This is a genomic window from Herbaspirillum hiltneri N3 (genome assembly GCF_001267925.1).
Taxonomy (GTDB): domain Bacteria; phylum Pseudomonadota; class Gammaproteobacteria; order Burkholderiales; family Burkholderiaceae_D; genus Herbaspirillum; species Herbaspirillum hiltneri.
The window spans coordinates 1,776,564-1,833,790 of sequence record NZ_CP011409.1 but is presented as its reverse complement, the minus strand read 5'-3'; the positions used below and the strand labels follow the sequence as shown (position 1 = coordinate 1,833,790).

55 protein-coding genes and 1 pseudogene are annotated in these 57,227 nt (G+C 62.2%); 37 read left to right on the top strand and 19 right to left on the bottom strand.

Annotation, left to right across the window (positions count from 1 at the left end; all coding sequences use genetic code 11):
• Positions 1-214 precede the first annotated feature (214 nt).
• The 12 genes from F506_RS08255 (at position 215) to F506_RS08200 (ending at position 13,776) form a co-directional block, all read left to right on the top strand.
• The gene (locus F506_RS08255) at positions 215-1,300 is read left to right on the top strand and encodes a DUF1338 domain-containing protein (protein WP_053201390.1); all 1,086 of its coding nucleotides are present in this window, start codon (positions 215-217) and stop codon (positions 1,298-1,300) included.
• On the top strand, positions 1,290-2,696 hold the full coding sequence (locus tag F506_RS08250; protein ID WP_053196508.1) for an FAD-binding oxidoreductase: 1,407 nt from the start codon (positions 1,290-1,292) through the stop codon (positions 2,694-2,696). Before F506_RS08255 ends, F506_RS08250 begins: the two co-directional genes overlap by 11 nt.
• Positions 2,697-2,845: 149 nt before the next feature.
• Complete coding sequence (gcvA, locus tag F506_RS08245; protein WP_053196506.1) at positions 2,846-3,730, top strand: transcriptional regulator GcvA; 885 nt, start codon at positions 2,846-2,848, stop codon at positions 3,728-3,730.
• 372 nt (positions 3,731-4,102) lie between these two features.
• Entirely contained in the window at positions 4,103-5,614 is a 1,512-nt protein-coding gene (gene amaB / locus F506_RS08240; protein ID WP_053195640.1) for an L-piperidine-6-carboxylate dehydrogenase, read from the top strand.
• An 82-nt stretch (positions 5,615-5,696) separates the two neighbouring features.
• The gene (locus tag F506_RS08235) at positions 5,697-6,785 is read left to right on the top strand and encodes an ABC transporter ATP-binding protein (RefSeq protein WP_053195641.1); all 1,089 of its coding nucleotides are present in this window, start codon (positions 5,697-5,699) and stop codon (positions 6,783-6,785) included.
• Positions 6,778-7,653, top strand: a complete 876-nt coding sequence (locus F506_RS08230) for an ABC transporter permease (RefSeq protein ID WP_053195642.1) — start codon at positions 6,778-6,780, stop codon at positions 7,651-7,653. Before F506_RS08235 ends, F506_RS08230 begins: the two co-directional genes overlap by 8 nt.
• Before the next feature lie 15 nt (positions 7,654-7,668).
• Positions 7,669-8,466 (top strand): ABC transporter permease, encoded by a 798-nt coding sequence (locus F506_RS08225; protein ID WP_053195643.1) that lies wholly within the window; start codon positions 7,669-7,671, stop codon positions 8,464-8,466.
• Positions 8,463-8,777: a (2Fe-2S)-binding protein gene (locus F506_RS08220; RefSeq protein ID WP_053195644.1), complete on the top strand. Its 315-nt coding sequence runs from the start codon at positions 8,463-8,465 to the stop codon at positions 8,775-8,777. The genes F506_RS08225 and F506_RS08220 overlap by 4 nt, the downstream gene beginning before the upstream one ends.
• Entirely contained in the window at positions 8,774-10,171 is a 1,398-nt protein-coding gene (locus F506_RS08215; protein WP_053196504.1) for an FAD/NAD(P)-dependent oxidoreductase, read from the top strand. The genes F506_RS08220 and F506_RS08215 overlap by 4 nt, the downstream gene beginning before the upstream one ends.
• A complete protein-coding gene (locus tag F506_RS08210) occupies positions 10,168-11,322 on the top strand; it encodes an NAD(P)/FAD-dependent oxidoreductase (protein ID WP_053196501.1) in 1,155 nt (384 codons plus the stop codon). The genes F506_RS08215 and F506_RS08210 overlap by 4 nt, the downstream gene beginning before the upstream one ends.
• A 57-nt stretch (positions 11,323-11,379) precedes the next feature.
• Positions 11,380-12,429, top strand: coding sequence for an ABC transporter substrate-binding protein (locus F506_RS08205; RefSeq protein WP_144424015.1), 1,050 nt, complete (start codon positions 11,380-11,382; stop codon positions 12,427-12,429).
• A gap of 138 nt (positions 12,430-12,567) precedes the next feature.
• Positions 12,568-13,776, top strand: a complete 1,209-nt coding sequence (locus F506_RS08200) for an aminotransferase-like domain-containing protein (protein WP_053196499.1) — start codon at positions 12,568-12,570, stop codon at positions 13,774-13,776.
• A gap of 46 nt (positions 13,777-13,822) precedes the next feature.
• Here F506_RS08200 and gshA read toward each other — a convergent pair whose 3' ends face one another.
• Positions 13,823-15,427 carry a glutamate--cysteine ligase gene (gene gshA / locus F506_RS08195; protein WP_053196497.1) on the bottom strand — a complete coding sequence of 535 codons (1,605 nt, stop codon included), beginning with the start codon at positions 15,425-15,427 and terminating at the stop codon, positions 13,823-13,825.
• A 195-nt stretch (positions 15,428-15,622) separates the two neighbouring features.
• Between gshA and folD the strand changes: the two genes are divergently transcribed.
• The 8 genes from folD to F506_RS23785 all read left to right on the top strand — a co-directional run bounded on the left by folD (position 15,623) and on the right by F506_RS23785 (position 26,169).
• On the top strand, positions 15,623-16,468 hold the full coding sequence (gene folD, locus F506_RS08190) for a bifunctional methylenetetrahydrofolate dehydrogenase/methenyltetrahydrofolate cyclohydrolase FolD (protein ID WP_053196496.1): 846 nt from the start codon (positions 15,623-15,625) through the stop codon (positions 16,466-16,468).
• Between the two features lie 6 nt (positions 16,469-16,474).
• Positions 16,475-18,592 (top strand): M3 family metallopeptidase, encoded by a 2,118-nt coding sequence (locus tag F506_RS08185; protein WP_053196494.1) that lies wholly within the window; start codon positions 16,475-16,477, stop codon positions 18,590-18,592.
• 125 nt (positions 18,593-18,717) lie between these two features.
• Complete coding sequence (locus tag F506_RS08180) at positions 18,718-19,137, top strand: DNA polymerase III subunit chi (protein WP_053196492.1); 420 nt, start codon at positions 18,718-18,720, stop codon at positions 19,135-19,137.
• A gap of 4 nt (positions 19,138-19,141) precedes the next feature.
• Positions 19,142-19,660: a hypothetical protein gene (locus F506_RS08175; RefSeq protein ID WP_053196491.1), complete on the top strand. Its 519-nt coding sequence runs from the start codon at positions 19,142-19,144 to the stop codon at positions 19,658-19,660.
• Positions 19,661-19,840: 180 nt separating this feature from the next.
• Positions 19,841-21,148, top strand: a complete 1,308-nt coding sequence (locus F506_RS08170; RefSeq protein WP_053196488.1) for a D-amino acid dehydrogenase — start codon at positions 19,841-19,843, stop codon at positions 21,146-21,148.
• Between the two features lie 291 nt (positions 21,149-21,439).
• Positions 21,440-22,339, top strand: a complete 900-nt coding sequence (lpxO, locus tag F506_RS08165) for a lipid A hydroxylase LpxO (RefSeq protein WP_053196487.1) — start codon at positions 21,440-21,442, stop codon at positions 22,337-22,339.
• A gap of 802 nt (positions 22,340-23,141) precedes the next feature.
• Positions 23,142-24,182, top strand: coding sequence for a GGDEF domain-containing protein (locus F506_RS08160; protein ID WP_053196484.1), 1,041 nt, complete (start codon positions 23,142-23,144; stop codon positions 24,180-24,182).
• Positions 24,183-24,396: 214 nt separating this feature from the next.
• On the top strand, positions 24,397-26,169 hold the full coding sequence (locus F506_RS23785) for a type II asparaginase (protein ID WP_053196482.1): 1,773 nt from the start codon (positions 24,397-24,399) through the stop codon (positions 26,167-26,169).
• Between the two features lie 79 nt (positions 26,170-26,248).
• Here F506_RS23785 and F506_RS08150 read toward each other — a convergent pair whose 3' ends face one another.
• The 4 genes from F506_RS08150 to F506_RS08135 all read right to left on the bottom strand — a co-directional run bounded on the left by F506_RS08150 (position 26,249) and on the right by F506_RS08135 (position 30,454).
• Complete coding sequence (locus F506_RS08150) at positions 26,249-27,580, bottom strand: MFS transporter (protein WP_053196480.1); 1,332 nt, start codon at positions 27,578-27,580, stop codon at positions 26,249-26,251.
• A gap of 191 nt (positions 27,581-27,771) precedes the next feature.
• Positions 27,772-28,467, bottom strand: a complete 696-nt coding sequence (locus tag F506_RS08145) for a hypothetical protein (protein WP_083457680.1) — start codon at positions 28,465-28,467, stop codon at positions 27,772-27,774.
• Between the two features lie 173 nt (positions 28,468-28,640).
• A complete protein-coding gene (locus F506_RS08140) occupies positions 28,641-29,048 on the bottom strand; it encodes a hypothetical protein (RefSeq protein ID WP_144424014.1) in 408 nt (135 codons plus the stop codon).
• 20 nt (positions 29,049-29,068) lie between these two features.
• The gene (locus F506_RS08135) at positions 29,069-30,454 is read right to left on the bottom strand and encodes an aminotransferase (RefSeq protein WP_053196476.1); all 1,386 of its coding nucleotides are present in this window, start codon (positions 30,452-30,454) and stop codon (positions 29,069-29,071) included.
• Positions 30,455-30,630: 176 nt separating this feature from the next.
• On the opposite strand from F506_RS08135, the gene F506_RS08130 reads away from it, so the two are divergent.
• Positions 30,631-31,347, top strand: coding sequence for an SDR family NAD(P)-dependent oxidoreductase (locus F506_RS08130; protein ID WP_053196474.1), 717 nt, complete (start codon positions 30,631-30,633; stop codon positions 31,345-31,347).
• 406 nt (positions 31,348-31,753) lie between these two features.
• On the top strand, positions 31,754-32,158 hold the full coding sequence (locus tag F506_RS08125; protein WP_053196472.1) for a CesT family type III secretion system chaperone: 405 nt from the start codon (positions 31,754-31,756) through the stop codon (positions 32,156-32,158).
• Between the two features lie 161 nt (positions 32,159-32,319).
• Here the strand turns inward: F506_RS08125 and F506_RS08120 are convergent, their stop codons facing one another.
• Positions 32,320-32,718 (bottom strand): hypothetical protein, encoded by a 399-nt coding sequence (locus F506_RS08120; RefSeq protein WP_083457678.1) that lies wholly within the window; start codon positions 32,716-32,718, stop codon positions 32,320-32,322.
• A 172-nt stretch (positions 32,719-32,890) separates the two neighbouring features.
• Here F506_RS08120 and F506_RS22625 point away from each other — a divergent pair, with 172 nt between their 5' ends.
• From F506_RS22625 to F506_RS08100, 5 genes are all read left to right on the top strand, one after another.
• Positions 32,891-33,154, top strand: coding sequence for a hypothetical protein (locus tag F506_RS22625; RefSeq protein ID WP_083457675.1), 264 nt, complete (start codon positions 32,891-32,893; stop codon positions 33,152-33,154).
• Positions 33,155-33,293: 139 nt separating this feature from the next.
• Positions 33,294-33,500 (top strand): hypothetical protein, encoded by a 207-nt coding sequence (locus F506_RS08115; protein ID WP_053196470.1) that lies wholly within the window; start codon positions 33,294-33,296, stop codon positions 33,498-33,500.
• Entirely contained in the window at positions 33,497-33,808 is a 312-nt protein-coding gene (locus F506_RS23630) for a hypothetical protein (protein ID WP_235471430.1), read from the top strand. Before F506_RS08115 ends, F506_RS23630 begins: the two co-directional genes overlap by 4 nt.
• A gap of 289 nt (positions 33,809-34,097) precedes the next feature.
• Positions 34,098-35,063 carry a hypothetical protein gene (locus tag F506_RS08105; RefSeq protein WP_053196468.1) on the top strand — a complete coding sequence of 322 codons (966 nt, stop codon included), beginning with the start codon at positions 34,098-34,100 and terminating at the stop codon, positions 35,061-35,063.
• 60 nt (positions 35,064-35,123) lie between these two features.
• Positions 35,124-35,705: a hypothetical protein gene (locus F506_RS08100; protein WP_053196466.1), complete on the top strand. Its 582-nt coding sequence runs from the start codon at positions 35,124-35,126 to the stop codon at positions 35,703-35,705.
• Between the two features lie 128 nt (positions 35,706-35,833).
• On the opposite strand, the gene F506_RS08095 is transcribed toward F506_RS08100, so the two are convergent.
• Positions 35,834-36,232, bottom strand: coding sequence for a hypothetical protein (locus F506_RS08095; protein ID WP_144424013.1), 399 nt, complete (start codon positions 36,230-36,232; stop codon positions 35,834-35,836).
• A 70-nt stretch (positions 36,233-36,302) separates the two neighbouring features.
• Here F506_RS08095 and F506_RS08090 point away from each other — a divergent pair, with 70 nt between their 5' ends.
• Positions 36,303-36,830 carry a hypothetical protein gene (locus F506_RS08090; protein ID WP_235471428.1) on the top strand — a complete coding sequence of 176 codons (528 nt, stop codon included), beginning with the start codon at positions 36,303-36,305 and terminating at the stop codon, positions 36,828-36,830.
• 48 nt (positions 36,831-36,878) lie between these two features.
• On the opposite strand, the gene F506_RS08085 is transcribed toward F506_RS08090, so the two are convergent.
• Entirely contained in the window at positions 36,879-37,484 is a 606-nt protein-coding gene (locus F506_RS08085) for an RNA polymerase sigma factor (RefSeq protein ID WP_083457673.1), read from the bottom strand.
• Between the two features lie 521 nt (positions 37,485-38,005).
• On the opposite strand from F506_RS08085, the gene F506_RS08080 reads away from it, so the two are divergent.
• Positions 38,006-38,812 (top strand): hypothetical protein, encoded by an 807-nt coding sequence (locus F506_RS08080; protein WP_053196463.1) that lies wholly within the window; start codon positions 38,006-38,008, stop codon positions 38,810-38,812.
• A gap of 229 nt (positions 38,813-39,041) precedes the next feature.
• Here the strand turns inward: F506_RS08080 and F506_RS23845 are convergent, their stop codons facing one another.
• The 3 genes from F506_RS23845 to F506_RS08065 all read right to left on the bottom strand — a co-directional run bounded on the left by F506_RS23845 (position 39,042) and on the right by F506_RS08065 (position 42,170).
• Positions 39,042-39,536 carry an MFS transporter gene (locus F506_RS23845; RefSeq protein WP_053196461.1) on the bottom strand — a complete coding sequence of 165 codons (495 nt, stop codon included), beginning with the start codon at positions 39,534-39,536 and terminating at the stop codon, positions 39,042-39,044.
• 369 nt (positions 39,537-39,905) lie between these two features.
• Positions 39,906-41,204 carry an ATP-binding protein gene (locus tag F506_RS08070; protein WP_053196459.1) on the bottom strand — a complete coding sequence of 433 codons (1,299 nt, stop codon included), beginning with the start codon at positions 41,202-41,204 and terminating at the stop codon, positions 39,906-39,908.
• A gap of 267 nt (positions 41,205-41,471) precedes the next feature.
• Positions 41,472-42,170 carry a response regulator gene (locus tag F506_RS08065; protein WP_053196457.1) on the bottom strand — a complete coding sequence of 233 codons (699 nt, stop codon included), beginning with the start codon at positions 42,168-42,170 and terminating at the stop codon, positions 41,472-41,474.
• Positions 42,171-42,349: 179 nt separating this feature from the next.
• Between F506_RS08065 and F506_RS08060 the strand changes: the two genes are divergently transcribed.
• From F506_RS08060 to F506_RS08045, 4 genes are all read left to right on the top strand, one after another.
• The gene (locus F506_RS08060) at positions 42,350-43,171 is read left to right on the top strand and encodes a MipA/OmpV family protein (protein WP_053196454.1); all 822 of its coding nucleotides are present in this window, start codon (positions 42,350-42,352) and stop codon (positions 43,169-43,171) included.
• A gap of 117 nt (positions 43,172-43,288) precedes the next feature.
• The gene (locus F506_RS08055) at positions 43,289-43,648 is read left to right on the top strand and encodes a nucleotide pyrophosphohydrolase (protein WP_200907690.1); all 360 of its coding nucleotides are present in this window, start codon (positions 43,289-43,291) and stop codon (positions 43,646-43,648) included.
• A gap of 54 nt (positions 43,649-43,702) precedes the next feature.
• A complete protein-coding gene (locus F506_RS08050) occupies positions 43,703-44,734 on the top strand; it encodes a tetratricopeptide repeat protein (protein WP_053196452.1) in 1,032 nt (343 codons plus the stop codon).
• A 200-nt stretch (positions 44,735-44,934) separates the two neighbouring features.
• Positions 44,935-45,918: a sensor domain-containing diguanylate cyclase gene (locus tag F506_RS08045; RefSeq protein ID WP_053196450.1), complete on the top strand. Its 984-nt coding sequence runs from the start codon at positions 44,935-44,937 to the stop codon at positions 45,916-45,918.
• 373 nt (positions 45,919-46,291) lie between these two features.
• Here F506_RS08045 and F506_RS22615 read toward each other — a convergent pair.
• From F506_RS22615 to F506_RS08010, 8 genes and pseudogenes are all read right to left on the bottom strand, one after another.
• A pseudogene (locus F506_RS22615) lies at positions 46,292-46,813 on the bottom strand (SDR family NAD(P)-dependent oxidoreductase); the annotation flags it as partial.
• A 79-nt stretch (positions 46,814-46,892) separates the two neighbouring features.
• Entirely contained in the window at positions 46,893-49,022 is a 2,130-nt protein-coding gene (locus tag F506_RS08040) for a sodium-translocating pyrophosphatase (protein WP_083457670.1), read from the bottom strand.
• Positions 49,023-49,270: 248 nt separating this feature from the next.
• Positions 49,271-49,927: an adenylate kinase gene (gene adk / locus F506_RS08035; RefSeq protein ID WP_053196446.1), complete on the bottom strand. Its 657-nt coding sequence runs from the start codon at positions 49,925-49,927 to the stop codon at positions 49,271-49,273.
• 266 nt (positions 49,928-50,193) lie between these two features.
• On the bottom strand, positions 50,194-50,997 hold the full coding sequence (kdsB, locus tag F506_RS08030; RefSeq protein ID WP_053196444.1) for a 3-deoxy-manno-octulosonate cytidylyltransferase: 804 nt from the start codon (positions 50,995-50,997) through the stop codon (positions 50,194-50,196).
• A gap of 67 nt (positions 50,998-51,064) precedes the next feature.
• Entirely contained in the window at positions 51,065-51,271 is a 207-nt protein-coding gene (locus F506_RS08025) for a Trm112 family protein (RefSeq protein WP_053196442.1), read from the bottom strand.
• Complete coding sequence (gene lpxK, locus F506_RS08020; protein WP_053196440.1) at positions 51,252-52,274, bottom strand: tetraacyldisaccharide 4'-kinase; 1,023 nt, start codon at positions 52,272-52,274, stop codon at positions 51,252-51,254. The genes F506_RS08025 and lpxK overlap by 20 nt, the downstream gene beginning before the upstream one ends.
• Before the next feature lie 21 nt (positions 52,275-52,295).
• Positions 52,296-52,745, bottom strand: a complete 450-nt coding sequence (locus tag F506_RS08015; RefSeq protein ID WP_053196438.1) for an ExbD/TolR family protein — start codon at positions 52,743-52,745, stop codon at positions 52,296-52,298.
• 15 nt (positions 52,746-52,760) lie between these two features.
• Entirely contained in the window at positions 52,761-53,366 is a 606-nt protein-coding gene (locus F506_RS08010) for a MotA/TolQ/ExbB proton channel family protein (protein WP_053196436.1), read from the bottom strand.
• A gap of 291 nt (positions 53,367-53,657) precedes the next feature.
• On the opposite strand from F506_RS08010, the gene xseA reads away from it, so the two are divergent.
• The 4 genes from xseA to F506_RS07990 all read left to right on the top strand — a co-directional run bounded on the left by xseA (position 53,658) and on the right by F506_RS07990 (position 57,221).
• Complete coding sequence (gene xseA / locus F506_RS08005; RefSeq protein ID WP_053201374.1) at positions 53,658-55,031, top strand: exodeoxyribonuclease VII large subunit; 1,374 nt, start codon at positions 53,658-53,660, stop codon at positions 55,029-55,031.
• Between the two features lie 179 nt (positions 55,032-55,210).
• On the top strand, positions 55,211-55,789 hold the full coding sequence (gene sodB / locus F506_RS08000; protein WP_053196434.1) for a superoxide dismutase [Fe]: 579 nt from the start codon (positions 55,211-55,213) through the stop codon (positions 55,787-55,789).
• 67 nt (positions 55,790-55,856) lie between these two features.
• Positions 55,857-56,243: an OsmC family protein gene (locus F506_RS07995; protein ID WP_053196432.1), complete on the top strand. Its 387-nt coding sequence runs from the start codon at positions 55,857-55,859 to the stop codon at positions 56,241-56,243.
• A gap of 276 nt (positions 56,244-56,519) precedes the next feature.
• Positions 56,520-57,221 (top strand): pirin family protein, encoded by a 702-nt coding sequence (locus F506_RS07990; RefSeq protein ID WP_053196430.1) that lies wholly within the window; start codon positions 56,520-56,522, stop codon positions 57,219-57,221.
• The last annotated feature ends 6 nt before the right edge of the window (positions 57,222-57,227 follow it).

The window sequence follows — 57,227 nt, the reverse complement described above, 5'->3', positions numbered from 1 at the left end:
TAAGTTTTTTTGAACCGTGCAGCGCCTGAAGCCGACACGGACATCGGCCAGTCCCGCCGGCGTGCGCACGAACCCGACTTCAGTGCTACGCCCCCCTCCCCCATTTTGCGTTTGCATGAGAAAAATGCATTCGAACATCAGTATTAATCGTTTTGTCAGTCATCCGGAGCGTCTTAAGATGCCTCCATCCAATAAGGAAGCAAACAAGGCCAGCATGACCACCCCAGTCCGCGACAGCAATCTGCACCTCCTGCTCACTTCGGCATATCAGAACGACAATGCCGTCGAGCGCCTGTTCAACCTGCTCGAGGTCCCGGCATCGGCCCTGCACCCGGCTTCCATCAGCGTCACGCGGCTGGAGTTGGCGCAGGCGCTGAATATGCTGCTGTTCGACAAACTGCTGCAGGCAGTCCCGGCCGGACGCGACTACGTCGCCGATGCCGCGGCAGCCGGCACCAAAATCCGTTTCGACCATGGTGCAGTGCGCACCGTGCTGCGCGGCAAGGCCGCGTCCTTCCCCGACGGCGAAGCGCTGTTCACGCGCATGCTGCTGCCGCTGGGCTACCGCCTCGCCGGTCTTTATCCGCTGCCGCGCATCAACATGACCGGTCACGTCTACACCCACGCCGACGATCCGGAAAACATCGCGCAATTCTTCGTCAGCGAGCTGCATCCGGAAAAATTCTCAGCCGGATTCCAGGACACCGTCGATGCGCTGCTGGCGACCTCGCGCGACCCGCTGCAGGCCGACATGCTGGCCCTGCTCGACAAATTGGCCGACGACGGCGCGCTGCCGATCACCTCCGCACAGCGCCTGCTGCCGGCGATGCTGGGCTGCTTTGCCCGCCACCACGACTTGCCGACGCTGCCGCAATACGATGCGCTGCGCGCCGAATCCGCCGAAATGGCCTGGATCTCCACCGAAGGCAATGTCTTCAACCACGCCACCGACCGCGTCGCCGACGTCGACGCCACCGCCGAGCACCAGCGCCAGCTGGGCCGGCCGATCAAGGACCTGGTCGAAGTCTCGCGCAACGGCCGCGTACGCCAGACTGCCTTCCGCGCCGACAAAGTGAGTTATCAGCTCAAGGATGCCGACGGCGCCTTGATCGACGTCACCGTACCGGGTTCGTTTTACGAGTTCATTTCGCGCGATACCTATATAGATGACGCCGGCGTGCGCAAGCTCGACCTGACCTTCGACAGCGGCAACGCACAGGGGATCTTCAAGATGACCGCCGGTGCAACCACCGCGACAGAGACCGATGCGGCGGCAAAAAGCGGCGGCGATGTCCGCTGAGGCCGTGCTGGAAAAAATCACCGCGCTGCTGGGACCGCATGGCTGCATCGTCGAAGCGGCCGCACGCGCGCCGTATGAGCACGGTCCGCGTTACGGCGCCGGCGCCGCGCTGTGCGTCGCCCGCCCCGCCGATATCGCCGAAGCCGCCGAACTGATGCGGCTGTGCGCGGCGGACCGGATCAGCATCATCCCGCAAGGCGCCAATACCGGCCTGGTCGGCGCGTCCTCTCCCGATACGTCAGGCCGCCAGCTGGTGCTCAGCATGGAACGCATCAAAGGCGTGATCGACATCGACCCGGTCGACGGCGTGATCCAGGCCTGGGCCGGCACGCGATTATCGGATCTGAATCAGGCGCTGGAACCCCATGGCCTGTGCTTCCCCATCGATCTCGGCGCCGATCCTTCGGTCGGCGGCATGCTCGCCGCCAATACCGGCGGCGCACGCCTGATCCGCTACGGCGACGTGCGCCACAACACGCTGGGACTGCAGGCGCTGCTGATGCAGCCGCCCGGCGAACTGCTGGAACTCGGCAACCGCCTGCGCAAGAACAATACCGGCCCGGACTGGAAGCAACTCTTCATCGGCACCGCCGGCAGCTACGGCATCGTCACGCAAGCCGTGCTGCGCGCCCATCCTTTGCCGCGCCAGCGCGCCACCGCGCTGGTGGTGCCGTCTTCGCCGGAAGCAGCCCTGCGACTGTTGCAGGATGCCGAACGTGAATTCGCCGACTTCCTCAGCGCCTTCGAAGGCATGTCGCAAAACGCGCTGGAGGCCGTATTGCGCCATCTGCCGCAGGCAATCGCGCCGTTCAGCCCGATGCCGCCGTATGCGCTGCTGATCGAACTGAGTTCATCGGCCTCAGCCAACGAACAGTTCAACCTGGAACAGTTGTTCATGAGCTGGCTGGAGCGCCACTTCGACGACGCCATCGTCGACGCCGTGGTGGACAAACCCGACACGCTCTGGCGCTTGCGCCACGCCATCAGCGACAGCGTCAAACAGGAAGGCAAGGTGGTGGCCTTCGACATCTCGGTGCCGCGCTCGCGCATGCCGGCCTTCCGCGAAGAAGCGCTGGCGCTGATCGCGCGCGACTTTGCCGGCGCCGACGTATACGACTTCGGCCATTGGGGCGACGGCGGCGTGCATTTCAACATCGCCATCGCGCCGGCGCAGCAGGAACATTTCCCGCCACCGCGCATCGATGCCCTGCGCACCGCCATTTACGACATGGTGGTGCACGGTTATCAAGGCAGTTTCAGCGCCGAACACGGCATCGGCCCGTTCAACCAGCACTATTACGATCGCTACCAGGGCCAGGCGCAGCGACAGCTGGCGGCGCGCATGCAACCGGTTTTCGATCCGCATTACCTGCTTGGCAATACGCGCTTTGGGTGAGAACCCGTTCACGCCGGGATATCGGGATATGGCCCGCCGAACCGCATTGAAGAAGGAGCCTTGCCATGACGAATACTCATGACAACGGTAGCAATGGCGACACCGCTTTTGCTATAGTGCGGGGTCATCCTTCCAGCGGATTCCGCTCCATGCGCCGATTCATCCCGTCCACGTCCTGCCTGATCGCCTTCGACACCTCGGCGCGCCATCTGTCGTTTACCAAGGCCGCGCACGAACTGCACATGACGCAGGGCGCCGTGAGCCGCCAGGTGGCCATCCTGGAAGACTACCTGAACGTCAAACTGTTCGAGCGCATCAACCGTCGCCTGATCCTGACCGAGCCGGGCCGCGACTACGCCTCGCAGGTCTCGAGCATTCTCAAGCAGATCGAGATGGCGACTTTCCAGGTGATGACCTACAACAGCCTCGCCAGCGTGCTCAACCTGGCGATCCTGCCGACCTTCGGCGTAAAGTGGCTGATCCCGCGCCTGACCAAATTCGCCGCCGCCCATCCCGACGTGCTGCTCAATCTGAGCACCGAGGTCCTACCGTTCGATTTCAACACCCGCCAGGTCGACGCCGCGATCCACTTCGGCGAGCCGGACTGGCCCGACACCGTCATGGTCCGGCTGATGGGCGAAGAAGTCGTGCCGGTCTGCAGCAAGGCGATGAACGACCGCATCTCTTCCATCAGCGACTTGGCTGAAATCACCCTGCTGCAACACACCACGCGCCCGCAGGCCTGGCAGGACTGGTTCCGCCATGTCGGCGTGGATTGTCCCAATGCGCTCGCCGGACCGCGCTTCGAACAACTGGCGATGGTGATCCAGGCCGCCGTGGCCGGCATGGGCGTGGCGCTGATGCCCAAGTTCATGGTCGAAACCGAGATCAGCCTGGGCCAGCTGCACGTGCCCTTCCCGTTCGCGGTGAAGAGCCCGCAATCGTATTACCTGGCCTACCCCGAGAAGAACGCCAGCAAACCCGCCGTCATCAAATTCCGCGACTGGATACTGAGCGAACTGCAAGCCGGCTGAAGCTGACGCCCCGTCATTCCGGAAATGCGCTCAAACACACTAAAAGTCATGTTGAAACGACCCGGCATGCTATTTCCACAACGCATCATCATGGTGCAATAACGCAAACCACCACGCCTTTCCTCTTTCCTGGAATACCCCCCAACGCTATGTAGCTTGGCGTTTGGCGCGATATTGCAATTGATGCATCGCACCATCGCAGCGCATCATGCCGGCTCCCCCAAGAACATTTTCGTGCATTAGCAAATGTAATGATGTCGTGACATTTTTTGATTTTAAAAAACGCTGCCTTATTCCTTATACTCGGGCGTCGAACGCTATTGCATTGCCATTGCACCGCTCTTGCAACTTACTCAGCCACAAAGGAATTTCATGCCATCGTCCCGTCTTTTCGCCACCCTGAATTTTGACCTGTCCGCCTACACCGGCAGCGATCTGACTATCCGGTCGCCGCGCGACGGGCAACTGCTCGCCACGCTCAAGGCGCACACCACCGCGCAAGCCGAAACCGCACTGGCCGATGCGCAGACCGCGTTCCTCGCCTGGCGCGAAGTGCCGGCGCCGGTGCGCGGAGAACTGGTGCGCCTGCTCGGAGAAGTGCTGCGCGAACATCGCCAGGCGCTGGGTGAACTGGTGACGCAGGAAGCCGGCAAGATCCTCTCCGAAGGTCTCGGCGAAGTTCAGGAAATGATCGACATCTGCGACTTTGCCGTCGGCCTGTCGCGCCAGCTGCACGGCCTGACCATCGCCTCCGAACGTCCCGGCCACCGCATGATGGAAACCTGGCATCCGCTGGGCGTATGCGGCGTCATCACCGCCTTCAACTTCCCGGTCGCGGTCTGGGCATGGAACGCCGCACTGGCGCTGATCTGCGGTAATTCAGTGGTGTGGAAGCCGTCGGAAAAAACCCCGGTCGTGGCACTCGCCGTGCAGGCGCTGTTCGCCAAGGCGGTCGAGCGCTTTTCGGCGCAGCGTCCAAACGTGGTGCCGGCCAAGCTGTGCCAGATCCTGATCGGTCACGCCAACATCGGCGAAGTGATGTCGCGTTCGCCGCTGGTGCCGCTGGTGAGCGCCACCGGCAGCGTGCGCATGGGCCGCAAGGTCGCCACCGTAGTCGCCGAACGCCTTGGCCGCAGCCTGCTCGAACTGGGCGGCAACAATGCCATGATCGTCGCACCTTCGGCCGACCTGAGCCTGGCGCTGCGCGCCATCACCTTCTCCGCCGTCGGCACCGCCGGCCAGCGCTGCACCAGCCTGCGCCGCCTGTTCGTCCACAGCAGCATCCATGACCAGGTGGTCGCCCAAATCAAGCGCATCTACGCCAGCGTCAAGGTCGGCGATCCGCTGGCGGCCGACACGCTGGTCGGCCCGCTGATCGACAAGGCCGCTTTCGACGCCATGCAAAGCGCCCTGCAGCAAGCGCGCGGACAAGGCGGTGAAGTCACCGGCGGCGAACGCGTCGACGTACTCGGCGACGGCGTGTATGTCCGGCCGGCGCTGGTCTGCATGCCCGGCCAGACGGCCATCATGCATCACGAAACCTTTGCGCCGATCCTGTATGTCGTGAAGTACGACGACCTGGCCGACGCCATCGCGCTCAACAACGCCGTGCCGCAAGGCTTGTCGTCGGCGATCTTCACCAACGACGTACGCGAAGCGGAAACCTTCGTCTCCGCCGTCGGCAGCGACTGCGGCCTGGCCAACGTCAACATCGGCACCAGCGGCGCTGAAATCGGCGGCGCCTTCGGCGGTGAAAAGGAAACCGGCGGCGGCCGCGAATCCGGCTCCGATGCCTGGAAGAACTACATGCGGCGCGCCACCAACACGATCAACTACAGCAAGACCTTGCCGCTGGCGCAAGGAGTGAAGTTCGACATCGACTGAACACCCGCCTGACCGTCATCGCGCCAAATAAAAGAAAAAAGCAGAACAAGCAGTTAGCCATATAGCCACCGGAGATGCATCGATGTCGTTCCTCAAGTTGGAAAACCTGTCCAAGCGCTACGGCGATTTCACCGCCGTGGAGAACCTTGACCTGACCGTCGAGAAAGGCGAGTTCGTCTCGCTGCTCGGCCCTTCCGGTTGCGGCAAGACCACTACGTTGCAAATGATCGCCGGCTTCGTCGAAGCCAGCGCCGGACGCATCCTCCTCAATGGCCGCGACATCACCGACGAGAAGCCGAACCGGCGCGGCCTGGGCATCGTGTTCCAGAGCTATGCGCTGTTCCCGCACATGACGGTCGCCGACAACGTCAAGTTCGGGCTGGAGATGCGCAAGGTCGGCGCGGCGGAAAGCGCCGAGCGCGTCAAGCAGGCATTGGCGCTGGTGCATCTGGACAAATTCGGCCATCGCTATCCGCGTGAATTGTCCGGCGGCCAGCGTCAGCGCGTGGCGCTGGCGCGCGCCCTCGTGATCCAGCCGCCGATCCTGCTGCTGGATGAACCGATGTCCAATCTCGACGCCAAGCTGCGCGAAGAAATGCAGATTGAATTGCGCGAGATCCAGCGCAAGGTCGGCACCACCACCATCATGGTCACGCACGACCAGTCCGAAGCGCTGTCCATGAGCGACCGCGTGGTGGTGATGGAAGCCGGCCATGCGGTGCAGGTCGGCAAACCGCTGGAAACCTACGAAAACCCGGTCAATGCCTTCGTCTCGCAATTCGTCGGCAAGGCCAATCTGCTGCCGGGCACGGTCGAGTGGGTCAGGGACGGCAGCGCCGGCGTGCGCGTCGGCAATCATGTGCTGGAAGTGCAAGGCACCGCACTGACGGTCGGCGAACGCACCACGCTGTGCATCCGCCCCGAGAAAATCGAATGCTGTACCGAAGCCGAAGAACAACTGGGCGGCGTGGTGGCGTCCAGCTTCTTCCTCGGCAATCAATGGCTGTACCGCTTCGAGACCGATTGCGGCGATATCCTGGTGATCCTGAAGAACAACGGCCAGACCTCCTGCCAGCCGGGCCAGCGCGTGTCGCTGCGATGGCCGACATCGGCCATGCGTGCGGTCGAATCTGCGGCAGACGCTGCAAGCATGCGGAGCGCGCATGTCTGAGCGCGCCTCGTCCAATCTCAAGCCGAAGCGGTCGCTGCCTTACCTCCTGACGGCGCCGGCCACGCTGCTGTTCGTCACGATGGTGCTGGTGCCGCTTCTGCTGACCGCCTTGCTTGCGCTCAACAGCTACGACGATAGCGTCGGCATCAAATCTACCTACGACCTGCACAATTACCTGGCGATCTTCGGCGACGACTATTACCTGCGCATTTTCTGGCGCACCTTCTGGATCGCCGGACTAACCACGCTGATCTGCATCGTCGTGGGCGCGCCGGAAGCCTACGTGCTCAGCCGTATGGGCCGCAAATGGCGGGCCTTCTTCCTGATCGTGATCCTGGCGCCGCTGCTGGTGTCGGTGGTGGTGCGCGCGTTCGGCTGGAGCATGCTGCTCAGCGCCGACGGCCTCATCAACCATGCCCTGCAAGCGCTGGGCATGGCGCCGGTGAAGATGCTCTACACCTCCGGCGCGATCGTGGTGGCGCTGGTGCACGTGATGCTGCCGTTCATGGTCATTCCGGTATGGACCGCCTTGCAGCGGCTGGATCCGACCGTGGAACACGCGGCCTTGTCGCTCAACGCCTCGCAGGCCACCGTGCTGCGCCGCATCCTGCTGCCGCAGGTTGCCCCGGGCGTGCTCTCGGGAAGCCTGATCGTGTTCGGCCTGAGCGCCAGCGCGTTCGCGATTCCCGGACTCTTGGGCGGACGCCGCCTGAAGATGGTCGCCACCACCGTGTACGACGAATTCCTCGGCTCGCTCAACTGGCCGCTGGGCGCATCGATCGCCATCGTGCTGCTGGTCGCCAATCTGATCATCATGATGACTTACAACCGGATCCTGGAACGCCGGTATTCCAAGACCCTGGGCTGACGGAGACACAAGAACATGCGACGCAACGGTCCGATTGCCCTACTCTTTCACACGCTGGTGGTGAGCTTCGTGCTGGCGCCCTTGGTGCTGGTATGCCTGGTCGCCTTCACGGCGCAAGACACCTTGTCATTGCCCTTCGCCGGCGCGTCCCTGCGCTGGTTCAAGGCGGTGTTCGATCACCCCGACTTTTTGCAATCCTTCTACAACAGCCTGCAACTGGCGCTGCTCTCGGCCACGCTGTCGGTCTGCATCGCCTTACCGGCCGGGCTGGCGCTGGGCCGTTATCGTTTTCCCGGCCGCGATGCGCTCAACGGCCTGTTCCTGTCGCCGCTGATCATTCCTTCGCTGGTGCTGGGCGTGGCTTTCATGCGCATGTTTTCGGTGATGGGCATCAGCGGTTCGTTCTTCTGGCTGGTCATTGCCCATACCGTCGTCATCACGCCTTACGTGCTGCGCATGGTGCTGGCTGCAGTGATGGGCATCGACCGCAGCAGCGAACAGGCGGCGCAGTCGCTCGGGGCGGGGCCGTGGACGGTGTTCCGTCGCATCACGCTGCCGGCGATTCTGCCGGGCCTGAGCGGCGGTTGGATGCTGGCCTTCATCAACAGCTTCGATGAACTGACGATGTCGATTTTCGTCACCACGCCGGCGACCGTGACGCTGCCGGTCCGCATGTACATGTACGCCACCGAATCGATCGATCCGATGATGGCGTCGGTGTCGGCGCTGATGATCCTGATCACCGGCGGCGCGATGCTGATTCTTGATCGCCTGTACGGCCTCGACCGCATCCTCATCGGAGAACGCGTATGAGCCTGCTCAAGCGCGTGGCCGGGCAGGAGCGCGCAAGCGTCTCGTTCCGACTCGACGGCAAGACGCTCTACGCGCGCGCCGGCGACAGCGTGCTGACGGCGGTGCTGACCCAGGCCGATCAGTTGCGCCGCACCGAATTCAGCGGCGCGCCGCGCGCAGGATTTTGCCTGATCGGTTGCTGCCAGGATTGCTGGATGCGCAGCGAAGACGGCCAGTCCGTGCGCGCCTGCACCACCGAGATCGCCGAAGGCATGCGCTTGCTCAGCGGCACGGTTGCGGTTGCAGGAGACTCCTCAGGAGACGCAGCATGAGCGCCGCCCCGACATCCCCGAACATTGTCATCATCGGCGCCGGACCGGCTGGGGTGCGCGCAGCGCAGACGCTGGTGGAAGCCGGCCTGCGCCCCATCGTCATCGACGAAAACCGTCGCGCCGGCGGCCAGATATACCGCCAGCCGCCGACGGGTTTTGTTCGCTCGAAGAAAGAACTCTACGGCTTCGAAGCCGCCAAGGCCGAAGCGCTGCACAGCAGCTTCGAACGACTGCGGCCCGCCATCGATTACCGTCCCGACACGCTGGTGTGGAACTGCATGCCCGGACAACCCGGGCAACTCGACCTGCTGCACGCGCAACGCCATGCCGAACAGCCGTACACGCACCTGATCCTGTGCACCGGCGCGCTCGACCGCGTCATGCCCTTCCCCGGCTGGACGCTGCCCGGCGTCTATACGCTGGGCGCAGCGCAAGTGGCGCTCAAGGCGCAGGGCTGCGTGCTCGACGGCCGTGTCGCCGTCGCCGGCTCCGGCCCGCTGCTGTATCTGCTGGCCTCTCAATACGCCAAGGCCGGCGCGAACGTCGTCGCCGTCCTCGACACCGCCCGCTTCGCCGGCAAGCTGCGCGCACTGCCCGCATTGCTGCGCCAGCCGGTGACCTTGGCCAAAGGCCTGTACTTCATGGGCTGGCTGCGCGCCAGGGGGATTCCCCTGCTGGCCGGCGTTGAACAGCTTGCCGCAACCGGCAAGCAACGCATCCAAAACCTGCGCTGGACACGCGGCGGCAAGACCTCCGAGATCGCCTGCGATGCGCTGGCGACCGGCTTCGGCCTGCGCTCGGAAACCCAACTGGCCGAACTGGCTGGTTGCCGGTTCGTCTTCGATGAACTCAATCAGCAATGGCTGCCGCAACGCGATGACGCCGGACGCAGCAGCGTGCCAGGCGTGTATCTGGCCGGGGACGGCAGCGGCATTGCCGGCGCCGACGCCGCCGAACTGAGCGGACGCGCCGCAGCGCTGGCCTTGCTGCAAGACCTCGGACTGCCCTCCTCGAAAACTGAAAGTCGGCAGCTGGCGCAGACCCTGCGCAGCAACCTGCACTTCCGCCAGGGACTGGAAACCGCCTTCCCTACCGCCGTGCATTGGGCGCGTCACTGCGACGACGATCTGGTGATCTGCCGTTGCGAAGAAATCACCGCCGGACAATTGCGCCGCAGCGTGCAACAGGAAGGCACGGTTGAAATCAATCGGCTCAAGGCGCTCACCCGCGTGGGCATGGGTCGCTGCCAGGGCCGCGTCTGCGGCGCGGCTGCCGCTGAAATCCTGGCGCACGCCACCGGCGTCAGCGTCGCCGAAGCGGGTCGTCTGCGTGCGCAGGCTCCGGTCAAGCCGATACCGGTCAGCGCCGCGCTGGCTGCGGAAGAACAGACATGAGCAAGACCATCAACGAGGTCATCGACACCGATGTCGCCATCATCGGCGGCGGCCTCATGGGCACGTCCGCAGCGCTGGAACTGCGCCGCCAGCAACGCTCGGTGGTGGTGCTGGAACAAGGCTGGTGCGGTGCCCAGGCCAGCGGCGTGAACTACGGCGGCGTACGCCGCCAGGGACGCGCCGCCTGCCAGTTGCCGCTGTCGCAGCGCGCCCACGCCATCTGGCGGCGGCTCGCGCAAACCATCGGCAGCGACGGCGAATACATCGCCTCCGGCCATCTGAAACTGGCGCGCAGCGACGCCGACATGCAGGAGCTGATCGCCTATCGGGACATGGCCGCCGCGTATGGGCTGGAACTCGAGTTGCTCGCATCGGACGCACTGCGCCGCCGCTATCCATGGATCGGCGAGCAGGCCCGTGGCGCCTCGCTGTGCGCCGAAGACGGCCACGCCAATCCACGCCTGATCGCAGCCGCCTTTGCACGCGCCGCCGAACAGGCCGGCGCACAACTGCTGCAACAGAGCGCCGTCGAAGACTGCAGTTTCGACGGCAACTATTTCGTGCTGCATAACAGCCGGGGCGTGCGCATGCGCAGCCGCTTCCTGCTCAATTGCAGCGGCGCCTGGGGCAAGGAAATCGCCGAACGTTTCGGCGAGACCGTCTCCGAACAGGCGATCTATCCCAACATGTGCGTGACCGAGCCGCTGCCGCCGCTGATGAACCTGAGCCTGGGCGTGGTTGGCGGCGCGTTTTATGCACGCCAGGTCGAGCGCGGCAACGTCGTGCTCGGCGGCGGTCGCGGCATCGGCAACCTGGCGCTGGATGCGACGCGACCGTGTGCGAGCTCCAGCTTCAAGGCCCTGGCGGCGCTGACCGAAATGGTGCCGGCGCTGCGCAACGCGCTGGTGATCCGTACCTGGAGCGGTGTCGAGGGCGAGACGCCCGATCACCAGCCGGTCATCGGCCCGAGCGCCACCACGCCGGGCCTGTTGCATGCATTCGGTTTTTCGGGAGCGGGTTTCCAGCTCGCCCCGGCCGTCGGCGAAGTACTCGCCGAACTGGTCACCAAAGGAGAAAGCAGCACCCCCATCGAGGCGTTTTCGATCAAGCGCTTTGCCGCCTCGTTAATACAAGAAGAATCAAAGGTTTAACCATCCGTTCAAGTTGAAAAGTTTGAATTTCGTTTTTACCGCCAAGGAGATCCAAAAATGAACATGAAATATCTGACGCTGACCTGCATGCTGACCTCCGTCCTCGGCGCGTGGTCGCCTGCCCAGGCACAGACCAAAACCCTGTACGTCGGCATGAACGGCGGCACCATGGAAAAGAACTACACCTCGGGGATCTTCCCCGATTTCGAGAAAGCCAATAATGTCAAGGTCGTGGTCGTGCCCGGCACCTCGTCGGACATCATCGCCAAGATGCAGGCGCAAAAAGACAAGCCGCAAATGCACGTGGTGTTCCTCGACGACGGCGTGATGTACCGCGCGGTCAACATGAACCTGTGCGAAAAGGTCAGGGACACCCCGGTGCTCAAGGACCTCTATCCGTTCGCTCGCCTGGCCAACGACCAGGCCGTAGCGGTGGACATGGGCGTGGTCGGCATCGGCTACAACAAGAAGCTGTTCGCCGAAAAGAACTGGCCTGCACCGACCTCCTGGATGGACTTCGCCGATCCGAAGTACAAGCAGAAGGTCGTGTTCCAGTCCATCTCCAGCAGCACCTTCGGCCTGTACGGTTTCATGATGTTCAACCGCCTGGTCGGCGGCACCGACAAGAACGTCGAGCCCGGCTTCAAGAAATGGCCTACGTCGGTCGGCCCCAACGTGCTCGAATACCTGTCGAGCTCGGCCAAGATTTCCGAAATGGTGCAAACCAATGAAGCCGCGATCTTCCCGCTGACCGTGACTGCGATCGCCAACCTCAAGGCCAAGGGCATCCCGGCCGAATTCGTCACGCCGAAAGAAGGCGGCGTGCTGCTGATGGTCGGCGCCTGTGCGCTCAAGAACAACAGCGAACCCGACCTGTCGCAGAAGCTGATCGAGTACCTGCTGAGCGTGCCGGCGCAAACCAAGGGCATGGAAATGGCCGCATCGATCCCGGTCAATCGCAACGTCAAGCTGACCGAAGCGGCGCAGGCCAAACTGGGCGGCAAGACCGAAGTGCTGACCAAGAACATGAACACCGTCGATTGGGATTCGGTCAACGAAAAGCGCACCGAGTGGAACAACCGCTGGAACCGCATGGTTGAGCAGTAATCGCGACGGTGTGGCGGGACTGCTGCCGGTCCCGCCACACCGTCCCTTGATCTCGCCACATCAGGATTTATCAGGAACCGGCGGCGCCGCCTGCCGTTTTCCTCTCCTTCCGAATTCTGCATACACCTGCACACCCCGATGAAACCAGTCTATCGCTTCAACCCCGCGTTTCAGACGCCGCAGGGTTCCCCCATTCGCGAGCTGTTCAAGTACACCCAGCAACAGGGCATGATCTCGTTTGCCGGCGTCTATTCCTCGCCGGCGCTGTTCGACGCCGAAGCGCTGGCGCATAGCGGCGCCGCCGTGTTGCAGGAGTCGCCCACCGCCTGCCTGCAATACGGGGCGACCGAAGGCGTGCCGGCGCTGACTGAAGCGCTGCGCGCGCTCACGCGCGAACGCACCGGCGGCAAGGTGACGGCTGAAAACGTGCTGGTCACGACCGGTTCGCAGCAAGCCTTTGAATTGCTGCTGCGGGTGCTGGTCGGTCCGGGCGATTGCGTGGCGATTGAGCGGCCGGCTTATCCCGCAGCCATTCAGGCGCTGCGCCTGGCCAATGCCGACATGCTTGAAGTCCCCAGCGACGACGACGGCATGGATACCGAAGCGCTGGAAAAAATGCTGCTGGCCGGCGCCCGGCCCAAGCTGCTGTATGTAGTGCCGACCTTCGCCAATCCGACCGGCGCGACACTGCCGCTGGAGCGCCGCCGCCATCTGCTGGAGCTGGCGGTGCGTTATCAGATGCTGGTGATTGAGGACGATCCCTATGGCGAATTGCGCTTTGCCGGCACGCCGCAACCGCTGCTGCTGGAAGTCGCCGCCGATGTGCCGGGCGGCGACGACTGGCTGGTCTATTTGTCGAGCCTGTCGAAGATCGTGGCTCCCGGTTTGCGCATCGGCTGGATGAGCGGCCCCGCCGAGATCCTGCGGCGCGCCGTCATCGCCAAGCAGACCGGCGATCTGTGCACGGCGCCGTGGATGCAGCTCGCCGCCGCGCGCTATCTGCGCGACGGCTGCCTGGCGAAGCACTTGCCGACCATCATTGCGACCTACAAGGAACGTTGCGAGGCCATGCTGGAAGCCTTGCAGCAATACTTCGCCGACACGCTGGAAGTCACCGTCCCGCAAGGCGGCATGTTCGTCTGGGCGCGCTGGCGCGACGGCACGGAAGCCAACGCTCTATTGCAGCAGGCGGTCCTGGAAAACGTGATGTATGTACCGGGCAGCGCGTTCTACGCCGGCGCCGCCGATCCGGCGCGGCTACGGCTGTCGTTCGCTACCGCCGCACCGGACGAAATCCGTATCGGGGTGACGCGGCTGCACGCTGCCCATGGAAAATTGAAACGCTGAGCCGGGTGCCGGCATCACGGTCAGGGATGACCGTGCGGCACGTCGCTCACACGCTGATATTGCCCAGCGTACTGGCCCGGTAGGCGGCGACGAAGGTATCGAAATCGCCGACCTGGGTGCGCTCGATCGATTGCTGATCCTCGATCGAAGCGTTGGCGGTGGCGACGAATTCCGCGGTTTGCTCTGCGCTCAGCGGGCGCGCCAGGAATTGCGCCGCCTGGGCCTTGCTCTGGTTCAGCGCAAAGGCGGTGAACGAGTTGCCGGCCGCGCGCACTTCGCGCAGCACGCGCGCCGACGGCGTCAGCTCGGCGTCGCGCAGCTTCTCGCGTTGTTCCTGCAGCGCCTGCGCATGTTCCGCGCCGCCGGCCTGGGCATCGAGCAGGTCGGCAATCGGCTGCATGCGTTCCAGCAGTTCCAGGCCCCAGTCTTGCAGACCAACCTGCTTGCCTTTTTGCTCCAGCTGCAAACCCGGGCGACGGCCTTCCTTGACCACGCGCGCAAAGTTGCAACGGCTTTCGGCGCCGCTCGCGTCGGAGGTCATGCAACTCTCTTCAAACGCGATGAAATGCAGGAACACGTCGAGGAAGCGCGACGCCTTCAGGCTCACGCCTAGCGGCTCGAAGGGATCGATGTCCATGCAGCGCACTTCGACGTATTGCACGCCGCGCGCAGCCAGCGCCTGCACCGGACGTTCACCGCTGTAGATCACGCGCTTGGGGCGAATCGCCGAATAGTACTCGTTTTCGATCTGCAGGATATTGGTGTTGATCTGGATCCACTCGCCGTTGCGCTTGGTGCCGATTTCTTCGTAGGCCGGATACGGTTGGCTGACCGCCTGCGACAGGCTTCTGATATAGCTGTGCAGGTTGTTGTAGTGCGGCGTGATGTTGGCCTGGGCGTTGCTCTGGTAACCGAGGTCGCTCATGCGCAGGCTGGTGGCGTACGGCAGGTAGAGCGTGTCGTCGCTCAAGGTCTCCAGCTGGTGCGGGCGGCCGCGCAGGAAATTCGTCGCCAGCGCCGGCGAGGCGCCGAACAGGTACATCAACAGCCAGCTATAGCGGCGGAAGTTGCGGATCAGGGCGATGTAGCTTTCCGACTGATAGTCGCGCGCCGAAAACGAGGGCTCGACGTTTTGCTCGCGATCGTCCAGCTCGCGCAGCAGGGTCCACACGTCTTCGCTGAGCGAGAAGTTGTAATGGATGCCGGCGATGCATTGCATGGTCTTGCCGTAGCGCAGCGCCAGGCCGCGGCGATACACGTGTTTCAGCGTGCCGATGTGCGAGGTGCCGTACCAGGCGATGGGAATGTCTTCTTCCGGCGGCAGCACGCATGGCATGGACTCGTTCCACAGCAGCTCGCCGTTCAGGTTGGCGTGCACGAAGCGGTGGATTTCATCGAGCCGCTTGAGCGCATCGGCGATGTCGTGCTTGGCCGGGGTGATGAACTCCAGCAAAGACTCCGAATAGTCGGTGGTGATCTGCTCATTGGTCAGCGCCGAGCCGAGCACGGCCGGATGCGGCGTGGTCGCCAGCTGTCCTTCCGGGGTCACGCGCAAGGTTTCACGTTCCACGCCACGCAGGCCTCGGCCAAGCAGCGCGCGGTTTTCCGGGCTGGCAAAAAGAGCTAGGCGGCGGGTCAGCAGATCGGTCATGCAAAGTCCTCAGATGTCACTCAATTTGATTGGTTGGCGGAGCATAACCGAAAATTAAAATCGGCGTCGTCCGACGACCCGCTCCGAAAAACACACTACCGGCTCGCATCCTGCCTGTCCACGCCGCCGCGACCGCCGGGGGCAAGGCCCTTTATAATGGCGCTTTATTTTCCCTCTTTTCCTGCCCCAGCCACCATGCCAGCACAACTCATCGACGGTAACCTGCTCTCCCAACAACTGCGCGCCGACGTCGCCAAACGCGCCGCCGCCCTCACCGCCAAGGGCAAACAGCCCGGCCTGGCCGTGATTCTGGTCGGCGACAGCCCGGCCTCGCAGGTCTACGTGCGCAACAAGGTCAAGGCCTGCGAAGACAACGGCCTGCACTCGGTGCTGGAAAAGTACGACGCCGCCCTGACCGAAGCCGAGTTGCTGGCGCGCATCGATGCGCTCAACAAGGATCCGAAGATCAACGGCATCCTGGTGCAACTGCCGCTGCCGGCGCACATCGACGCCAATAAAGTGATCGAGGCCATTGCCGCCGACAAGGACGTGGACGGTTTCCACATCAGCAACGCCGGCCTGCTGATGACCGGCCAGCCGCTGTTCCGCCCGTGCACGCCTTACGGCGTCATGAAAATGCTGGAATCCATCGATTATCCGATGCGCGGCGCCAACGCCGTCGTGGTCGGCGCCTCCAACATCGTCGGCAAGCCGCAGGCCATGTTGCTCTTGCAAGCAGGGGCAACCGTCACTATCTGTAATTCAAAGACCCGCGATCTCGGCCACCATACCCGCCAGGCAGACATTCTGGTGGTGGCCACAGGCAAACGCAACATCGTCACCGCCGACATGGTCAAACCCGGCGCCGTCGTTATCGATGTCGGCATGAACCGCGACGATAACGGCAAGTTGTGCGGCGATGTCGATTTCGCCAATGCCAAGGAAGTCGCAGGTTACATCACCCCCGTGCCCGGCGGCGTGGGTCCGATGACCATCACCATGTTGCTGGTCAACACCATTGAAGCTGCTGAAAGAACCTGAGTTCCCATGACCACCAAGACAGATACCGCAGATACTGCAACCACCACCGTCGCTCCCGACCACAATCCGCTGCTGGACTTTTCCGGCCTGGCGCGTTTCGACGCCATCAGGCCCGAACACGTTACGCCCGCCGTCGACACCCTGCTGGCCAAGGCCGGCGCGCTGGTCACCGAACTGGAAGCGCCGATGGCGCCCACGATGCAACTGACGTGGGCCAATTTCGTCGAGCCGCTGGAAAACGCCACCGAGCAGCTCGGTCGCGCCTGGAGCATCGTCGGGCATCTGAATTCGGTAGTCGACACACCGGAACTGCGCGCCGCCTACAATGAAAACCAGCCCCGCCTGGTCGAGTTCTGGACCGCGCTGGGCCAGAATCTGGCGCTGTTCGACAAGTACAAAGCGCTGCAAGCCGGTCCGGAATACGCCGGCCTGTCGGCAGCACGCAAGAAGGTCATCGATAACGCCGTACGCGACTTCCGCCTGTCCGGCGCCGAGCTGCCTGACGACAAGAAGGAACGCTTCGCCGAAATCCAGGAAAAGTCGGCCGCGCTGACTACTCGCTTCTCGGAAAACATCCTCGACGCCACCAACGATTTCGCCCTCTTCGTCGAGGACGAATCCGACCTGGCCGGCCTGCCGGACGACGTCAGGCAAGCCGCGCGCGCCGCGGCCGAAAAGGACGAAAAAGGCGGTTTCAAGTTCACGCTGCACTTCCCGTCCTACTTCCCGATCCTGCAATACGCCCATAACCGCAGCCTGCGCGAAAAGATCTACCGCGCCAACGCCACCAAGGCCTCGGAACTGGGCGCCAGGCCGGAATGGGACAACACCGCCAACATGCAGGAAATCTTGCAATTGCGCCATGAAGAAGCCGCCATGCTGGGCTTCAACAATTTCGCCGAATTGTCGCTGGTGCCGAAGATGGCCCAATCGCCGCAGGAAGTCATCGGCTTCCTCGAAGACCTGGGCCGCCGCGCGCGTTCCTACGGCGAAAAAGACTGGGACGAACTGCGCGCCTTCGCCCGCGAAGAACTCGGCCTCGACACGCTCGAAGCCTGGGACATGACCTACGCCGCCGAAAAGCTGCGCGAACAGCGCTACGCCTTCTCGGAACAGGAAGTGAAACAGTACTTCCCGGAACCCAAGGTGACTGAAGGCCTGTTCCAGGTCATCCAGCGCCTGTTCAACGTCAACATCAAACCCGACAGCGCGCCGGTCTGGCATCCGGATGTGAAATTCTTCCGCATCGAGCGCGACGGCAAGCTGGTCGGCCAGTTCTATCTCGACCTGTACGCCCGCAGCGGCAAGCGCGGCGGCGCCTGGATGGACGACGCGCGCGCGCGCCGTATGACCGCCGGCGGCGTGCAGACGCCGATCGCCTACCTGGTCTGCAACTTCACTGAACCAATGACCGTTGACGGGGTGAAAAAGCCGGCACTGTTCACGCATGACGAAGTCATTACCCTGTTCCACGAATCCGGCCACGGCCTGCACCACATGCTCACGCAAGTCGACGAAGTCGGCGTGTCGGGCATCTCCGGCGTGGAATGGGATGCGGTCGAACTGCCGTCGCAGTTCATGGAAAACTTCTGCTGGGAATGGGACGTGCTGCAGCACATGACCGCCCACGCCGATACCGGCGCACCGCTGCCGCGTGAACTGTTCGACAAGATGACTGCCGCCAAGAACTTCCAGTCCGGCCTGCAGATGCTGCGCCAGGTCGAGTTCTCGCTGTTCGACATGCACATCCACTACGACTACGACGCTTCCGGCAAGGACAGCGTGCAGTCGGTGCTCAACGCCGTGCGCGACAAGTTCGCCGTGATCCGTCCGCCGGAATTCAACCGCTTCCAGCATTCGTTCAGCCACATCTTCGCGGGCGGTTACGCGGCCGGCTACTACAGCTACAAGTGGGCGGAAGTGTTGTCGGCCGACGCCTACAGCGCATTTGAAGAAGCCGCGGCCAAGGGCGACAACGTGGTCTCGATCGAAACCGGCCTGCGCTTCCAGAAGGAAATCCTGGCCGTCGGCGGTTCGCGTCCGGCAATCGAGTCGTTCAAGGCCTTCCGGGGCCGCGAGCCTAGCATTGACGCCCTGCTGCGCCACAGCGGCATGGCCGCCTGAACCGGGCCGGAAACCTTCCGCAGCAGTGCTTTAGCCAAGACCCGTGAAGTCCGCTTCGCGGGTTTTTGCCATTGCGGGCCCGCTACCGGCGCGACTATTTATGAAATGAGTTCTATACTTCGTCCATGACCCGTATCGATTTCCACAGCAACGTCCCCAATAAACTCGCCTACGCCTGCCGCCTGGTGCGCAAGGCGCGCGCCGCGCAGTGCAAGATCGTGCTGCTCGGCCGCGACCGCGGCGAACTGACACAACTCGATCAACTGCTGTGGTCCTTCTCGGAACAGGATTTCATTCCCCACGTGCACGCCGCCGATCCGCTGGCGGCGCAAACGCCTGTGATCCTGACCGACAGCGAAGCCGTCGAATTGCCGCACCACCATGTACTGATCAATCTGTCGGGCAATACGCCGGAACATTTCGCCCGCTTCGAGCGCATGTTCGAGATCATTTCCTCGGACGAGGCCGACAAGGCCGCCGGACGCGACCGTTACCGCTTCTATAAAGAGCGCGGTTATCCCCTGAGCCACTTCGTCGCCGACTGAGATCATGAGCCAATCTTCCGCCGACAACAGCATCCCGCTCCTGACCGAGGTCATCGCTCCGCCCGCTGCGGCGGAAAACCAAGCGCCGCAGGCGCTGCAATGGGAAGACTCCCAGTACCATCACCAGCCTCAGCAACACCAGCCATATCATCAGCCCGACTACCAGCAGCACTTCCAGCCGGAGCCGATCCAGGCCTTCCAGCCGCAGTACCAGCCCACTTACGACGCCGCGCCCGTGTCCGTTTCGGTCAGCGCCCCGCTGCCGCCGGTCGCGCCGGAGCCCAGCGCCGAACAACTGCGCCAGATCCGCCAGGACATCCAGGAAAACCTCATGCAGACGCTGCTGGGCCAGGTCGACAATGTGTTGCACCAGCATCTGCAGGATCACCTTGCGGTGATCCTCGACAACATGGCCGACATCCTCAAGACCCGCGTGCGCGCCAGCCTGGAACAGGCGCTGGCTGAAACCGTGACGCAGGCGCTGGCGGAAGAAATGGCAAAATTTGAAAATGCAAAATATTAAGTTTTAAATAAAAATATTTTGTTTTTCAAACGTATCTGCGCCCCATTCATTAAAAAATAGAAATACGGGCACGCCGATTGCTTACCTAAAAAATCGATTACTTCTTACAATTTCACCATTGAAGACCCACGCAAATCATCATGGTTTGAGCGGGTTTTATCATCGAACAAGGAGAATGTGATGAAAGTCATCGTATTGGGAGCAGGCATCATCGGCACCGCGTCCGCGTGGTTCCTCAAGCGTGAAGGTCACGACGTCACCGTCATCGACCGCCAGCCTGGCGCCGCCCAGGAAACCAGTTTCGCCAACGGCTGCCAGATTTCGGTCTCGCACGCCGAGCCATGGGCCAATCCCTCCGCTCCGCTCAAGGTCCTGAAATGGCTGGGCAAGGAAGACGCCCCGCTGCTGTATCGCTTCCGCCCCGAATGGCTGCAATGGAAATGGGCCGTCAACTTCCTGCGCGAATGCACGCCTGCGCGCACCGACGCCAACATCCGCCAGATCGTCGCACTGTGCGAATACAGCCGCCAGACGCTGGTGGCCTTGCGTGCCGAAACCGGCATCCAGTACGACCACCTGAACAAGGGCATCCTGCACTTCTACACCGAAGAAAAGGAATTCGAACTGTCGCTGCCGGCCGCCAAGCTGATGCGCGACCTCGGTTGCCAGCGCGACTCGATCAGCGCCGATGAAGTCGTCAGGATCGAACCGGCGCTGGCCGGCATCCGCGACAAGATCGTCGGCGGCGACTTCACCGCCACCGATGAATCCGGCGACGTCTACAAGCTCACCACCGGCCTGGCGCAAAAGGCGGAAGACGCCGGCGTCGACTTCCAGTTCAACACCACCATCACGCGCCTGCTGACCGAAGGCACCGGCGCCGCCGCCAAAATCACCGGCGTTGAAGTCATCGACGGCGCCGGCCGCCACAAGGTGCTGCGCGCCGATGCGTTCGTGGTCGCCATGGGCAGCTTCTCGGAGCCGCTGCTGCGTCCATTGGGCATCAACCTGCTGCTGTATCCGGGCAAGGGCTACTCTGCGACTTACAAGGTCACCAATCCGGACGCCGCACCGACCGTCTCGCTGACCGACGACGGTTACAAGCTGGTCGTCTCGCGCCTGGGCGATCGCCTGCGTGTGGCCGGCACCTGCGAGCTGAACGGCTACACCCGCGAGCTGAACACCACCCGCTGCGACGCCATCACGCGCCGCACCCGCGAACTGTTCCCGGATGGTTGCGATTACGACAATCCGGTCTACTGGACCGGCCTGCGCCCGCTGACGCCGTCGAACATTCCCTACGTCGGCAAGACCAAGTTCAGCAACCTCTATCTCAATACCGGTCACGGCACCCTGGGCTGGACCATGGGTTGCGGTTCGGGCCGCGCGATCGCCGAAATCATTGCCGGCCGTCAACCCGAGATCGACTTCGGCTTCACCGGCCTCCCACGCAAGGCGCCGGGCAAGCTGGCGGCGCAACCGGCATAATCGGGACCAAACCGGCGGCCCTCGCAGGCCGCCAATCACCGTTTTGCCCCTCCTTGTCGACCCGGCCTGTTCTCCTTTTCAGGCCCGGTCGGCATTTTTTACCTTTTTTCACTGATGCACCGCAAAGCTCCCCCAAACTGCTTGGTGTAGAATCAGCCTTATCCATCGCGGCGCATCCGCCCGATTTCCAGATCAAACTCTTACAGCATCGATATCGCGCATCAAGCGCTTATCTGGTGCGTATCTATACAAGATGGCCGCAGCTGCAGCCATCGTCATGAGGACATTGCAATGAAGTGGGTCGTTGTCGGAATTTATCTGTTTTCCATCTTTTTCATTCATTTCCGTGGAAAGGTGCGGCTGCCGTTTTTCCGGCAATTCTTCGACCATTCGTCGATCATGGCGCCGATCAACCTGTTCATGTACGCCTTCTCGCGCGTGCCTGCCGTGCCGTATCCGGCGGTCAGCGGTTTCCAGAATCTGCATTTGCTCGACGACAACTGGGAAATCATCAAGGCCGAAGCCGTCAACCTGCAAAACATCTCCAAGATCAAGGCCGCCGAGAAGAACGATGACGCCGGCTTCAACTCCTTCTTCAAGGCCGGCTGGAAGCGCTTCTACCTGAAGTGGTACGACGCCAGCCATCCTTCGGCCGAGCAGTTCTGCCCCAAGACCGTTGAAATCCTGCGTCGAATCCCTTGCGTCAAGGCCGCCATGTTCGCGGAACTGGCCCCCGGCGGCACGCTCAATCCGCACCGCGATCCATATGCCGGTTCGCTGCGCTATCACCTCGGCCTGGTCACGCCCAATGACGATCGCTGCTTTATCGAAGTCGACGGCCAGCGTTACAGCTGGCGGGACGGCAAGAGTGTGGTGTTCGACGAGACCTTCATCCACTGGGCCCAAAACGGCGCCGAGACTAACCGTATCATCCTGTTCTGCGACGTCGAACGACCGTTGCGCTATCGCTGGGCACAGGCCATCAACAAGTGGCTGGGAAAGACCATGATGACCGCCGCCAGCTCGCCCAACGAGACCGGCGACCAGACCGGCCGCATCAACAAGCTGTTCCGTTTCGTCTGGCTCGCCGGCCAGTACCGTCGCAAGTTCAAGAACTGGAACCGCAACGCCTATCGCGCCACCAAGTTCGGCCTGATCATCGCCGTCGCGCTGGCCATCATCTACCTGTAATTACTTCCGCTTTGCAGCGGCGCTATGCGGACAGCATGCGCCGCATTCTTCCCGCCCCTGCTGTTTTCCCCTGCTGCAACACTCCCCGCGCATCAGAACAAAGCTTCTTTCATATTGACCGGAAATAATTTGCACCGCGACGGCACGCAGCTGAGCAATCGGTGCCGGATTGAGAAAAAAATCATCGGTGCACACATCGCGGCACGACACGCATCGGATCGCGCAACGTCAATATAGGGCGGACATTGGACATAAAATCCAATGAAAATTTCCACTCGGAAATGAAAGCAAATTTTTCCTTTTGATTTTGCGTTAACTCAATAGCTGTTCCTCTGAGCAGCGTGTAAAATCCCCTGCTTCATGGCTTGATTCATGGCGTGATTCTTGCGTAAGTTCTTATGCATTCTATGAATGGTAAAGCCTATCAAAACCTGCCGGCGGTGCTCGCGCGCAACGCAACGCGACACAAGCGCAAGCAGGTTGTAGGGCCTGTTCACATTAAAGCTGCGAGTGCGAACGCGCGGCAGGCGTTGACTGCCTAGGCGCAGCGACGCGACGTAGCGGCACTACGGCAAGGAGCTGCAACAACGGCAGGCGACGCCTGCAGCCGTTCCCGAAGGGTTGCTGCCAGAAAGCGCGCCGGCCGCGTTGCATGGCTTGCAGGTGGGCCCGCCACCTGCTACGCCACGCGCCTTGCCAGCACGTTTTCTGGCAGCAACGCATCTCGCAGATTTAATGTGAACAGGCCCTAGAGTACCCACTAAACATAGAATAATGTGCTCAAGCAGGAGTCGACATCCGAATGATGAAACAGCTTCTAAAGAACCTGGTAGATATCACAGCCCAGCGTGAAAACTCTCGCCTCGCCGGCGCAGTGATCACCGGCCTGTACGAACTGACCAAGGTCAAACAAATTCGCGTGCTCGATATCTTTTCGCTGCGCGAAGAGATGTTCGTGCAAGAAAAGATGTACCTCAACGAGGGCCATCTGAGCACCATCGCCGAACACACCGAAGACGATCCCAAGGAACCACTCAGCGGTTATCCCGCCATCGTCGAATGCATCCGCCAGCACAAGAACGAACACTATGAAATCGCCGCCGACGGCTGGCATGTGCTGTGGCTGCCGGTATGGCTGCATGGCAAGGTCAACACCTGTCTCGAGATCCGTCATCCGCATGCTTACGACACCGGCACGCTGGAACTGATCGACGGCATCTTCGGCATCTACTGCAATTACCAGAGCCTGCTCGACTACAGCGAGCGCGACGCGCTGACCGGCCTGTTCAATCGCAAGACCTTCGACGAACAATTCTCGCGCCACGCCTTTGCGCTGGCGCCGCATGAAGCGCATTCGCTGGACAACAACGAACGCCGCAACGGCGGCGAGACCAAGGCGCACTGGCTGGCCGTGGTCGACATCGACCACTTCAAGCAGGTCAATGACCAGTTCGGCCACCTGTACGGCGATGAAGTACTGATTCTGGTCGCCAATATCCTGCGCACCTCGTTCCGCTCGCACGATCGCATCTTCCGCTTCGGCGGCGAAGAGTTCGTGATCCTGCTGCGTTCGACCACGCTGGCCGACGCCAGCAAGATCTTCGACCGCTTCCGCCAGCACGTGCAGGAATACGATTTCCCCCAAGTGGGCAAGGTTACCGTGAGCCTCGGCTTCGTCGGCATTTCGCAGGAAACGCCGGTGGTCATCCTGGGCCATGCCGATCAGGCTCTGTACCACGCCAAGAAGAACGGTCGCAACCGCATCTGCTACTACGATGAACTGGTCACTTCCGGCGTCCTCAGCAACGAAATTTCGACTAACGATATCGTCGAATTCTTCTAAATAATTAACTTCTTTTTTGTTTTTCGAAAGCCTATGCGCGCGCCGCATAATCTTTCAAAATCCATGCTTTAAAAGCATAAGACTTCGCAATCGCTATTCCGTACTATCCTTGCGTGCCGTTTCATAACGTAAAACTAACCGGTACGAATGTCGCCGTTGTGCGCATTTTCAATGGGTGCAAGGGCGGGACCAATCTATTGCTCAGGAGATCCTTATGCAACATCTGAAGTTGAAACAACTCGGTGGCGTATTGCTGCTGTCGGCCGCCATGTCGCTGTCGGCACAGGCACAAGAAAAGAAAGCCAATGTCGTCGTCATCGGCACCGGCGGCACCATCGCCGGAGCAGGCGCATCCAGCGTCAACACTGCCGCCTATCAATCCGCCGTTGTCCCGGTCGACAAGATCATCGCCGCCGTGCCGGAAATCTCGAAGATCGCCAACGTGCGCGGCGAACAGATTTTCCAGATCGGCAGCGAAAGCTTCAACGACGAGCGTCTGCTGAAACTGGGCAAGCGCGTTTCCGAACTGCTCAAGCAGAGCGACGTTGACGGCATCGTGATCACCCACGGCACCGACACCATCGAAGAAACCGCCTACTTCCTCAACCTGACCCTCAAGAGCAGCAAGCCTGTCGTCGTGGTCGGCTCCATGCGTCCGGGCACCGCCCTCGGCGCCGACGGCGCGCTGAACCTGTATGACGCCGTGCTGGTGGCATCCAGCAAGGACGCTGCCGGCAAGGGCACACTGGTGGTCATGAATGATGAAATCCATTCCGGCCGCGACGTCACCAAGACCAATTCCTTCAAGGTCGAAACCTTCCGTTCGCCATACGGCCCGCTGGGTTATGTGGTCGAAGGCAAGCTGATGTTCTACCGCTTGCCGGCCCGTCCGCACACCACGCAGACCGAGTTCGACATCGACAAGATCAACAGCCTGCCGCGCGTCGACATCGCCTACAACTACGGCAACGTCAGCCGCGCCGCGTATGACGCCTTCGTCACCGCCGGCGCCAAGGCCATCATCCATGACGGCACCGGCAACGGCAGCGTCGCCGAGCAGATCGTCCCGGTCTTGCAGGAAGTGCGCAGCAAGGATGAAGTCGGCATGCTGTTGTCCGCACTGAAAGACATGAACGGCAGCCTGCTCAACATCGTCAGCGACGTACGCGGCGGCACCGACGCCATCGCCACCGCGTCGAGCCAGATCGCCAGCGGCAATCTGGACCTGTCCTCGCGCACCGAAGAACAGGCCAGCTCGCTCGAACAGACCGCCGCAGCGATGGAGCAACTGTCGGCGACGGTCAAGCAGAATTCCGACAACGCCGTACAGGCCAACGCGCTGGCGACCTCGGCATCGGGCGTGGCGGCCGAAGGGGGCGATGTGGTCGGCGCAGTGATTTCGACCATGCGTTCCATCGATGCGTCGTCGAAGAAGATCGTCGACATCATCAGCGTGATCGACGGCATTGCGTTCCAGACCAATATCCTGGCATTGAATGCCGCGGTCGAAGCCGCGCGCGCCGGCGAACAGGGCCGGGGATTTGCCGTGGTGGCGTCGGAAGTGCGCAGCCTGGCGCAACGCAGCGCCGCCGCAGCCAAAGAGATCAAGCAATTGATCGGCGACTCGGTCGAGAAGGTCGGCGCCGGTACCAAGCTGGTGGAGAAGGCCGGCGTGACCATGGATGAAGTGGTAGCCAGCGTCAGGCGCGTGACCGACGTGGTCAGCGAAATCTCCGCCGCCAGCCGCGAGCAGAGCGAAGGCATCGATCAGGTCAAGCACGCCGTGACGCAAATGGACGGCGTCACGCAACAGAATGCCGCGCTGGTCGAAGAAGCCGCCGCCGCCGCGCAATCGCTGCAGCAGCAGGCTGCGAATCTGGCGCGCATCGTCAGCGTGTTCAAGCTGGGCCATGAATTGACGACCGGGCATGCAACGCGCGTGCGACGTGAAATCGACATTACTGCCGGTCCCGCACGACTGCGCTGAGTATTCGATTCGACGAAGAAAAAAAAGCCGCCCTAGGGCGGCTTTTTTCATGCGGCGAACAATGCCGATGACGGCGCGATTACTTGCCGGCAGGTTCGCGGAAGTAGATTCGCTTGGGCAGCGCCCACAGCAGCAAGGCCGCGCCGACCAGGCATTCCAGCGCCACCACGTACAGGCCCAGCGAAGCGCTGCCGGTGATGTCGCGGATCTTGCCGACCATGTACGGCGTGATGATGCCGCCGAGCTGGCCTACCGAGTTGATCAGCGCGATGCCGCCGGCCGCTGCAGCGCCGGTCAGCACGCGCGGAGGCAGGATCCAGAACAGGCCGATACCGGCGATGATGCCGGTCGCGGCGAACGACAGGCCGACCACCAGCACCAGCGTGTTGCTGCCGAAGTAGGCGCTCACGGCATAGCCCACAGCGCCGGCCAGCGCGCAGCCAGCCAGATGCCAGCGGCGTTCGCCGGTGCGGTCCGAGCTGCGGCCGATCAGGATCATGCCGATGGCGGCGCACAGGTAAGGAATCACGGTGATCAGGCCGATGATGAAGGTGTCGTCGGTGCCGGCGGTCTTGATCAGTTGCGGCATCCAGAACACCAGGCCGTAGATGCCGGAAGCCAGCACCAGGTAGATCAGCGACATGGTGATGGTCGACGGCTGCCTGAGCGCGTCGCGGAAGGAATGCACGGCTTCGCTCTTCGGCTCGGCCGCAAGGCGGGCCAGCAGCAGTTTCTTTTCATCGTCTTTCAGCCAGCGCGCGTCTTCGATCTTGTTGTCGATGACGATCCAGCAGATCACGCCGAGGATTAGCGATGGAATGGCTTCCAGCAGGAACAGCCATTGCCAGCCGGTCATCCCGTGCATGCCGTCGGACGCCTGGAGTATCCAGCCCGACAGGGGACCGCCCACCACGCCGGCAAACGGGATGCCGATCATGAACAAGGCGTTCATGCGGCTGCGGCGGCGTTGCGGAAACCAGTATGTGAGATACAGTACGATGCCGGGAAAGAAGCCGGCCTCGGCCACGCCCAGCAGGAAGCGCACGACATAGAACATTGTCGGCGTGGTCACGAACAGCGTGGCTGCGGACAGCAGCGCCCAGGAAATCATGATCCGGCCGATCCATATGCGTGCGCCGACCCGATGCAAAAGAATATTGCTGGGCACTTCGAAGAAGAAGTAGCCGATGAAAAAAATGCCTGCGCCCAAGCCATACACGGTCTCACTGAAATGCAAGTCGCTGAGCATCTGAAGTTTTGCGAAGCCGACATTGACGCGATCAAGGTAGGCGGCAACATAACAAAGAAACAAGAACGGCAGCAGGCGCCAGGTCACCTTGGCGTAGGTTGCGTCTTCAAGCCGGCCGCGCGTCGCGTCGGAACTTGCGATATCGAGAGGGGATGGGTTCATGGTTGCCTAAAGATGAAGATGTCATTGATTTTTCTTATCGAATTTCGCATCGGTGGCGAAACAGCGTAAAGATAGGTGAAGGCAACCATGGGGTCTAATGAAAATTGGCCATGCACATCATGCGCGAAAAGCATGCAGCTTCGGCAGCGGCACGCCCGGAGAGCGCCAAAGACGTCCCGGGCGGCCGGGCGTCAGTGCAGCATGCGCCGGCGTACTCCCGCCAGCGGGGTGAACTGCCAGTTGCCCGATTCGGGAACGAACACGGCGCACTCTTCCACGGTGCCGACGCTGGTCCAGGCGTCGTGATACTGCGCGAGACCGACGATCTGCGCCTTTTGCAAAGCTTCACTGGCGCATCTGGCGAGGTCGATGTCCGACCAGTGTTGCAGCGAATGGACTTGCTCGGGATAGTTCAGTCCGCCGATGCGCTCCCACCATTCATGGATGAAGCTGAGTACATCCGCCTTGACGCGCAATTGGGACATCCCGTGCAATGGATGGTGCATGTCGAACGGCACCGGCAGCAAAGGAGTGATCAGCGTCTGGTTGGCGTCGAGCAGCAGATCGTTCGTGTCGGAAGCGAAGAAACCAAGCGCCAGCATGAGACGACGATCCGCCAGGGGGATGTTCGCCATCACCTGCGCCAGGTCGATGCGCTCCAGCCGTTGGCGGCGCCATCCGTGCATGCCAGCGGCGTGGAGCCGCTGGCAATAGATTTCGGCATCTAGCGCTGAGGCGAAGGTCAGTACGCCGCCTTCGCCGCGTACATTGATATAAAAAGTCCGGTCGCGGCCGACGAGATTGTCCCCGCCTTCGGGCGTCCCTGCCTGGGCCAGTCCCCACAACGGCAACGTCGGTTCGGGAGGCCGTAAAAACTGATCTTCCATGGTCGTCTGTCTTTCATCAAGTTGAGAACGCGTTTGGGCGATTCTGAAACAGGCCGGCTTGAGGCTGCAGGAGCTAAAAGACAATGCGCGCAGAACAGCGATGACGCGATCCGAGGATGCCGGCATGTGCGCTTTCGAGAGCATCGTGTCGCCGGCGAGGTTACCGATGAATGTCAGGCAGGCAAGCGCAGTTCCCTTTGCTGCATCACCGGGGAGTGCGCCATCAGCGCGACGGCGGACGGCGCTGCGACGATGACGGCGCCTGCTGTGTCCAGCAGCCACCTGACGACTTCCTCTTTGGATTCGACGCCAAGCATGACGGCGCCGAGCGAGCCGTTGGCGTGCATCAGCAGCATGCGGGCCTTGCCGCCGTTGCAACGGAAGCGCTGTACCAGTCGCTTGCATTGCTCTGCCGTCGCGGCAGAGGGAAATATTGTCGGCGATGGCCGCCATTTGTCGACGTTGCCGCCCCACCAATAGCTGCTGTGACGGTCATGGATGAGCAGGATCAGGGCGCGTCGGTTGGGGCGCGCGTGTTGCGAACGGAGGAAAGCTTCATCCAAGGAAAGAAGGGGATACATGGTTGTTTCTGTTCCAGGTGCTACATCATCTTCAACGCGCGTGCGGCGTCGTCCAGCGTCAGCCGCAGCTTGCCGACGAGCTCGTCGATCTCGGCGCGCGTGGCCACCAGGGCGGGCGCCACGATCAGGCGCGCCGCCGTGGTGCGCAGGATCAATCCGTGTTCCAGCGCCTTGCGCATGCAATACAGACCCACCATGTTTTCATTGGAGAAGCGTTGGTCCTTGTGCCGGCCGTAAGCCAGCTGAAGTGCCGCCACTGCGCCCGCGCCATGGATCTCGGCGACCAGCACGTGGCCGCCAAGGACTTCGCGCAGGCAGCGCTGCAGATAGGGGCCGGTGTCATTCTCGACCATGTCCACGATGCCGCCATCGTCCAGCAGGCGCAGCGTCGCCAGTGCCACTGCCGCCGCCAGCGGATGGCCCTGATAGGTAAGGCCGTGCGCAAATGTGCCGCCGCAGTCGGCCAGCGTATCGGCGATGCGCTGCGTCAGGACCAGGCCTCCCATCGGCACGTAGCCGGAGGTCAGGCCTTTGGCGATGGTCATCATGTCTGGCGCGAAGCCGAAGTATTCGTGCGCGAACCAGCTGCCGGTGCGGCCGAAGCCGCCGACCACTTCGTCGGCGCAGAGCAGCACATCGTATCGGGTGCAGATGCGCTGGATCTCGGGCCAGTAGCTGGCCGGCGGAAAAATGACGCCGCCCGCGCCCTGGAATGGTTCGGCGACAAACGCACCGACCCGGTCTGCGCCCAGTTCCAGTATTTTTGCCTCCAGCTCGCGTGCCGCGTGCACGCCGAACGCGGTCTCGTCCTGGGCATCCCGGAGGCCGAACCGATAAGGCTCGTCGATGTGGTGAACGTCGTCGATCATGCCGCCGCTCAGTTCGTGCATCAGTTTCATGCCGCCCAGCGAGGCGGAGGCAATGGTAGCGCCGTGGTAGCCGTTATGGCGTGCGATGAGGATTCTCTTGCCGGGCTTGCCGGCCAGCTGCCAGAACCGGCGCACCAGCTTGATCATGAGGTCGTTGGCCTCCGATCCCGAGTTGGTATACAGGACCCGGCTGAAAGGCGAAGGGAGGAGATCGAACAGTTTGGCCGACAATTCAGCGATGGCCGGATTGGTCGTGTTGAAGTACTGGCTGCAATAGGACAAGGTCTCCATCTGCGCGGCGGCGGCGGCGATCAGTTCGGGCCGGCCATAGCCGAGCGCAGTGCACCACAGGCCGGACAAGCCGTCGAGGAACTTGTTTCCGTGTTCGTCCCAGAGGTACACCCCGGCGCCCCTGACCATGACGCGGGCATCGGCGGCCTTCAGGAACTTATGATCTTCAAAAGGCAACAGATGCCGCGATACGTGGATGTCTTTGTAATCCTTCTTGGCCAGGAATTGGCCGACAAAATCGTTCATGGCAGGTCCGGAATAGAGGAAGAAATGACCGCCGCGGGTCTTGCAGGGCGGCGCCGTTAGCGCGTTTTCAACGCATTTTTTGACGTTTAGCGTGAGTGACCATCGTGGCGGAGCGGTTCCATGCCGATTGGCGCACTGTCCGGCAATCCGGCCGGCACGACAACCTGGGAGCAGCAATGAAAGCAATAGTGACCGGCCACAGCCGTGGCCTTGGCGCGGCGATCGCCGCCGAACTGCTGCAGCGCGGCGTTGCGGTGCTGGGATTGGCGCGCCGGCCCAATGCCGGCTTGCAGGCGCGTTTTCCGCAGCTGCTGACGCAGCATGCGATCGATCTGGCCGATACCGCTGCGCTGCTGGCCTGGCTGGAGACGCGCGCACCGGCGGCGTTCCTGCGCGGAGAAGACATTGCTTTCCTGGTCAACAATGCCGCCACCGTGCACCCGATGGGCGCCCCGGACCAGCTGGCTGCGGCGACGCTGGCGCAAGCGCTGGCGCTGAACGTCAGCGCGCCGCTGCTGCTGGCCGGCGCGGTCGCCGCCGCCGACGCCGCTCAGCGGCGCATCCTGCACATTTCCAGCGGCGCCGGCCGCGACGCCTTCGCCGGCTGGAGTGCATATTGCTCGGCAAAGGCGGCATTGGACCATCATGCGCGCGCCGCAGCGCTCGACCGCCGGCAGGGGCTGCGCATTTGCAGCCTGGCGCCGGGCGTGTTCGATACCGACATGCAGGCTGAAATCCGTGCGACGGAAGATCGCCTGTTCCCGTTGCGCGAACGTTTTCTGGAACTCCTGCGCGACGGCCGGCTGGTCGGCGTTGCGGCCGGCGCATCACGCGTCGTCGATTTCCTGATGGCCGACGGTTTCGGCAGCGCGCCGACTGCGGCATTGTCCTGATTCGCATCGCGGCAAGCCGGCCTCGGCCATGTGCGTTCGCAAATAAAAGTCGCCCGCGCCGATCCGGGGAGGAACCGTGCGTTGGCACATGTCCACTTATCCATGCTTACGTTAAGCATTTTTTCAAAGGAGAGATGATGGCCCAGATTCCCAATCCACTGAATGTAGTCACTAACCCCGTGGGAGCAGTCCTCGACCCTATCGGCACGGTACTGGGCGGCGGCCAGCCGCCCCCGCCACAGTCCGGAGACATCGACTGAATTGCCGGTTGACGCTTCCGTTTTCCTCATTTCATCCACGTCTTGTCCGTAGCCGGGCGCTCGTCCGGCTACTCATCGCGCGACGCGCCGCCGGCGACCGTCGTCCACGCCGTGACGGCATATAAGAAAATTGCAGGGAAGGCCGCATGACGATAGAACGCTATCGCGCCTTGATCGACCGCTTGTGCATCCGCTTCAACATCCAGAAGCCGGGACCGGCCAGCCAGGTCGCGCACCTGAACGCCTACGGTGCACATTTCACGCTTTTTTTCGGCGGCTTGCTGGCGCCCGACAGCATGCTGGTGCACTGCGATTTCGGCGCCGTACCGGCGCCGCCGCGAGACCCGGCGTTGCTGCGCCTGCTGGAAATCAATACCTATCTGTTCGGCGCCCACCAGGCGACCTTCGCCTACGATGCGGAGCGCGATCGCCTCGTGCTGATCTGTCGGGTCCGGCTGCAGTACGCCACCTTGCATTCAGTGCTGGAGACGCTGGAGCATTTCTCCGTCATGGCACGCGACTGGGAGCGCAATCGCTTTTTGCACGACTGAGGAAACGGCGCCGGCCGGGCCGGGGACGGGAGGGCGATGGGAGAGCAAAGTTCGGGGAAAGATGCGTGTATGCGGAAGGCGGGAATGATACGTGCCGGTGAGCCGCGATGGGCGCGCAGGCACGGCCTGCGGCGGCCCGGACGGACCGCCGCGAAGGCTGCTTAACCGCCCTGGATGTCGCCGTTGGCGACCATATGCTCGCCGTCGCCTTTGCCCTTCATTGCTTCCAGTTTGGCGGGATCGACGCCGAGCATCTTCGCCAGCTTTTGCAGTTCCTCGTCGGTGATGGTGCCGTCCTGCAGCTTTTTCAGCAGCTGCTGCATGTCTTCGGAACCGCCGCCTTCTCCGCCTCCCGCACCTTGCGCCTGCTGGTTGGCGTCGGCCCGGTTTTGCAATTCCTTGGTAATGGCGTCCTTCTGCCATTGCTCGGTGCTCGGGTCGCTCAGCTTGCTCAACAGGGAATCTGTCGACTGGGTTTTCAAACCATTGGAATAGGAATTCATTTCCCCTGCGGAGGGGATGTTGCTCGGCCCGGTGCCGGCGGCGATCGTGAAGCTCATGGTGGTTCCTTAACGTGGGGTTGATCGAACATCGCTACTGCTTCAATGGGTAGCGCCCCGCGGCGCAAGAGTTCCACCGTGTCCGGCGAGGATGGAACCGCGGGGCGCCGGACGCGACCCATGTCGGCAGGGAGGTGGGACGGTCGGTTTTGCGGAAGCAGGAAGAAGTTTTTTGCACGACGTGGAACCAGCGGATTTTGTTGCTCCACTTATCGGCGACCGTCTCGTTTTCTTGGTGTGGCTTGGGCGGTGTTTTTTAATTTTTACGGAGGTTATCATGGCAGTAACAGGAGCAGCAGCAGGTGCCGGTGCGGGTCACGCTATTGTCGACCAGGAAATGACGAATGCAGCTCAGGAAGCGGTGGATGCCGACAACGTAAAGCTGAAGATTGAAAAGAGCGGTCGTACCAATTCGAAGGACCTGGCCGGCGGCTGACCACTTTTTTCGGGCGCAAGCCCTACGGGACGGGGGACCGCTTGCGCGCATCCCGTCCCGGCAATTTCCAGAAGTGCGGCGCCGTGCACGCGGCGTTGTCCCGTTTCATCCAGTTACCGGTTCGCCGGAAAGGAGCACCATGTCGACCTTCCAAAGTCAGCTCGGCCAGAGCTACGCCAGCGAGAATCCGACCATGCGCCAGGGAGCCAGCCCGACCGTCCAGGCTGCGCAAGCGGGCGCCGCGCAAGCGGTGGAATTCCAGCTATGGGTTTCGCAGCAGGCGTCTTCGCTGGCGAAGCTGAAGATCTTCAACACCATGGCGAAGAACGTCAACGATCAGCAATGAACAATCCTCGCGGCGGCGCAGGCAGGTGTCGCCGCCGCGAGCCCGGCAAATCGTCCTGGCCCGCGCAGGCGCTTGTCGTCGGCGTCCGGGCCGGCAGCAGCAAGGAGTTCCGTATGGCCATTGCAGCAACTTCCCTCGCCGGCGACGGCGATCCTGGCTCGACCACTGCGGCGGCCGCGCGTCGCGCTTCCAAAAAGGCGCGTGCCGACCAGCAGGCTGTGGCCGATGCACAGACCGACGTCGACAACGTCAATATTTTCGCGAAATTCCTCAAGAAGGCGGAAGACGGCGCCCAAGCTGCGTTGTAACAACTGCTTCCTCCATGGCGCGAAGCGCGACCGGAACCCGGCTGCGCTTCGCGCCTGTTCGCATGCGTGCGGATGGCCGTCCTGAGCTGCCGGCTTCCCGCACGGACCGTCCTGTTGCACAGATTTCCGGTGGAACTATCGCGCACGGACGGCCACTTAAAAGCGAGTCCGTGAGGGCCTGTTGCGGTTGACGGGGATGTGGATGAACCCGGTGCAGGTCCGATGTCCGCCAGCGGACGACGAGACGCAACTGAGACGTTTGAGTACCCACCCCATTTCGGAGAAAAGCATGTCGGCCATCGTTACCACCACCACTACCACCACGTACTATGAAGGGGGAAAATTCCCCGGCTACATCCCGCCGCCTTATCCCGGCAACGAAGGCGGGGCATACGATATCGGCGGAGGCGGCTATGGCAACATGAAGCCGGATCAGATCGCGGCCTGGATCAACAACCTGCCGGTGCCGGACGGCATCAAGAATTACCTGCGCAACATGATGGGCGTGGGGACGCAAGGCGCCTTGCCGTCCGACGCCAGCGCAGCCAAGACCATCAACCAGTTCCAGAACGACCACGACATCCAGCTGATTTCCGCGGCGCAGATGCAGCAGATCGCCGAGACCGGTTACTTCACCGACAAGAACGGCAAGTCCATCCAAGCCCCGCCGGAAGTGCAGGCTGCCGCGCAAGCCTTCATGGCCAACAACGGCGAGCTGTTCAAGAAAATGGAAGCCGCCAAGACCGGCAAGCACGATGGGGAGCTGGGCAAGGCCGATTATCAGGCGGCCATCGACGACGGCACCATTTCGTCGGGCAACGGCGGTCCGCCGGTGGTCGATCGTACCGGCCAGTTCGGCGCGCCGCAAAACGGCGGCTATGCGCCGCCGCCATACTCGGTGCAGCCGCCGGCTTATCAGCCCGGCGCCTACCCTCCGGGCATGCCGCAGGGTGGTGCGCCGCTGCCGTCGGATTCCAGCGCAGCCAAGACCATCCATCAGTTCCAGGACGATCACGACATCCAGCTGATTTCCGCGGCGCAGATGCAGCAGATCGCCGAGACCGGCTACTTCACCGACAAGAACGGCAAGACCATCCAGGTCCCGCCCGAAGTGCAGGCTGCCGCACAGGCCTACATGGCCAACAACGGCGAATTGTTCAAGAAGATGGAGTCGGCCAAGAAGGGCGAGTTCGACGGCGAGCTGGGCAAGGCCGATTATCAGGCCGCCATCGACGACGGTACGATCTCGGCGTGATCGCAGCGTAAAGAGAGTGTTGCAGTGATGCATGGCCACGCTATTTATGGGAAAGGATAAATGATGATTCGTGCAGTTTCCGCCGTCGCAGGCGGATTTTCCAACGCCCATGAACTGGCCGCGACCATGCGCTTGCATGCTCTGCTCAATGGCGGCCGCGGAAGCGCGGAGTGCGCGCCGACGGCGCGCCAGCTGGCCTTGCAATTGCCCACGCAGGCCCTCGGGAAAACTCCCGAGGGTCGCCGCGACATCAATTGGTATATTCGATTTTCCAGCGCCAGGCTGGCCTCGGGCCGTCGCCGTCACGGCAGCCGTCATGATCGCTTGAGCCCGGCCGACCATCCCGAGCAGGGGGAAATCCCGGTATGGCCGAAAATGCTCGGAGAAGAGCGCCAGGTGGTCAATCGCATCGACGGCGACAATCCGGCGGAGCGTCAGATTTCTGCAGACCGGGTCTACTCGCGTCGCGTCGGTGAAGCCGCCGGAGAGACGGCTGAACCGCCGCCTGTCGATGCCCGTCCGACGTTGCCTGTGGCCGTTTCGGGTTCCCTGGAACTGGCGCGCCGCAGCGCGGCCAGGGGATGGGGGCAATTGGCGCGCGCTTGCCAGGATGCAATGCCGGTGCAGTACGCCGGTGCGTAAGCAATGCGGGCAGGGCGCAGCGCCGTGCAAGCGGCAGGCGTGCCGCTGCAGAACGAACCGGCCAATGGCCGGAGTGGAATCACGTCAGTCAATTCATTACTTGTCGGGTGGATACCATGGATACAAAATCATTGTCGAATGAAGAGCAATCCCGCACTGTCGGCTGGAATGCGGAAATGGCCTGCTGGTGCACCTCGGCCCCTTTCCTGATACGCATCAACATGCTGGCCGATGATTTTCCCTGGCATCGCATACGCAGGCTCCAGCGCAAGTAAATCCTTCCGATTGCCGGCGTCGCGCCGGCGCGAACGCCGCTGAATCCGCCGCTGTGCTTGCTGCAGCCGCGGTCCGTCGGTCGCCCCCGCACGTTCCTGCATTTTTACTTTCTGCGACCGGCACATCCACGGAACCGCGACGCCGGTTTCGCTACCTATCACGACGAGTCCGGCCGGCTCCATGCGCTTGCGAGCGACATGCGCACGCCCGGTCCGGCCATCTTCCCGCGAACCGAGATCTGTTTCAGCCAAAGCCGGTACGTCGCGCGTCCGCGCGGCGCAAGCGCCGCATGCTTTGGAGTCGTCGACAATAGGAGGTAAAATGAGCGCTCTTTCCCACAATCCTGCCAATGTCAGCAACTTCTTCCAGTTGCTGTACGTGTTTCAGCTGTACCAGACAATGATGCGGTCAAGCGACGACGATCTTCCGGACGACCTCATGACGACGAACGTCAATCGGATCCTGCTCGACCTCATCGGCCTGGCCGGGCAGGATTCACCCGGCCGGGCAGTGCTTGAATTGCAGCTCGGCGATATCTTCACCCGTACCGCGGTGGAAAAAAACGACGCCGATCATTACCTGGCGGTGACCGCATCGCTGCCCAGGTGCGAGCAACCGCATTACCTGCCGTTGCCGGCGGCGCCACTGAATGGCGGCGACCGGCGCGTGGACGATGTCGATTTCCTGTGGCATGCCGACGAGGGGCGTTACATCGTGTTGCGCAAGATCGCCCTCGGGCCGCTGCGCGATGAACGCGCCGTGATGGATGCCATCCTCGAGACTGCCGACATCGCCACGGAATTGCTGGCGGCGGTGCAGACACCGCCGGCCGAACCGAAACCGTCCTGAAAATCAGGGATGGACACGCCATCCCGTCGTTCCCGTCTTCCCGCAGAATCAGGCGCGCGCGCCGCCGTCGCCGTATTCGTTGCGCACTGCCGCGCGTACGCGTGAGACGCGCGAGCGCACGGTGCCGATAGGGATGTCGAGCTGTTCCGCCGCCGCCTCGTAGGTGGCGTCGCCGTCCAGCACGGCTTCAAACGTCATGCGGATCTTGGGCGGCAAGCCGTTGAGAAGGAACTCCACTTTCTCAGCGATCTGCCGCAGTTCGAACAACATGGCCGGATCGGCGTGCTTGTCCACTATCTGCTCCATGAACATGTCGTCGACCATCTCGTAACGATCGGCGATATTGCGGCGCACCTGGTTGCGTGCCAGGTTGAGCGCAATGCCGAACAGCCAGGTCGAAGGTTTCGACAGCCCTGAGAATCGATGGGCGCACTTGACCGCCTCGATGAAAGTATTTTGCACCACGTCCTCTGCGTCTTCATAGTTGCCGACATAGCGTTGCACGAAGCGCAGCAGGTGGGTGCGATGTTCGGTATATAGCGCGACGATGTCGATGGGGGCGGTCGTCGCGATTTCTGTTGCTGCGTTTTCCGTAGGCGCCGTCTCTGTATCGTGAGCGACCGGCCGGCTGTTTGCGGAAGTTGTTTGCGTCATGTTGTTCTCCTTGGAACACTAGCGTTGATCGTGAAATTCGAAGCTGTGCCGCATTTCCTGCGTCGCCGCATGGGCATGGCTGCAAGATAGCAGCGCCTGCCGCACAACGAGGGGTTCTGTGAGTATTCGTGAGACATTGAAGAAAAATGAGAAATGTCCCCGCAATGGCGCGCAATACGACGGAACCGGCGCGGCGGCAAAAGCCACAGGCAAGGATGTGCGTACTGTCAGGGGCAGCCGGAGCGGCAGGACGCGAGGCGCTGCGATACCGGCGGGAGCGGACTTCGGACGCATCATCCATGCGCATCGCCGCCCGGTTTTGCAAGCCGGCGCGACGGCGCTTGGCGATGGTGGGAGACGCCCGCTGAAACGGGCGTCGCGACACAAGCAAAAAAAAGCGTATGCGAAATCCGGCGACGTCGTCCAGCCTTTTATTTTTGCGAGCGGCTGGAACCGCGAGCCCGTCCCGGACAGTGGTGCAGTCGATGGAACCGGCCTCCGGCGTCGCGCCACGAATGCCCATGAACATGCAAATCAATCGATTCGGCAACGGCCAGCTGGAGCAGCCCACTGCGCAACAGGTCCGTCCGCACGCCAAGAACTGGATCAAGAACGGCGCTGAAAAAGCCGGCGCCGGCGCGACCGATTTTGCGCCGACCGACGCGGTCAGGTCGGAGGCAGGTTTCAAGGACGGCATCTCGTTCCGTTCGCGCTCCCTGTTGCAACGGATTTTTTCGCCGCTGCGCCAGAAGAGCCAGGAAAAATCCTCGTCTCAGGCGTCGCGACGCAACAAGTACGACAAGTCCCGGCAAGTCGTCAGCGATGACGACATCGACGAAGAGTTGTTCGCGCCGGTGATGGACACGCTGGCATTCCTGCGCAACAACTCGGGCCGGGACGGCCGTTTTCAGGTGCAGGACATGCTGGCAGAGGATTTCGATCCGGTGCAGCGTTACAACGTCCTGGCCGAGGCGCTGGAACGGGTCGACAACGAGCCGATGAGCATGGTGCAGAAAATCGCCTTGCGCAACGCCCTCATGGAAATGATGAGCGATCTGTACGAAAAACACATGCACGAGCTGCGGCGCGCATTGCTGGAAAACGATGTTCTGGTCAATTCGCTGGAAGCGCTGGCAGCCGACGAGGCGGCCAGAAATCTGCCTTCCACGCGCGACCTGCGCTTTCTCATCGGCGCCAAGTCGAAGGGGCGGGAAGACTTGCCATTGACGCCGCTGACCATGCTCAAGGCCCTGATCAAGAATTTCGGCGCGCACAAATGCATGAAGGTCATGACCGGCCTGCGCTCGCGCATGATGATCGGATTCTGAGCCCGCCCGGGCCTGCGCATGCAACGTCGTTTTGAATCAACGCCTGACGGCTCCCGGCAGGCATTCTTTTTGATGGGGCCATCATGAGAGCGGACTTACGCAAAAACCCGTTGAGAAGCATCGGCCGTTATTGGCTGACCATGTCGGACGCATCGGCATTCATGCTGGTCAAATCCTGCGTGGCGATCGCGGAGACCCTCCAGCGCGAGTTGTCGGAGAAGACCCAGGTCTACATCAAGATGTCTGCGCCCGAGCTGGCGGTGATCCTCCTGACCGCAGCCGAATCGGGGTGGGGCAAGGGCAAGGCCAACCAGCTGGTGGCGCAGGTATCGGAAATGAAGAACCCGGGAGCCCTGCAACGGGCCCGCGTCTTCAAACTGGTGCGCGACGCCATGGCGCAGCCGACGATGCCCCAGGTGACCATGATGCGGGCAATCCAGATGCGCGGACCGACCTTGTGCAGGATCATGTTGCTGGGGATTTCAAAGGCGATGTAGCCGAGGAAGAAAATTCCCGCCCCGAGACCGTAGACCTTGGCGCTCAGTCCGAGGTCGGCGTTCATTGTCAGCGCGGCGAAACCGACGTTGACGCGATCGAGGTAGTTGATCATGAACAGGAAGAAGCAGTACCAGACGATCTTGCGATGCAGCTTGCCGATGACGCGCTTGCCGATCTCGGTGCCGGCGTCCAGCGCGCCGGCCGATGCTACGTTGGCGTGAGCCATGTTGTCTCCTTGGATGAGGTCTGTTATCAGAACGGCATGTCGAGATGCCGCCTGCCCCCGGCGCTGTGCTTGTTCTTGCCCGCGGGGAAGCCAGATTATAGCGAGATAACGATTGGAAGGTAGAAAGGTCTTACCAATCCGAATGAGAGGGGACTGGGGAATGCCGGACCGGCACAAATTTAAACAGTTAGCCCACAGATAGATATACCTGCGCCGCCTTTGCCGGCCTAGAATGCCGGGCACCACAACAAGAAAACCCTCGCGATGCCGAGCAACAAGATTCTGTTTGCCGCCACGATCGCCATGCTGATCTGGCTGGCCGCCTACCTCCGTCCGGAATTCGGTTTCTGATTCCGTGCAGTTCTGTTTTCAGGGCGGCAATTGCCGCAACGGGAAACGCATGACGAACATGGCCCCGCCCAGTTCGCTGCTGCCGACGCGGATGCTGCCGCCGTGGCGCGCGACGATTTTTTTCACGATCGACAAACCGAGGCCGTAGCCGCCGGTAGCGCGATCGCGGCTCTGGTCGAGCCGGTAAAAGGATTCGAATACGCGCTCGCGCTCGGCTTCCGGAATGCCGGCGCCGTCATCTTCCACCACCAGCGTCCACGCATCCGGCGCCGCCGGCTCGGCACGCACGCGGATGACAGAATTCGCATGCTGCGCGGCGTTGCGCACCAGGTTGGAATAGGCGCGCGCCAGGGTGCGCGCCTCGGTGACCACGGTCGCAAGTTGCGCGTCGACGCTGCAGCGCAACTCCAGCTTGCCCACAGCCAGGGCTTCGGCCGTAAGCCCGCAGGTATCGCGCAGGAATTCCGGCAAAGCCACGGTCTCGGTGAAGACGCCTTGACGGTCATGTTCCAGCATGCCCAGCGTGAGCAATTCGGCGACCAGCGCCTCAAGTTCCTCGACGTCCTTGCGCAGGCCGAGGATGCGATTTTCGGTAGCGGAATCCTGCGCATGGTGTTGCAGGATATCGAGCCCGAATTCGAGCCGCGACAACGGCGTGCGCAATTCGTGCGAGACCGCGTTGACCATGTCGCGCTGCGCATGGATCAGCTTGCCGATACGATCGGCCATGCGGTCGAAGTGACTGCTCAACTGGCGGATCGACGAGCGCCCCGACAAACCGACGCGGGCGTCCAGCCTGCCGCCGCCGAAACGCGCGGCCGCCAGGCGCAACTTTTCCAGGTCGCGCCAATGCGGAATCAGCCAGATGCACACCGCCGCCAGAATGGTGGCGAAGACCAGCGCGTAGGCCACCACCTCCACCATCGGCAATTCCTCCAGCGACTGCACCCGCACCAGCCCGCCGTCGTCGAGCCTGACGTAGACCACGCAGCATTTGCTGCCGGTGATTTCCCAGCCGACACGATACTGCGCCAGTTGTTCGCGCACGGCTTGCGGCAGTTGCTCCGTCGTCTGCACGGGCCGGCTGTAGCGTTCCGGCGCCGCCGCGCGCAATTGCGCCAGCAACGCTTCCTGCTCGGCCGGACTGCGGCCGGACAACAGGCGATTGAGCATGAAGCTCTCGCCGTTGAAGCCGGCGCGCACGGCCTTGGTGAACTGGCCGGCGAACAGGTGCGGGAAACCGTAGTTGACGACGAGGATGGAGGCCACCACCAGCGCCGCAATCACCAGATACAGGCGCACCAGATTACGGAGCATATAGAACTCATTTCACTAATAATCGTGAGTGCGAACGATCCTGTTTGGGAGGTAGTGCAAGGCGCGTCGCGCAGCCAAGGGTGGGCCCTTGGCAAGCGGCGCAACGCAGCAATACACCCAAACAGGACGTTCCCGAAGGGTTTGACTCAGAAAGGGCGTTGGCTGCGTTGCGCTCCTTGCGCGTGGCACCGCCACGCGACGCGTCGCACGCCTTGCCAGCGCCCTTTCTGAGTCAAACGCATCTCACGATTATTAGTGAAATGAGTTCTAGTCCTCCCAGGCGATCGGGCTGAACAGATAGCCGCGGCCCCATACCGTCTTGATCTTGCGCGGCTCCTGCGCGTCGTCGTTGAAGCGTTTGCGCAGGCGCGAAATGCTGACGTCGACGGTGCGGTCCATGCCGTCGAAGTCGATGCCGCGCCAGCGCCGCAGCAACTCGTCGCGGCTGAGCACCTTGCCGGCGGCCTGCACCAGGATCACGAACAGGTTGTAGTCGGACGTCTTGAGATCGATTTCTTCGCCCTTCCAGCATACCTGGCGCGCGGCGAGGTCGATCTGCAATTCGCCGAATTGCAGCTGGCGCACCTCGGCCGCTTCGGGCTGACCTTCGTGGCGGCGCAGGATGGCGCGCAGATGCGCCAGCAGCAGGCGTGGCTGCACCGGCTTGAGCATGTAATCGTCCGCGCCGATTTCAAGGCCGGTGACCTGGTCGAAGATGTCGGCGCGCGCCGTCAGCATCATCACCGGCAGGGAAGAGTCCTTGCGCAGCTGGCGGCAAATGTCCATGCCGTCCATGCCGGGCAGCATCAGGTCGAGGATCACCACGTCGGGTTTTTCGCGCGCAACCGCAGCCAATGCCTGATCGCCGCGCAGCACCACCGCTACTTCGAAATCGTAGCGGCACAGATATTCCGATATCAATTCGGCAAGACGTACGTCGTCTTCGATCAACAGTATTTTTTTCATCCCTGACGGCTTTTCCAATGAGCTTCCCGTGCGCATGATAGCCGCGTCCCAAGGCCGTGGACCGGCGCATTACAAACAAACACATGTTGACACATGGACGCACAGTTTCCTTACCAAACTCCAACAGACCTCACCGCAGCAGATGCCGACAATGGCGCTCATTCATCACAGGAGAAACCATGACGCATCCTCACCGCCGCATTGGCATCGTTGCCAATGCAGCCGTAGCTGCCACCCTCACCGCGATCGCTGCCATTCCGCTTCCGGCGTCGGCGCAGCAGGCCGCCGCCGACAGCGAAACCAAGATCACGCTGGGCCTGGGCGCCGCCTACATGCCGCGCTACGCCGGCAGCGACGAATACAAGGCCGTCGCGCTGCCCGTCATCAGCGTGGTCACCCCCTGGGGCGGCTTCATCGACGCCGGCGAAGGCATCGGTTATCGCCACAGCTTCGGCGACCAGTTCATCGCCTCGGCGGCGCTCGGCTACGACCCCGGCCGCAAGGATTCCAACCAGAGCTTCAAACCCGGCTCCGACAAGCTGAGGGGCATGGGCGAAGTCAAGGGCGCGGCGCTGCTCAACCTGAGCCTGGGCTATCGCCTCACGCAAAGCCTCACGCTCAGCGTCGGCGCCTCACAGCCGCTCAGCAACCGCGACCGCGGCCGCACCTACTACGCCAAGGCCGACGCCACGGTGATGACCATGCCCAGGGACAAGCTGGCCGTGGCCGGCAGTGCACACTTCGGCAGCAACGATTACAACCAGAGCTATTTCGGCGTCACCGCCAACCAGAGCGCGACCAGCGGCTACACAAAATATACGCCGGGTTCCGGGCTGTACGCCGTCAAGGCCGCGATCACCTGGACCCATCGTTTCGACGACAACTGGTCGCTGCTGGCCGCTACCGAAGCGACCCGCTACATGAAGAAAGCCGGCGACAGCCCGATCGTGAAAGCGCGCACCAACTACGGCACCATGGCTGCCGTCAACTATACCTTCTGACGCGCAAGCATCCTCGGCAGAGGCGTCCGGCGACTGGTTCGGCGGACGCCTGCGGCACCGCTCGCGGCAATCGGCGCTATAGTCTGGTCCTTGTTCTTCCTCCACACCGGACCGACCATGACCATGCCCTCCTCCGACCTCATCGCCCTGCGCGACATCGTGCGCCAGTTCGCCGAAGAACGCGACTGGCAGCAATTCCACACCCCCAAGAACCTTGCCATGGCCTTGTCGGTCGAAGTGGCCGAACTGGTCGAACACTTCCAGTGGCTCAAGACTGGCGAACAAGAGGAACTCGACGATGTGCGCCGCACCGGCGTGCGCCACGAGCTGGCCGACTCGCTGGTCTATCTGATCCGCCTGGCCGACCGCCTCGATGTCGATCTCTACGACGCCGTGATCGAGAAGATGCAACTCAACCGCGAGAAATACCCGGCCGACAAGGTCAGGGGACAATCGCGCAAGTACGATCAGTATTGAAACCCGACGAGTCAGGCGGATTAGAATAGACGGCTTCGCACTTCGGAAATCACCATGAAGCAGTCCCTCATCCGCACCGCCTTGCTTTGCTTGTTCCCCGGCTTGTTGTCCGCTATTGCCTTGCCGGCGCATGCCGACATCAACAGCGCGCTCAACGCCTACGGCGAGCAAAAATACGACGCCGCCTACCGCGAGTTTTCGCAACTCGCCGCGCAGGGCGACAACCGCGCCAAGTCCTTCCTCGCATTGATGACCTTGCGCGGCCTCGGCACCGCGCGCGACATCAAACAAGGCGCCAAGCTCGCGCGCGAATGCGCGGAAGGCGGCGAGCCGACCTGTGCCGCAATCTACGGCGATCTCAACCTGCCGGGCAAGGGCTTGCCCGTCAACTTCCCCGAAGCGCGCGCCTGGACGCGCAAGGCCATCGCCGGCGGCGACCAGCGTGCCGGCTATGGCTTGTGGCAAGCCTATACACTTGATCCGGCCAACCAGTTCATGGTCAACGGCAAGGCCGACGACCACCAGTACGCCGCCATCGCGCGCCGCAGCATCGCCGAGCGCGGCGACCAGATCGAAGCCATCGACGGTTTGGCCGGCGCCGCTGCCGCCGGCTATCTGCCGGCCCGGCTGATGCTGGCGACCTTGCTGCTGGAGCAAAGCGGCGCAGGCACCACCAAACAGATCCGCACGCTGCTCGACGGCATCCCCGACCTGTCGCCGAATTATCAAAAATACCTGGCGCTGGCGCAGCAGGTGGACACGCTGGGGCCTTCGCGCGCCGCGCCCAAACTGATCGCCGACGCCATCCCGACCGTCATGACGGCCGCAGCCCTGGCATCGGAACGCAGCGGCACGCCCAACTCGACGCTATGCAAGGATTTCCGCCTGATGTCGATCAAGGACGTGAGCGCCGTCAACAACGCCGTCTGGCTGCCGCTGAAGCAACCGCTGGTGGCCGGCACCTATCCTATCCAGGGCGCGTGGACTGAAAGCTGGCATGTCTACTTCTGTGGCGCCGAACGCGTCTTGCGCATGCAATTTACCGTCGACGGCATGGGCGGTGCCTACTACGAGGCTAAATCCTGATCCTGTTGCGGCAAATAATTTCCTTTTAAAAATATTTCCACAAAAACATGCCGATGCTACAAGTGTAAATTTCATCGGCCTCGCTTCAGAAAACGGCAGGCCTGTCGTTACCGGGAATACCTTCTGCCGAGAATGTTGCCAAACATGCTGTGCAAAAGACCAGTTTGATTAGCCCGTTTGCCCTGAATCGAGTACAGCCCATGAAGATGCCTGACATGTCGCCGCATGATTTCTATCAAGTGAACGCATCGCATGCATTCGGCTTGCTCGCTTCGTCGGCGGAGATGCGCTTCGAACGCCTGACGCGTCTGGCCAAACGGCTGTTCAATGTGCCGGTGGCGTTCGTCAGCCTGGTGGAGGCGCATCGTCCGTGGCCCCTGCAAAAACACGACGACGGCCGCCATGCCTTCGCCGCCGCCGATCTGCTGGTGGTGCAGGACACCGTGCTGGACCAGCGCTTCGAGGGTAATCCGCTGCGCATGGGCGAATCCCGCGTGCGCTTTTATGCCGGTTGTCCGATCCGCGTCGGCAACGGCGACCAGCTCGGCACGCTGTGCCTGATCGACGACCAGCCGCGCGCGTTCGACGATGACGACCAGGCCTTGTTGCGCGATCTCGCAAAAATGGCCGAGCAGGAATTGTTCGCCCTGGAACTGGCGACCATCGATGAACTGACCCGCATTCCCAACCGGCGCGGCTTCGAAGCCATGTCGGAACAGGCACTGAGTCTCTGCAAACGGCTCGGCAAGCCGGTCTCGCTGTTCTATTTCGATCTTGACCTGTTTAAACAGATCAACGACCGTTTCGGTCACGCCGAAGGCGACCGTGCGCTGCAGGATTTCAGCGCGATCCTGTCGCGCAGCTTCCGCCAGTCCGACATCGTCGGACGCCTCGGCGGCGATGAATTCGCGGTGCTGTTGCCGAACACCGGCAAGCCGCAGGCTGAGGTCGCCCTGCGTTTCCTGGAAAAAGCGGTAAAGCTGCACAACCGCACCGTCAAACGCGCCTACAAACTGTGCTACAGCGTCGGCCACGTCAACAGCGACGCCGCGACATCGATCGCGGAGTTGATGCGATGCGCCGATGCACGCATGTACGAAGACAAGAAACAGCATGGCCACCATGACGATGGCGCCTTCGCCGCGCTGCTCGACCTGCTTCTGCCGCGCAAATACCGCCACTGAGAAAGTCCCCGGAGTCCCTGGAATTCCCCGTGGACCCGGTTGCGGTTGCGCTGCGCGCGGCCCGGCAACCATGACGGCTTCTCGCCACAGATCGTGCCCGGGGTCCGAGCAGCACCCCGCTCCGTTTTTCCAATGCGGCTGCACCCGTTCTTGTATCATGGGCCGTCTTCACTACCGGGGAGAGCAGCATGAATTTGGGCGTCACTGAGCCGCCGCCGGAACCCGGCTCGCGCAAACCCGCCGCCGTCGCCAACCTCGCGATCGCTTTCGTTCTGCTGGTGTGTGCGCTTTTCATCATCGTCGACCTGGTCCAGCTCGGCGTCGCGCGCCGCGAGCAGCTGTCCGACAGCACTGTTGCGCTGACCAATGTGGCGCGCGCCATCGGCAGCGTCATGCCGACGATCGCGGCCTTGGACGCTGAATACGCGGTCTGGCCGATCTGTCCGTCGAACGCCGCCACCGACGCGGTATTGATGATCACGCCACGCTCGCCCTGCTCCATCGGCTCCTGCCTGCTCATGGCGTCGGCCGCCAGGCGCGCCATGTTGAAGGTGCCGACCAGATTGATGTTGAGGGTCTTCTGGAACAAGGCCATTGCATGCGGGCCGTCCTTGCCGATCAGCTTGGCGCCCGGTGCGATGCCGGCGCAATTGACGAGACCGCGTAGGCTGCCCAGTTGCTGCGCCGCCGCGATCGCCTTCAGGCCGTCTTCTTCCGTCGTCACGTCGCAGCGCACAAACTCGCCCTGCAGTTCGGCCGCCAGCTTTTGCCCGGCTTCTTCCTGCAAATCGGCCAGCACCACTTTGCCGCCATTCTGCGCCAGCATGCGCGCGGTTGCCGCCCCCAGCCCCGATGCTGCGCCCGTCACCACAAATACCTGTCCAGCAATCTGCATGTGTCTCTCCAATAATAATAAAGACCGGCATGGAGTACATGCCGGTCGTCTTTTGATCATCCTGGTGGGATGTGGACGTCTATTTTCCCACGGGTACGGCGATCACGACAGCTTCCGTTGCCGTTGCGGTTGCCGTCACTGCAGCCGGAGCAGCGGCAGTTTCCGCCGTCAAGACAGGTGCCGGCAGCAAGGGCACCAGCAGCAGCGCGACGATGTTGATGATCTTGATCAGCGGGTTGACGGCCGGACCGGCGGTGTCCTTGTACGGATCGCCCACGGTATCGCCGGTGACGGCCGCCTTGTGTGCATCGGAACCCTTGCCGCCGTGATGGCCGTCTTCGATGTACTTCTTGGCGTTATCCCAGGCGCCGCCGCCGGTGGTCATCGAAATCGCCACGAACAAGCCGGTGACGATGGTACCCATCAGCAGACCGCCCAGCGCCGCCGGCCCCAGCAGCAGGCCGACGATGATCGGCACGATCACCGGCAACAGCGAGGGCACGATCATTTCCTTGATCGCCGACGAGGTCAGCATGTCGACCGCCTTGTCGTACTCGGGCTTGCCGCTGCCGTCCATGATGCCCTTGATCTCGCTGAACTGACGCCGCACTTCGATCACCACGGCGCCGGCCGCGCGTCCCACCGCTTCCATCGCCATCGCGCCGAACAAGTAGGGAATCAGGCCGCCGATGAAGAGGCCGACGATGACCATCGGATTGGACAGATCGAATGAAGTGCTCTTGCCGACCGCATCGAGCGCATGCGTGTAATCGGCGAACAGCACCAGCGCCGCCAGCCCGGCCGACCCGATGGCGTAGCCCTTGGTCACGGCCTTGGTGGTGTTGCCGACCGCATCGAGCGGATCGGTGATGGCGCGCACCGATTCCGGCATGCCGGACATCTCGGCAATGCCGCCGGCGTTGTCGGTGACCGGACCGTAGGCATCCAGCGCCACGATGATGCCCGCCATCGACAGCATCGACGTCGCGGCAATCGCGATGCCGTACAGGCCGGCCAGCCAGTAGGACGCCAGGATCGCCGCGCACACCGCAAGCACCGGGTAGGCAGTCGATTTCATCGACACGCCCAGGCCGGCGATGATGTTGGTGCCATGACCGGTGGTCGAGGCTTGCGCGATATGCTTGACCGGCTTGAAATCGGTGCCGGTGTAGTACTCGGTGATGTAGACCATCAGACCGGTCAGGACGATGCCGATCACTGCTGCCCCCATCAGCGGCACGCGCAGCTCGGGCGGCACCATGGTCCAGGTAACGACCGCGAAACCGATCAGGCTGAGGATCGCCGCCCACCACAAGCCGGTGTAAAGCGCCGACATGATCTTTTTGCCGGGTGCGACCTTGACCATCATGCAGCCGACGATCGACGCCAGGATCGAGACGCCGCCCAGCGCCAGCGGGTACAGTACCGCCAGCACTTCGCCGCCCTTGATCACCAGGCTGCCGAGCAGCATGGTCGCGATCAGCGTCACGACGTACGTCTCGAACAGGTCGGCCGCCATGCCGGCGCAGTCGCCGACGTTGTCGCCGACGTTATCGGCGATCACCGCCGGATTGCGCGGGTCGTCTTCGGGAATGCCGGCTTCGACCTTGCCCACCAGATCGGCGCCGACATCCGCGCCCTTGGTGAAGATACCGCCGCCGAGCCGCGCGAAGATGGAAATCAGCGACGCGCCGAACGCCAGCCCGATCATCGGCCGCAAAGCATCATGCAACGAAGCGGCACGCCCTTCGCCATGCTGGAACAGCCACCAGAAAAACAGCGCCACGCCGAGCAGGCCCAGTCCGACCACCAGCATGCCGGTGATCGCGCCGCCGCGAAACGCCACGTTGAGCGCCTCGTTCATGCCCTTGGTGGCCGCCTGCGCGGTGCGCACGTTGGCGCGCACCGACACGTTCATGCCGATGAAGCCGCAGGCGCCCGACAGCACCGCGCCGATCAGGAAACCGATCGCGGTAATCCAGCCCAGGCCGGGAATCAATGCAATGAGGATGAAGAGCACCACGCCGACCAGGGCGATGGTGCGGTACTGGCGCGCAAGATAAGCTGCCGCGCCTTGCTGGATGGCAGTCGCGATGTCTTGCATGCGCTGGTTGCCGGGGTCTTGCTTGAGAATCCAACTGCGGGAAATAAGACCGTAGATCACTGCGACTACGCCGCATGCCACGGCAAACCATAGGGCTCCTGCCATCATGTCTCCTCCTTGTTTTTTCACGACAAAGTCAACAATCACGACCTTCCGCTGCAACGCCTGCCAAGGCGTTATTGCGGACACTGCGCACTGCAATACTTTACGTGGCCTCTTTTATGGATTTGATGGGCCGTCCTGCCTGCTTCGTATCGGTTACGTCCGACTCTCCCCGCCTTCAATTTGCCTCGAACCGAGCTGCAGCATCCGCTGCGGAAATAAAAAAAAGCGGACACATGGTCCGCTTCATTTTATGACGCCAGAGCAGCAAATGCACTCTCTCTGATTTGCTCCACCGGGCCGACGCCGGCGATCTTGCGATACTTCGGCGCGCCCGGCTGGCCCGATTCGGCCCACTTGCCGTAATAGCCGACCAGCACTTCGGTCTGCTCGTGATATACCGACAGACGCTTCAGGACGGTTTCTTCCTTGTCGTCGTCGCGCTGGATCAGCGCTTCGCCGGTGACGTCGTCCTTGCCCTCCACTTTCGGCGGATTGAACTTGATGTGGTAAGTGCGGCCCGAAGGCTGATGCACGCGGCGACCGCTCATGCGCTCGACGATGGCGCTGTCGGGCACGTCGATTTCCAGCACGTAATCGATCTTGACGCCGGCTTCCTTCATGGCGTCAGCTTGCGGCGTGGTGCGCGGAAAGCCGTCGAACAGGTAACCGTTGGCGCAGTCCGGCTGCTTCAGCCGGTCCTTGACCAGGCCGATGATGATGTCGTCGGAAACCAGACCGCCTGCATCCATGACCTTCTTGGCGGCGACGCCGAGTTCCGTGCCGGCGGCAACGGCCGCGCGCAGCATGTCGCCGGTCGAAATCTGAGGAATGTTGTACTTTTCCTTGATAAAAGTGGCTTGCGTACCTTTACCGGCACCAGGCGCTCCTAGAAGGATGAGGCGCATATCTTTTCCTAAATTGAAGTTTTGAATTCTATTGCGATGGCGATCCGCACAACTGTTGCCATCGAAGGCGATTGTCTCTGTGACGCCGCTTGCATCTTGCTCTGAACGAAACTTACCACAAAATCTTACTGAATCATGACAAACGCCTATTTTTTAGGCAGCCGGCCGACCTCGATTATCACTGCGGAGAATGACAGGAGACTTACAAAACCGCGCCGGTAGCGCCTTATCGGCGAGACGACTTGTCTCGCAATGGCCGACGGGCGTTACAGCGCGGAAATAGCCGCCACCAGAGGACTGTCGGGAGGCGCTTCGAAATGCTTGCGCACGCGCTCCAGATCTTCCGGCGTGTCGACGCCGGCTTCCGGCAAGAGCGAAGTCACGTGTACGGCAATCGAATAGCCGTGCCAGAGTACGCGCAGCTGCTCGAGGGCCTCGATGCGTTCGAGCGGCGACGCGGTCAGCGTCGGATAGACCTGCAGGAATTTATTGGTGTAGGCGTACAGGCCGATGTGGCGCAACGGCGCGAACTCGTGGCTGTGCAGGTCGGACAGGCTGTCCCTGGACTGCGCAAAACCGTCGCGATGCCACGGAATCGCCGCACGCGAGAAATACATGGCGCGCCCTTCCTTGTCCAGCACCACCTTGACGACGTTGGGATTGAACATCTCCGGCAGCAGTTCGATCGCATGCGCAGCCGTCGCCATCGGCACGTCGGTCTTGATATGCCCGGCAGTGGCGGCGATCAGGCCGGGATCGATCAGCGGTTCATCGCCCTGCACGTTGACCACCACGGCGTCTTCGGCCAGATCCAGGGCCGCCGCCACTTCAGCGATGCGATCCGTGCCCGACGGATGGTCGGCGCGCGTCATGGCGACGTCAATACCATGCTGTTCGCAGGCGGCGTAGATGTCGCGGTGATCGGTCGCCACCACGATGCGCGACGCTCCCGACAAGGCCGCCCGCTCGGCCACGCGCACGATCATCGGCTTGCCGCCGAGGTCGGCCAGCGGCTTGTTCGGCAAACGGGTGGAGGCGAGGCGTGCGGGGATGATGACGGTAAAGGACATGGCGGGAATCAATCGGCAATCAGACGTACAACAACAGGAACAACAGGAACTGCAGAAACTTGTTCAGTTATTCAGCAGCCGGTTCGACCGCGGCAGGTCCGGCGGGAGCGGCGCCGAGCTCGCGCGCTTCGTCAGCCCACATGATCGGGATGCCGTCGCGGATCGGATAAGCCAGCTTGTCGCCGTTGCAAATCAGTTCCTGGGCTTTTTTGTCGTACTCGAGCGGGCCCTTGCAGACAGGGCACACGAGGATATCAAGCAATCGGGCGTTCACGGAGTTTCTCCACTATGTGTTCAGCCAGCGCGCCGTCTATGCGCGCCGTCACAGGCACGACCCAGATGCGGGGATCGTTTTTGATGGCCTTTATAGCCCTGCATTTTACTGCATCCTTCTCGGTGATCAGGATCACCGCCGCGGACATCGCGGCGAAGGGGTTGTGGGCGAAATCGTAATGATCAGGCAATGCCACCCGCTCGAAGTTCAGGCCGGCATGCTCCAGCGTCGCAAAAAACCGCGCCGGATTGCCGATGCCGGCCACCGCAGCCACCCCCTCGGCGGCGCTGAGCGACGCCAACGGCTGACGGCATGCGCGGTTTTGCAGCAACTCGACCTGATCCGTTTCCAGGCGCATCGCGAATGCGCCGGCGGGTGCCTCTCCGGTGGCGCCGACATTGCATACCGTGAAGTCGCGCCGGCGCGAAGCCGGCTCGCGCAGCGGCCCTGCCGGCAGCAGCCAGCCGTTGCCGTTGCCGCGCGCGTCGGACAGCACGATTTCGACGTCGCGCGCCAACCTGTAATGTTGCAGGCCGTCGTCCGAAACGATCACATCGACTTCCGGATGCGCCGCCAGCAAGGCCTGCCCCGCTGCCACCCTGCTGCGGCCGACCATCACCGGACAAGCGGCGCGTTCGGCGATCAGCAAAGGTTCATCGCCGACTTCTGCGGCTTGCGAATCAGCGGCGACAAGACGCGCCCCGGCCTGCGCCGAACCATAGCCGCGTGAAATCACGCCCGGCGTATAACCGGCCTGGCGCAAGGCCTGCACCAGCCAGATCGCCAGCGGCGTCTTGCCGGTCCCGCCGACGAAGACGTTGCCGACCACCACCACCGGTGCGTCCAGACGCGTCGCCTGTTTCAGGCCGAGCCGGTACAGCGCGCGCCGCGTCAGCGCGACCGTGCCGAACAGCAGCGACAGCGGCCACAGCAGGCACGCGAGCCAGCCGCGCCGGAGCCAGGCGCGCGTCAGCGTCGATTCGAGGGAGGAAGGTGCGGACAAGGTAAGAGGCTTGCGTGCGGCTTACTTGCCGCCGGTCTGCGCGGCGAACGTGACCTTGGCGAAACCGGCCGTGCGCGCTGCTTCCAGCACGTTGATCACGGTCTGGTGCGCAGCCAGTGCGTCGGCATTGATGATCACCACCGGATCGGGCTTGCCGCCGCTGCTGTCGGTGTTGGCCGCGTTGGCCTGCACGGCGCTCTGCAATTCGCGCGCCAGTCCGGCGGCGTCGCGCGCGGCGATCTGCACGTTGTTGATGGCGTAGCGTCCTTGTGCATCGACCGCGACGTTCAGTTCGAACGGCTGCTCCAATGCCTTCTCGGCGTTGGCGGTCGGCAGCGTGATCTGCAAGGCGGTGAACTTGCTGTACGTGGTGGTCACCATCAGGAAAATGACGATCACCAGCAAGACGTCGATGAACGGAATCAGGTTGATTTCCAACTCTTCCCGCGCGCGGCCTTTGCGAAAATTCATGGTGCTTCCTTTGGATTACTGGCGCGAGCCGTGCACGACGTCGACAAACTTGACGGCCTGCTGCTCCATGTCGACCACGAAGCCGTCGACCAGCGCGCGGAAGTGGCGATAGAACACCAGCGCCGGCATCGCGATCGCCAGGCCGAAGCCGGTGTTGTATAGCGCAATCGAAATGCCGTGCGCCAGCTGAGCCGGATTGGTGCCGGCGGCGTTTTGCGAAGCGAAGATTTCGATCATGCCGATGACCGTGCCGAACAATCCCATCAGCGGCGCCAGCGAAGCGATCGTGCCGAGCGTGGTCAGGTAGCGCTCGAGGCGATGAGCGGCGGCCTGCCCGGCTTCTTCGATGGCTTCCTTCATGACTTCGCGCGGCGCATCGACGTTGCGCAGGCCGGCGGCGAGCACCTGGCCGAGCGGCGAATTCTGTTCCAGCTTGTCGATCACGCCGTCGTTGACGCGGCCGCTTTCATAGACGCGCACCACTTCCGGCAACAGGTCGTCCGGCAACACGCGCGAACGGCGCAAGTACAGGAGTCGTTCGATGATCAGCGCAAGGCCGATGATGGAGGCGATCAACAATGGCCAGATCGGCCAGCCTGCGGCCTGGATGATTGCGAACAAGTAAGACTCCTTCAATACAGTGGTGATGACAAATATATTGCCGCGTCAGACGCGGCTTGATTTTCCGGTGCAGAATGTAACGCGTTGCACCGTGCCGGGCAAGGCCAAGATGCAGGGACTGCAAAGGTTTCGCCGGACAGTTGCACCGAACCGATTTAAAATCCCGATCACTTTATCCACACTTCCTGTGCATAACTTTGTGAACAAGCGCTTTGCAATGCAGCAAGAGCGTTGATTCCAAAGCGTTTTTCCATCCTGAACAGAAACCGCGCACCGACCTCACGCAAGACCATGAACCACGACGATTTTTCCAGCCCTGCGCCTTCCGCTCCGCCATCCGGCCCGCCCGTGCTCGCCGTATCGGCGCTCAACCAGGCGGTCGCGCGCGTGCTGGAGCGAACCTTTCCGCTCGTCTGGGTGTCCGGCGAAATATCCAATTTTACCCGCGCTGCGTCCGGCCATTGGTATTTCACGCTGAAAGATGACGCCGCCCAGGTGCGCGCCGTGATGTTCAAGGGCCGCGCCCAACATGCCGGCTTCTCGCCGCGCGAAGGCGACAAAGTCGAAGTGCGCACGCTGGTCACGCTGTATGCGCCGCGCGGCGACTACCAGCTCAACGTCGAGGCCATCCGCCGCGCCGGCGTCGGCAATTTGTATGAAGCCTTCCTGCGCCTCAAGGAAAAGCTCGAGAGCGAAGGCCTGTTCCATCCCGACCGCAAACGTCCCCTGCCGGTCTTCCCGCGCTGCGTCGGCGTCGTCACCAGTCCGCACGCGGCGGCGCTGCACGACATCCTGACCGCGCTGCGTCGCCGCGCGCCGCACGTGCGCGTGATCCTGTATCCGACGCCGGTGCAGGGCGAAGGCGCCGGCGCGAAGATTGCACGCGCCATCGAGGTGGCGTCCCGGCGCGCCGAATGCGATGTGCTGCTGGTCGGTCGCGGCGGCGGCAGCATGGAAGATCTGTGGGCCTTCAACGATGAAGCCGTGGCGCGCGCGATCGCGGCGTGTCCGGTGCCGGTGATTTCCGGCGTGGGACACGAGACCGATTTCACGATCGCCGATTTCGCCGCCGACCTGCGCGCGCCGACCCCGACCGCCGCAGCCGAGCTGTGCGCGACGCCACGCGCCGAATGGCTGGCGCAAGTGCAGAATCACGCCGCCGACCTCACCCGCGCACTCCGGCGCCGCCTTGCCGAACACGGCCAGACCGTCGACTGGATGTCGCGCCGGCTGGTCAGCCCGGCCTCTTACATCGCCCACGAACGCGTCAAGCTGCGCGCGCTGCAAGCCCGTCTCGAGCACGCCACGCGCACGCCGGTCACGCGTGCGCGCTATCAGTTGCAGCATCTGCAGACACGCCTGCAGAATCGCCTGCCAGACACGCGTGCCGCGCGCCTGCTGCTGGGCGGCCATCAGCGCCGCATCGGTAACGCCGTCGCGCTGCAGGTGCAACGGCAACGCCAGGCGCTCGCGGCGCAATCGTCGCAGCTCGAACTGCTCAATCCGCAGCGCACCCTCGAGCGCGGCTACGCCATCGTCACCGACGCCAAAGGCAAGGTGCTGCGCGCGCCTTCCGAATTGCAACCGCGCAGCAATGTCACGCTGCGACTGGCCGAGGGCAGCGCCGAGGTCGGCATCGCGAGCGTGCAGCCGACGCTGGATTGATCGCGTATTGAGAATCATCTCGATTGACATCGCCCATGCCTGAATTTCCTACATCAACTTGCGGCGTTGGACACCCATGAAAGCCCGCCGCAAGGGTGCAAAGAATCGCTATCCGCTTTAGAATCACAGACTCAGAATAAAAAATTCGTTTCAATCACCGATACCCGAAAGGATTCACCATGGCACACACCCTCCCGGCACTGCCTTATGAACTGGACGCACTGGCGCCAACCATTTCCAAAGAAACACTCGAGTACCACTACGGCAAGCATCATCAAACCTACGTCACCAATCTGAACAACCTGATCCCAGGTACGGAATTCGAAAACCTCTCCCTCGAAGAGATCATCAAGAAGTCGTCCGGCGGCGTGTTCAACAACGCAGCGCAAATCTGGAACCACACTTTCTACTGGAACGGCCTGACACCAAAGGGCGCCGGCGCTCCGAGCGGCGCATTGGCCGACGCCATCAACGCCAAGTGGGGCACTTTTGACGCCTTCAAGGCCGAGTTCACCAAGCAAGGCCTGGCCAACTTCGGTTCCGGCTGGACATGGCTGGTCAAGAAAGCCGACGGCACGCTGGACATCGTCAACACCACCGGCGCCGGCACACCGCTGACCACCGACAGCAAGGCGCTGCTGACCATCGACGTCTGGGAACACGCCTACTACATCGACTATCGCAACGCACGCGCGAAGTATGCCGAAGCATTCTGGGGCATCGTGAACTGGGATTTCGTCGCGAAGAATTTCGCGTAAGTCAATCCGGTTTCGCATTTGAAAAAGCCTGCCTGCGTGCAGGCTTTTTTATTCAGGGAGAATCAGCATGGCCACCATCCATCTGCATAACGACGCCGGCTACGCGCAACGCATCCGCGCCCGCACCCATCAATTGCAAGCAGACGAGCCCGCCAGCAACGGCGGCACCGACACCGGCGCAGCGCCTTACGAACTGCTGCTGGCGGCATTGGCCGCATGCACTTCGCTGACCTTGCGCATGTACGCCGATCGCAAGGGCTGGGATCTCGGCACCATCCACATCGATGCGCGCTTTTCGCGCGACGATTGCGGCCTGGAGAACATCGAGCGCACCGTCACCTTCGGTAATACGCTGACGCCGGAACAGCTCACCCGCCTCGGCGAAATCTGCGAGAAGACGCCCGTCACCAAGACCTTGCGCGAAGGGACGCCGATACGCACGGCTTTCGTATAAAACTCCGGGAGCAGCGAATTTTCGATATTTATTGAAAATAGTCGCGAAAAACACCTGAAATCAGCCGTAAAAATCACGTCAGAACTAAAATAATTCGTTATTTATCAATATCTTACAACTATCATCGAATAATTCGATGATAGGTCGCCAATCTTTCCGTTTTTCTTTTCATTTTGCCCCGCGCATACTCCGTTCTGTCCACTTAATCATGCAAACAAGAAGGCGGTTTTCCAAGGTGGAAAACGCCCTTGCCTGCACTAACCGACGGAGAAAAACATGCTTCAAATTCGCAAAAGCAACGAACGCGGTGTCGCCGATCACGGTTGGTTGAATTCGCACCACACATTTTCGTTCGGTCATTACTACGACCCGCAACAACTGGGCTTCGGTCCGCTGCAAGTGATCAATGAAGACCGCGTCACGTCCGGCATGGGGTTCGGCACGCACGGCCACAGCGACATGGAAATCATCTCCTATGTCCTCGACGGCGCGCTCGAACACAAGGACAGCATGGGCACAGGTTCGGTGCTGCACTACGGCGACGTCCAGCGCATGAGCGCCGGCAGCGGCGTGCGTCACAGCGAGTTCAACCACTCCAAGACCGAGCCGGTGCACTTCCTGCAGATCTGGATCCAGCCGAACGTGAAAGGCATTCCGCCCAGCTACGAGGAAAAGAACTTCACGCCGGAGCAAAAGCAAGGCCAGCTGCGCCTGATCGCTTCGTCTGACGGTCGCGACAACTCGGTGCTGATCCATCAGGACGCATCGATCTACGCATCGATCCTGAACGGCGACGCCAAGCTGGAACATGCGCTGGGAGCAAAACGCCTCGGCTACGTTCATCTGATTCGCGGCCAGCTGACCGTCAACGGCACCCAGCTGTCGGGCGGCGACGCACTGAAGATCAGTGCGGAAAGCCTGGTCACGTTTGAAAAGGCCGAAGCGGCGGAATTCCTGCTGTTCGATCTGCCGTACTAAACACAC

Bases quoted from the DNA above. Each gene is read 5' to 3' on its own strand.
- F506_RS08090 (WP_235471428.1), top strand. From the start codon at position 36,303: ATGAGCGCTCTTTCCCACAATCCTGCCAATGTCAGCAACTTCTTCCAG.
- amaB (WP_053195640.1), top strand. From the start codon at position 4,103: ATGCCATCGTCCCGTCTTTTCGCCACCCTGAATTTTGACCTGTCCGCC.
- F506_RS08180 (WP_053196492.1), top strand. From the start codon at position 18,718: ATGACCCGTATCGATTTCCACAGCAACGTCCCCAATAAACTCGCCTAC.
- F506_RS08105 (WP_053196468.1), top strand. From the start codon at position 34,098: ATGTCGGCCATCGTTACCACCACCACTACCACCACGTACTATGAAGGG.
- F506_RS08050 (WP_053196452.1), top strand. From the start codon at position 43,703: ATGAAGCAGTCCCTCATCCGCACCGCCTTGCTTTGCTTGTTCCCCGGC.
- F506_RS08125 (WP_053196472.1), top strand. From the start codon at position 31,754: ATGACGATAGAACGCTATCGCGCCTTGATCGACCGCTTGTGCATCCGC.
- F506_RS08150 (WP_053196480.1), bottom strand. From the start codon at position 27,580: ATGAACCCATCCCCTCTCGATATCGCAAGTTCCGACGCGACGCGCGGC.
- F506_RS08225 (WP_053195643.1), top strand. From the start codon at position 7,669: ATGCGACGCAACGGTCCGATTGCCCTACTCTTTCACACGCTGGTGGTG.
- F506_RS08140 (WP_144424014.1), bottom strand. From the start codon at position 29,048: ATGTATCCCCTTCTTTCCTTGGATGAAGCTTTCCTCCGTTCGCAACAC.
- F506_RS08220 (WP_053195644.1), top strand. From the start codon at position 8,463: ATGAGCCTGCTCAAGCGCGTGGCCGGGCAGGAGCGCGCAAGCGTCTCG.
- F506_RS08100 (WP_053196466.1), top strand. From the start codon at position 35,124: ATGATGATTCGTGCAGTTTCCGCCGTCGCAGGCGGATTTTCCAACGCC.
- F506_RS08070 (WP_053196459.1), bottom strand. From the start codon at position 41,204: ATGCTCCGTAATCTGGTGCGCCTGTATCTGGTGATTGCGGCGCTGGTG.
- xseA (WP_053201374.1), top strand. From the start codon at position 53,658: ATGAACCACGACGATTTTTCCAGCCCTGCGCCTTCCGCTCCGCCATCC.
- F506_RS08255 (WP_053201390.1), top strand. From the start codon at position 215: ATGACCACCCCAGTCCGCGACAGCAATCTGCACCTCCTGCTCACTTCG.
- F506_RS08040 (WP_083457670.1), bottom strand. From the start codon at position 49,022: ATGGCAGGAGCCCTATGGTTTGCCGTGGCATGCGGCGTAGTCGCAGTG.
- F506_RS08080 (WP_053196463.1), top strand. From the start codon at position 38,006: ATGAACATGCAAATCAATCGATTCGGCAACGGCCAGCTGGAGCAGCCC.
- F506_RS08065 (WP_053196457.1), bottom strand. From the start codon at position 42,170: ATGAAAAAAATACTGTTGATCGAAGACGACGTACGTCTTGCCGAATTG.
- adk (WP_053196446.1), bottom strand. From the start codon at position 49,927: ATGCGCCTCATCCTTCTAGGAGCGCCTGGTGCCGGTAAAGGTACGCAA.
- F506_RS08160 (WP_053196484.1), top strand. From the start codon at position 23,142: ATGATGAAACAGCTTCTAAAGAACCTGGTAGATATCACAGCCCAGCGT.
- F506_RS08230 (WP_053195642.1), top strand. From the start codon at position 6,778: ATGTCTGAGCGCGCCTCGTCCAATCTCAAGCCGAAGCGGTCGCTGCCT.
- F506_RS08015 (WP_053196438.1), bottom strand. From the start codon at position 52,745: ATGAATTTTCGCAAAGGCCGCGCGCGGGAAGAGTTGGAAATCAACCTG.
- folD (WP_053196496.1), top strand. From the start codon at position 15,623: ATGCCAGCACAACTCATCGACGGTAACCTGCTCTCCCAACAACTGCGC.
- F506_RS08205 (WP_144424015.1), top strand. From the start codon at position 11,380: ATGAACATGAAATATCTGACGCTGACCTGCATGCTGACCTCCGTCCTC.
- sodB (WP_053196434.1), top strand. From the start codon at position 55,211: ATGGCACACACCCTCCCGGCACTGCCTTATGAACTGGACGCACTGGCG.
- F506_RS08135 (WP_053196476.1), bottom strand. From the start codon at position 30,454: ATGAACGATTTTGTCGGCCAATTCCTGGCCAAGAAGGATTACAAAGAC.
- F506_RS08235 (WP_053195641.1), top strand. From the start codon at position 5,697: ATGTCGTTCCTCAAGTTGGAAAACCTGTCCAAGCGCTACGGCGATTTC.
- F506_RS08060 (WP_053196454.1), top strand. From the start codon at position 42,350: ATGACGCATCCTCACCGCCGCATTGGCATCGTTGCCAATGCAGCCGTA.
- gcvA (WP_053196506.1), top strand. From the start codon at position 2,846: ATGCGCCGATTCATCCCGTCCACGTCCTGCCTGATCGCCTTCGACACC.
- F506_RS08085 (WP_083457673.1), bottom strand. From the start codon at position 37,484: ATGACGCAAACAACTTCCGCAAACAGCCGGCCGGTCGCTCACGATACA.
- F506_RS08055 (WP_200907690.1), top strand. From the start codon at position 43,289: ATGACCATGCCCTCCTCCGACCTCATCGCCCTGCGCGACATCGTGCGC.
- F506_RS07990 (WP_053196430.1), top strand. From the start codon at position 56,520: ATGCTTCAAATTCGCAAAAGCAACGAACGCGGTGTCGCCGATCACGGT.
- F506_RS08210 (WP_053196501.1), top strand. From the start codon at position 10,168: ATGAGCAAGACCATCAACGAGGTCATCGACACCGATGTCGCCATCATC.
- F506_RS08130 (WP_053196474.1), top strand. From the start codon at position 30,631: ATGAAAGCAATAGTGACCGGCCACAGCCGTGGCCTTGGCGCGGCGATC.
- F506_RS08250 (WP_053196508.1), top strand. From the start codon at position 1,290: ATGTCCGCTGAGGCCGTGCTGGAAAAAATCACCGCGCTGCTGGGACCG.
- F506_RS08170 (WP_053196488.1), top strand. From the start codon at position 19,841: ATGAAAGTCATCGTATTGGGAGCAGGCATCATCGGCACCGCGTCCGCG.
- F506_RS08115 (WP_053196470.1), top strand. From the start codon at position 33,294: ATGTCGACCTTCCAAAGTCAGCTCGGCCAGAGCTACGCCAGCGAGAAT.
- F506_RS08185 (WP_053196494.1), top strand. From the start codon at position 16,475: ATGACCACCAAGACAGATACCGCAGATACTGCAACCACCACCGTCGCT.
- F506_RS07995 (WP_053196432.1), top strand. From the start codon at position 55,857: ATGGCCACCATCCATCTGCATAACGACGCCGGCTACGCGCAACGCATC.
- F506_RS08120 (WP_083457678.1), bottom strand. From the start codon at position 32,718: ATGAGCTTCACGATCGCCGCCGGCACCGGGCCGAGCAACATCCCCTCC.
- F506_RS08145 (WP_083457680.1), bottom strand. From the start codon at position 28,467: ATGGAAGATCAGTTTTTACGGCCTCCCGAACCGACGTTGCCGTTGTGG.
- lpxO (WP_053196487.1), top strand. From the start codon at position 21,440: ATGAAGTGGGTCGTTGTCGGAATTTATCTGTTTTCCATCTTTTTCATT.
- F506_RS08200 (WP_053196499.1), top strand. From the start codon at position 12,568: ATGAAACCAGTCTATCGCTTCAACCCCGCGTTTCAGACGCCGCAGGGT.
- F506_RS08175 (WP_053196491.1), top strand. From the start codon at position 19,142: ATGAGCCAATCTTCCGCCGACAACAGCATCCCGCTCCTGACCGAGGTC.
- F506_RS23845 (WP_053196461.1), bottom strand. From the start codon at position 39,536: ATGGCTCACGCCAACGTAGCATCGGCCGGCGCGCTGGACGCCGGCACC.
- F506_RS08215 (WP_053196504.1), top strand. From the start codon at position 8,774: ATGAGCGCCGCCCCGACATCCCCGAACATTGTCATCATCGGCGCCGGA.
- kdsB (WP_053196444.1), bottom strand. From the start codon at position 50,997: ATGTCCTTTACCGTCATCATCCCCGCACGCCTCGCCTCCACCCGTTTG.
- F506_RS08045 (WP_053196450.1), top strand. From the start codon at position 44,935: ATGAAGATGCCTGACATGTCGCCGCATGATTTCTATCAAGTGAACGCA.
- F506_RS23630 (WP_235471430.1), top strand. From the start codon at position 33,497: ATGAACAATCCTCGCGGCGGCGCAGGCAGGTGTCGCCGCCGCGAGCCC.
- F506_RS23785 (WP_053196482.1), top strand. From the start codon at position 24,397: ATGCAACATCTGAAGTTGAAACAACTCGGTGGCGTATTGCTGCTGTCG.
- gshA (WP_053196497.1), bottom strand. From the start codon at position 15,427: ATGACCGATCTGCTGACCCGCCGCCTAGCTCTTTTTGCCAGCCCGGAA.